Genomic DNA, 57,671 nt, shown 5'->3' with positions numbered 1-57,671 from the left:
CACATCGGCGCCGCCATCGGGCAGCTCATGCACATGAGTCCCCTTCAACGCGCACGACACGTCCATAGACGACAGCGGCGCCCCCTTGCCGCAGCCGTTCAACGTGAACAGGAACGGGTTGACGGCTATGCCGCATCGGGCGCACAGGTCGAGCGCGCGCTGCGCCGCGTGCACCGACGTGGCTCGCTGGTCGACAAGGAACAGCGCCTTCGAACTGCGCTCCAGCAGCACCGCATGCTGCTCGGCCCACGCACCGCCCGTATTCGCCACGATCACGTCGAAGCGCTCTCGCACGGCATCCAGAAGCGCCGGGGCCTGCGCGACCACCGCCTCGGCGGCATCCACATGCTCCGGAGCGGCCAGCAGCGCCGGCACCTTCCCCTCGCAGGCAAGCTGGGCCAAGCGTTCGGGCCGGGCAAGCACCTCGTCGATGCGCAGGGGCTTTTTCACGCCCATGAGCTGCGCCATATCGCCGAACTGCAGGTCGAAGTCAAGCAGCAGCGTTCGCAGCCCCAGCCCCTGGGCAGCATGCGCCGCCAACAGGGCGACCGCGCTTTTGCCCGCGCCCCCGCTGCCGCTCACCACCGGCAGCAAAAAGCCCTTCGCCGTGGGATGCTGCGCGTTCGCCGCCGAAGCCGAGGAGCTTCCAGAAGCCCCCGACCCCGATGCGGCCCCATAAGGGGAAGCGGTCGCGGCAAAGGCCTTCGTCGCCGATGGGGCGGCAAGGCCCGCCTGAGCGTTCGCCGGCGCATATGATCCGCCCGGCTGCACTCCCGCAGACGACGCCATCGCCGGCGCGGACGCCCGTTCAAGCGCCCCCGGAAAGCCGGCCGCAGGCATCGCGGCCGTTCCATACGGCGAAGCGGCCGAAGGCGCGTTGCCGAACGCCGCTTGCTGCGACACGGCCGTCTCCCCCGCAGACGCGCAACCGGCCTCAGGACCGATTCCCGTCTGCAGCTCGATCGCCCGCATAGCGGCCTGTTTGCATTGCGCATAACGCTCGACGAAAGCCTGCCTGGTCAACGACGCATCCACGCCCGCCGCGGTCGTCCTGGACCGCAGCGACCCCGATTCCTGCGCCGTCAACATGCACACGCGCCTATCGGCGCGATCGCGCTTCAACGCCGCCGCAAGGTTGATGGGGGCCACATCCGCGCAGGAGACCACCCACACCTCCTGCACGCTTGCCGCATCGCGCAACGCCATACGCGCCGCCTCGGCGGACGTGAACGGCATGAGCCACTGCTGCGCAAGCAGGTTCTCCCCCTCAAGGCCCAGCAGCTCCGGATGCCGGAAGCATTCCTCATCGGCGCACAGCGCCACCAACGGCATGGACATCCCTTCTCCTTCCGTTTGCCTTAAAACCGCCCTCACCTCGCATCCGCGCCGGGCAAGGTCAGATACAGCTCGGTTTTCTGAGCCGCCGACACAAGCTCCTCCACCTGGTTCGGGTCGACGGCAAGCGTCACCCACGTCACCTTCGATGCCGACCCCGATGCCTGCCGATCGTCCGTTCCGGCGCTGGTGGCAAGCACGTTCACGCCCCGCGCCAACGCTTGCGTGGCAGCGCTTCCCGTGGCGTACACGTCCACCGACGAACCCGCCGACACCGCGCCGCCCACCGCCTGAACGTCCTTGGCCGGCACGCTGATCGCAACCTTGCCATCGGGCACGTCTATGGCCGCCGATGCCGCGCCGAACCTTCTTCCGGAGAGGACCTCTCCGGAAAGCACCGTGGAAGACGCCTTCGACCCCACAACCTCCGATGTTTGCCTCACCGCTTCGGGCGGCAGCAGGTCGGCTACCCACAAGCGCACCTCCACAGCTCCGGAATCAACCGTTTCACCTGCGGCTATGTCTCGTTTCGCCACGCATACCTCCACCTGGTCGCCGCCGTAGCGGGCCAAGGCGTCGGCCCGGGCGCGCTCCGCCTCGCCGCGCACCGACTGGGTATATCCGAGCACGCACAACGCGCACAGCACGCCGCATATCGCACCCGCCGCAGCGGTCTTGTTCCGTCTCACGCGCACCTCCTTCGCTTCGCAGCATCCAGTATGAAAACGCCATCTTGCGAAACCCTTGCCGGCAACGCCGCTTCTTGTCGTCAGAACCTTGCGGGGCCGTCCAATCCGAAGCCATGCGGAATCCGCTCGACCGCCCCCAAACGCTTACAGAAGCAGGCGGCCCCGGTAGCAGCCGGGTCCATAGCATGAAAAGCCTTGTTGCAGATAGCCCCCTCGACCTCGACGTTCGCGACTACCGCACCACGAAAAGCGTTGCGGCAAACAGCCCCTCGTGCATTCGCGAACCCGCGAAGCAACGCAGGCCGCATAGCCCAGCGCAATACCCCGATGCAAAACCGCCGGCCCGAAAGGCAAGCTCAGACAAGCTCGAGCAAGCCCAGCGGCATCGACGGGTTGTGCAGTATTTGCGAAAGCGGGTTTCTTATGCGACAATAAGCGTCACCAATTAAGAGGACTTAACCGGCCGGTTGGCGCAGCGGGAGCGCAGGTGCCTTACAAGCACAAGGTCACAGGTTCAAATCCTGTACCGGCCACCATTAAAACCGCAGGTCAGACATTTTTCGTCTGACCTTTTCTTTTTTTTCAGGGCAACCAGGAACTTATAAGACGAAAGCGTGTCTGAATTAGAGGCGCCGTCGCAGGCCGGTGCCTCTTTTTGCGGACTTTAATTCGACCGCGCAAGCCTTCCGCCCATACGTTGCACCCATAAAAATGGACGCCGGCCTGCGTCTACGCCCGAAAACCAACACGCTTTTCACGCCAAAAGCCCGACATGGGACAGCGCCCGAAAACGAACGCGCCTTCCGCTTTTACGGACCCGAGACGCGCCGACACCCTGGCGCGGGTCCGCCTTACGCGCCACAAGCCCGGTCCCTTCGCACAAACTCAAAAAGGCCGCCGGCTCAGCCGACGGCCCTCATGCTATGCGATTTCCATTTGACAGCCCGGAAGCCCCGGCCGGATACGCCGAAACCCTGCGACGGACGCGCTGCGCCTTATTCCCCCTGCGCGCCCTTCACGGCCCCGAGCATCTCGCACGCATGGGCAAGCGATGCCTCCGTGGCGTCGCCGGAGAGCATACGGGCGATCTCGGCGGGCCGCTCGTCGGCGGACAGCTGACGCAGGCAGGTCTGGGGCATGCCATCGTCGCCGGCTATCTTGGTGACCGCATAGTGCACATCGCCATGCACGGCAACCTGGGCCAAGTGCGTCACCACGATAACCTGATGGCTACGGGCCAAATCGGCCAGGACCTCGGCCAACGCCACGGCCACGGAACCGCCTACGCCGGCATCCACCTCGTCGAACACCAACGTGTCAACGCTATCGGCCTGCCCAAGCACCACCTTTATGGCCAGCATGACGCGGCTGACTTCGCCGCCTGAAGCTATGCGGGCAAGCGGGCGGGCCTGCATGCCGACGCCGGGCTGGAACATGAACTCCACCTCCGACGCGCCGGAGCGGGTCCACGAAGCACGCGGCAGCGCACGCTGCTCGCACACGAGCTGCGCCGTGCCCATCTCCAGTCGCTGCATCTGCGCCGACACCGCTTGGGAGAACCTTGGCGCAGCTTCGCCGCGCGCATCGTCGAGGCTTCGCGCCGCCGCCGCCAATGCCTGCTCGGCAGCGTCGACCGCTCGCTGCGCGACGCGTTCGCGCTCCTCGGCGTCGTCCACCAACGACACCAGGTCAGCAGCCTCGTCGCGCGCCGCGAGCACATCGGCCATGCGCGGCCCGTAGGCGCGCATGAGCCCTTGCAAAGCCGCCATGCGCTCTTGCCCTCGCTCAAGCTCCTCAGGGTCGAACTCCACCCCATCGCAGTAGTCCCGGGCCGTGCGCGAAACGTCCTCCAGCACGTATCCCGCCTCGCGTAGGGATTCCGCAAGCTTGCCGAGCTCAGGGTCGTAGCGGGACCCCTCGTCCAAGGCCGCCGCGGCGCTGCCCAGCAGATCGATGGCCCCCTCGTCGCCCCCGAGCGCCTGATGCGCGCGATACGCCGACGTCGCAAGCGTTTCAGCGTGCTCGGCGCGGGCAAGCTTGGCCGAAAGCTCCTCGTATTCGCCTTCGCGCGGGGCGACGGCGTCGATGCGCTGCAGCACGAAGCGCGCCTCATCGAGCTTCGCCGACGAGGCGGCTCCGGCGTCGCGGACCCGGGCAAGCTCCGCCGCCGCCCGCGACGCCTCGGCAAACGCCTTCTGATACGCGCAAAGCGCCTCGGCCACGTCCTGCCCGGCCCATGCGTCGAGCATCCCCACGTGCGCTGCCGGCCTCAAAAGCTGCTGCTGGTCGTGCTGGCCGCACAGATCGATGGAGGGCGACACCGCGCCCGCCAACTCCCGCACGCTTGCCATGCGGCCGTCAAGCGTGACGCGCGAGCGCCCGTCGGCGCCCACGCGGCGCACGGCCACCAGCTCATCATCGCCTTCGCACGGCTCATCGCCGTCCGAGGACGCACGCGAAAGCCCGAAGAAACGTCCGCTGACCTCCAAACCGTCCTGGCCATCGCGCACGGAATCCTTATCCGCACGGGAGCCCATGAGCAGCTTGAGCGCCGACAGCAGCGCCGTTTTGCCGGCGCCCGTCTCGCCCGTGAGCACGGTCAGGCCCTGCGCGGGGACAAGGGAGGCCTGCTTAATCAGCGCCAGGTTCTTAACTTGCATCTCGTCGATCATGGCGGTTCCTTCTGCGTGCGGATCGTGAGGCCGCAACACGTACGACTGTTCTATATTGCACAGTATACCAGCGTTACCACGCAACGAACGCGCAGGGGAAGGCTTTTCGGGGCATCCGACATAAGTCGGCAGGAAACCTCCCCATACCCCGAAAACCTTGCACACCCTTCCCCTTTAAAGAGCGAACTTGCTCCTCAAGCTTGCAGACGCGTCCTGCTCGCCGGCCTCGTCGGCCTGCGCGCCGCTGCGATGCCGCCACTCCATGAGAAACGCCACGCAATCCATGCGGTTGCCCTGGCGCAGCAGCTCGATCTGCGCATCGAAGCGCTTGTCCTCCATAAGCCCCAGATCTGCCAGCTGGCGCACCATCTCCAGGCTGCCCTCCCGGGCGATGCGCACGAGCGCCTCGCGCCCCGCGGCGCGCACCTCGTCGGCGAAGGCGGCCTGCATCTGCGCATCCAGCCCCACGGGCCGCTCAAGGCGATGCAGCAGCGCCCCCAACCTGTCGGGAACGTTCTTGCCCGACCTGAGCACCTCGTCATAGCGAGGCAGGTCGAACGGGTCGGAGCCGGGCTCGGCGTCAAGGGTGAAGCAGCTGAGCAGCTGATCGGCGGGCACGTGCACCGCAACGCCGGACCACGCCAGCCGGCACACGGAGAACTCGAAGCTTCCCTCGCCCACCGAGCGAAGCGATTTCGGCAGAGCCACGGGCCCCTCGAGCGTACGCGAGCAGAAGCTATGCGCGCCCACGCGCTCAAGACCCTCGGGGAGCACCAGGCGCTTCGTTCCGCGGCACGCGTTGCCGTCTCCCACTTCGCGAACCGTTGCGGGGATGATCAGGGTCTTCGGCGCATACGGCAGGGCGCTTGGGGCGATGCGCGTCAGCTGCGCGCCCCGCACCTGGCCAGGCAAAGCCAGCGTTTCGACGACCTGGGGCTGCGCAAGCACCGCCGCCGACGGCCCCTGGCCGACCGGCCCCAACCTGCCGCCCGACACAAGCCCTCCGCAATCGTTGGCCTCGGCGCGCGCCGCCGCCTGCTTCGCATCCACGGCAACGCCCTCGTCGCTGGCTGCAGCAGCGCGCGCACGCGCCGCCACGCTGGCGAAGCGCTTCGATGCGGACTTCGGGGGCTGCGGGCCCGCCACCAGCAAGGCCGCGCCGTCGCGGCAGTCGAACCAGCAGCCGTCCGCCTCGATGGCGTCAGGACCGCACACGCGCACGCCTCGGCGGCGCAGGCGGCGCGCGCCGTCGCAACCGGCCGGGCACATCCACAGCGCGGCATCCCATTGCTTGGCCCGGACATGCTGCAAACACGCCGGCGCCGACACCACATGCGGCGGCTCGCAGCCCTGCGCGAACGCCGTCTCGCCGACCACCTCAACGCCGTCGGGAAGGGCATAGCGCTCCTCATAGGGCGGGGCGCAGAACAAGAGCATCTTCCCATCCGCGGAAAGCAGGCTGCCGTCCTGCGCTTTATAATGCTCGTTTTCCCCGCTCACCGAATAGGTGCGGCGCTCGAGCGGCGGCGTGACGCCGGAAAGGTCGCAAGCCTGGGCGCCGCCGGCGCGCACGCCCGCCCCCAGATGGATGTGACGCCCGGGCAAGGCCGAGAAGGCGCCGGCGCCGATGCGCTGCACCGTGTCGGGCACCACCAGCACGTCAACGCCCACACCGCGCACCAAACGACGTGCGAACGCGCCAGGCGCGATGCGCACCACGGGAACGCCGTCCACGAACGAGGGGAGCACCACGGCAAGGCCCGACTGCGCTCCGGCCGCTTGCGCAAGCGCGCGCAGATCCAAGCCGACCAGGGCATAGCCCGCCTCCTCGCGCTGAACCGACACGGCCGGGGCATCCCGCTCGTCGGGCACGTCCACGGCCGCGGCGCCCCCCACGCCCTCTTGACGAGCCGCCATGGCCAACAGGCGCGCGCGGGCGTCATCATCCACGCCCATGCCCAGCGACCCCGCCGCCAGCAAATCGCCGTCGGCGTCGCCTTCCACCTGCCCGGCGCGCGCGGCGCCGCCTTCCCATGATTGATACGGCAGCAGCTGCGGCGACCACACCTCGCCCGCCTGCGAACGCCCCGGGCTCACCTCGCGCACCTGATCTGCCGCAAGGCTCACCGGCGCCGCAAGGGCGCGCGCCACCACCTCCTGCGCTTTCGCGCCATGCGTTGCGAACACCATCTGCTCAGCCGCTGCCATCGAAGCACCTCCCATATCAAGGCCCTGTGTTTACCCGCTTTGCCGCCCATGCTACACTGCGCGAAGCGACGAAATCAAGCGACGGGAGGCCCTCAATGGCACATAACGCCTCAGGTCGGCTTGCCCAGCAAGCCCTTGAGCTCACCCGCAACAAGCTGCTGGTCAGCTTGCGCTTCATGAACGCCGCGTTCGCCCATCTCAAGCTGCTGGCGCAACCGGGTCAGACCATCGCCACCGATGGCACGTACCTGCGCTACAGCCCGGCCGACGTGGCGCGCACCTTCGCGTCAAGCCCGGAGGAGCTTGCACGCACGTACCTGCACATCATGCTGCACGACGTGTTCTTGCACCCCTTCCCCAACCCGAACATGGACGCCGCGCGCTGGGATGCCGCGTGCGACATAGCCGTCGAAGCGGTCATCACCCAGCTGGCGCTGCCGGCCACGGCAAGCCCGCGCGCCGCGCGTCAAACCGCCGCTCTCGCCCAGCTTCAAGCGGAATGCCCGCAGCTCACCGCCGAGGCGCTATACCGCTACTTCGCCGACAAGGGAATGGACGGCCAGGAACTCGCACAGCTGGCTGCGCCCTTCGTCGCCGACGACCACGAGCCCTGGCACCGCATGGCGGCCGAGGAGGCCGCGCGTCGTCAAGCCCAAACGGGCGAGAAGCAGGAGAACGCCGCCGATTCCCCCGCCCCCGCTGCCGGCGAGGCGGGCAAGAACGGCACGGACATGCCCATGCCCGACGAGGCGCGCAAGGCAAAGCCCAATCACAAGGCCCACCGCGGCCTGTCGCTCGACGACATCACCGAGAAGGAGGCGCCCGAGCAGGCCCGCGGCGTGCAGGCCAACCGCTTCGCCGACACCGTCAACCTCGACCGCTCGCGCGACCAGTGGAAGAACGCGGCGCTGGAAATGGGCGTGCAGCTTGACTCTTATATCAAGCTTTGGGGCGTGGAAGGGTCCAACCTTTCCATGAACCTGCGCTCGGTCACCCGCCGCCGGCAGGACTTCACGGCTTTCCTGCGCAAGTTCGCGCGCATGGGCGAGCATGTACGCGTCAACGACGACGAGTTCGACTACGTCTACTATTGCTACGGCCTTTCGCGCTACGGCAACCTGCCGCTGATCGAGCCTTTGGAATACGTCGAGGAGCGGCGCATCCGCGATTTCGTCATAGCCATCGACACTTCCGCGTCCACCAAAGACGGGCTGGTCAGGCGTTTTCTTGAGCGCACGTATTCCATCTTGTCCAACGAGACGGGCTTTTTCACCCGCATGAACGTGCATCTGGTGCAATGCGACGCCGCTGTAACGGCCGTGGACTGCATCCACAGCTTGGACGAACTGGACGACTTCATGGACAACGTGAAGGTCCAAGGTCTGGGCGGAACCGATTTCCGACCCGTGTTCGCCTACGTTGAAGATGCACTTGAACGAGGCGAGTTCCAAAACCTCGGCGGCCTTCTCTACTTCACCGACGGCCAAGGCACCTACCCTGCCCACAAGCCGTCCTTCGATACCGCTTTCGTGTTCCCCGACGCCGAGACCGCCGACGCGAGCGCGCCGGTGCCGCCCTGGGCCATGAAGGCCGTCCTCGACGAAACGTTTACCGAGCAGGCCGGCGACCTGGCCTAGCACCACCCCATCGAGCAAGGAGCAGCCATGGATATCCAACAGGCGAAACAGCAGATCAAGTACACCATGCAGGCGTATTTCGCCAAAGACGAGTTCGGCGGCTACGCCCTGCCGCCGCAGCGCCAGCGCCCCATCTTCCTGCTAGGCGCGCCCGGCATCGGCAAAACCGCCATCGTCGAGCAGATCGCCCAGGAGCTTGAGGTGGGATTCGTTTCCTACTCCATGACCCATCACACGCGTCAAAGCGCGCTGGGCCTGCCGTTCATCGCCCAGAAGGAATACGGCGGGAAAACCTACGACGTGTCCGAATACACCATGAGCGAGATCATCGCCGCGGTCTACGATGCCATCGAGCAGACGGGGCATCGCGAGGGCATCCTGTTCCTCGACGAGATCAACTGCGTCTCGGAAACGCTCACGCCCGCCATGCTGCAGTTCCTGCAGTACAAGGTGTTCGGCCGCCACAAGGTCCCCGAGGGCTGGATCGTGGTGACGGCGGGCAACCCGCCCGAGTACAACCGCACGGCGCGCGACTTCGACCTGGCAACGTGGGACCGCTTGAAGCGCCTTGACGTGGAGCCCGACTTCCAGGCATGGCGCGAATATGCGCTCGGCCACGGCGTGCATCCGGCGGTCATCACCTACCTTGACGTCGAGCAAGACCACTTCTACCACCTGGAGACCACGCCCGACGGCAAGGAATTCGTCACGGCACGCGGTTGGGACGACCTGTCGAGCGCCATCAGGCTTTACGAAGCGCAGGACCTGCCCGTCGACGAGGTGCTCATCGGCCAATACGTGCAGGCGCCCCAGATCGCCAAGCGTTTCGCCGTGTACTACGACCTGTTCACGAAGTATCGTGCCGACTACCAGGTGGATCGCGTGCTTGCGGGCACGGCCGGCCCCGAAGTGATCGAGCGCGCCCAGGCCGCGCCCTTCGACGAGCGCGTGTCGGTAGTGGGACTGCTTTCCGACGCGCTTGCAGGCGTGCTGCGCGAAGCGGTGCTCGAGGAAGGCGCCGTGGAGTTCGCGCACCCGCGCCTGGCGGCCATGCGCGACAAGCTTGAGGCCGCAGGCGCAGCCGACGCCACCGAGGAGGTGCGCGCGCAGGAGTCCGAGGTGCGCCGCCTGCTGCGCACCGATCGCGCAAGCGGGCTTCTGTCCGAGCAGAAGTATCGCTCCTACGAGCGTGCGATCGACATGCTCCAACAAGCGCAGCATCTGGGAGCGCAAACCGGGTCGCTTACGTTCGACCAGGTCAAAGAAGCGTTCTCTAAGATGCTCGGCGGGCTTGAGAGCCGTGTTGAGCAGGGCGAGCAGGCCCTTGACCGCGCATTGGCGTTCGCCGAGCAGGCGTTTGGCGAGGGTCAGGAGATGCTGCTGCTCATCACCGACCTCTCCGCGAACCGCTACAGCATGGCGTTCATCAACGCCCACGGAAGCGAGCGCTTCTTCAAGCACAACAGCGCGCTTCTGTTCGGCGACCGCGGCGCCGACCTGGCGGCCCGCATCAAGCAGACCGCGCTCGAGGAAGAATAGCGCCGGCAATGGCGACGGGCTGCAAGCGCTAAATCGCAGCCCGTCGCCGTATTCCCCGACCAGATGCTGGCAGCCAGCGGGCGCCGGGCACGCATCGAGCCGACATCGTCGAAGCCTTTGCTCGATGCGCTTTCCAACTAGCCATTAACAACCCGGGCGATAGCCGCGACATAACGGAGCGCGATTGCCGGCACGGCTCAACCCGCTCGTTTTTTTGCGCGCACGCATAAAACGAAACAGGCATCGCCAAATGAAAACACCGGGCCGCAGCTTGCAAGCTGCGGCCCGGTGCGCTTGCAGGGTTGATCGTCAACGACGCATTGCGCCACCTTGGACCGGTTATGCCTCCACATTGCCTTCCAGCACATCGGCAAGCGTGATGCGGTCGATATAGGCGTTGATGGCGTTGCCCATCCCCCGCCAGAAGCCGCGAGCCTCGCAACCGTCCGCAAGGCCGCATTTGCCCTCATCGTCCACGCATGCAACCGGCATGCAGGAACCTTCCGTGGCGCGCAGCACATCACCGATGCGAATCTGATCAGCAGGCCTGGCCAGATAGTACCCGCCGCTCACGCCGCGGATGCTCTTCAGCACCCCGGCGCGCACGAGAGCACCACCCAGCTGCTCTAAATACTTGACGGAAAGCCCCTGGCGTTGCGCCGCCTGCCTCATAGTGACAAGCGCGCCAGCATCCCCTTGCTTGGCGATATCGATCATAAGCCTGAGGGCGTAGCGCCCCCTTGTCGAAACCATCATCGTAGCGTCCCATCCTCACCTTGTCGCGCCCCGCTTCCCCAACGAGGCGAACGCCCGCCCGCTTGCGCAAATGCGCGATCATCCCACAATCGCACGCAAAGACATCTGCAAGGGCATGCGCATCAGGCTAAAACCAACTATAAGACGAGCATATTAGAAGTAAGTTAGTATCAATTGGATTAATGCCGTTAACGCGCGTCAGCGGCGGGAAATCACTATGAGCGGCATTTGAAAACCCCGCGCTCAAACCATGAACGGGCGCCCTCTGCCCAACGCCGTTTGCTACCATAGCGCCTATGAATAGCAGAAACCGCAACGGGCAGCCCGCCCGCACCTCATCATCAACGCGCAATACATCCACGAAGCCCCGGGTCTCAACACCGATGGGCAGCGCATCTGCACGACCCCGCACCTCTGCGGCAACGCGCAACGCATCCAAGCGGCCTCAAAGCTCGCCGTCGGCACGAAATGCATCCGCGCTACCTCGCACCTCTCCGTCGACGCGCAACGCTTCCACGCGGTCCGGATCGACTCACCCTCAACAGCGCCCGCGCCGCAACGCCAGCGCCCGCAAGCCGTTTGTCATCCTTGTGTTCGCGCTTGCGCTCATCGTCGTCGGCGTATCGGCATGCAACGCGACATCGGCGCTGCTCAACGGCTCGTCGCAGGAAGAAACCTCCCGCTCGGCCAATACGAAGCAGCCCTACGTCAGCCCTTACGATTTCTCAGGGCTCTCCCAGCAAAACGGCAGGTTCTCATACTCCGAGAACGGGGTCGGAAAGTCGCAAACGGGGATCGACGTGTCCGAAATGCAAGGCGTCATCGATTGGGAGCAGGTTGCAAACGACGGAATTCAGTTCGCCTTCGTGCGAGCCGGCTACCGCGGCACCACCGAAGGCGGCTTGTTCGCAGACGCTCGCCTGAACGAGAACCTTGACGGTGCGACCGATGCGGGTTTGCAGACCGGCGTGTACTTTTACTCGCAAGCAACCAGCGCCGAGGAGGCGCAGGAAGAAGCCGACTTCGTGCTTGACCAGCTTGGCGGCCGCAAGCTCGACCTTCCCATAACCTTCGACCACGAGAAGGACACGACGGTGAACGCACGTGGCAATAGTGTGGACCGGGACACCCTCACGGCCGCTGCGCTGGCGTTCTGCCAGCGCATAGAGCAAGCAGGATACCGCTCCATGGTATATGGCAACAAAGTGGATATCGCCCGCATGAACCTGGATAGCCTGGGCAGCCGCCCCGTCTGGTTCGCCGAATACAACGCGCCGCAACCCTCCGGGCAGTTCGATTTCGTCTTATGGCAGTACAGCAACACCGGCAGCGTGGCCGGCATATCCACCCCCGTCGACATGAACCTGCGCTTCACTGATATGCTCTAAACGCGAAAACTCGCAGCTTGGCAAAACCTGAAGCTAACTTCATGTGCTAGCGTGCGTAATGAAACCACCCGCAACGCGAAAGGCCTTCCATGAGCACCGACATCCCCGCCCCGCTTCCCGCTGAGCTTTCCAAGAAGCACGAAGCGCTGAAAGAGCACCTGGCGAAACTGGGAACGGTTGCCGTGGCGTTTTCCGGCGGCGTGGACTCCACCCTGCTGTTAAGCGCTGCAGCCGACGTGCTAGGTGATAACGTCGTCGCCATCACCGCCCGTGCGCAGATGATACCCACGCGCGAGATTCGCGAAGCAAGCGATTTTTGCGCCAAGCGAGGCATCCGCCATGTGGTGATGGACGTCGACGCCTTGGCCATACCCGGCTTCGCCGAAAACCCCGCAGATCGATGCTACCACTGCAAAAGCGCGCTGTTCGCCCGCATCATGGACCAGGCTGCATGCCTGGGAATACCCTACATTGCCGAAGGCACCAACACCAGCGACTTGGGAGACTACCGCCCCGGACTCAAAGCGCTTGGCGAGCTGAAGGTGGACAGCCCGTTGTTGGCAGCGGGCCTGTCGAAAGCCGATGTTCGGGCCCTATCCCGCAAACTTGGCCTTCCAACCTGGGACAAGCCCTCTTACGCGTGCCTTGCAAGCCGCATTCCCTACAACGAGGGCATCACCACTGAAAAGCTTCGATCCGTTGAGCATGCCGAGGATGCGCTTATGGACGCAGGCTTTCCCCAGATACGCTGCCGCGCCCATGGGGACCTTGCACGCATCGAGGTGGCACCAGACCGGCGAGCAGCGCTTATGGACGCGCTGATATCCACCGACCTGGCCAAGCGCATACACGATGCAGGGTTCGCCTACGTGACCGTTGACGCCGACGGCTATCGCACCGGCAGCCTCAACCAAAACGTTCCCGAATAAGCCGAATGCGGCAGCGACGCCGCGAGACGGCAAACGCCGCCCATACGCAGCTTTACGACCGGCGCGAGCTGCCGTACGCCGCGTTCTTGCGATTGCCGAAGGCACTGCCCTTGCGCGCGCTCTTCTTCAGGTCCTTGAGCACATCCGCCTCGCTTTCGCCCTCCACGCCGGCACGCAGGCGCACCACCTCGTCTCGCAAGCGCGCCGCCTCTTCGAAGTCCATATTGCGCGACGCCTCGGCCATATCCTCCTCCATGCTGGAGATAACGCGCAGCACTTCTTCGCGCGACAGCTCGGCAAGCTGCATGTTCACCTGCTCGGACGACACATCGCCCATTTCCCCATGCACGTAGCTCATGATGTCCACGACCGCCTTCGTGACCGTTTTGGGCGTGATGCCGTGCTCTTCGTTGTACGCCATCTGGATGCTGCGACGGCGCCGCGTTTCGGAGATGGCCAGGTCCATGGAGTCGGTGGTTTTATCGGCATACATGATCACCTGGCCGTTCGCGTTACGAGCCGCGCGGCCGATGGTCTGGATCAGGCTGCGCTGGTTGCGCAGGAAGCCTTCCTTGTCGGCATCGAGGATGGCGACCAACGTCACTTCAGGTAGGTCCAGGCCCTCGCGCAACAGGTTGATTCCCACCAGCGCGTCGAACTTGCCCAAACGCAGATCGCGCAGGATATCCACGCGCTCAAGCGTGCCGATGTCGCTGTGCATGTAACGGGCGCGTATGCCTCGATCCAAAAGATGGTCGGTCAAGTCCTCGGCCATCTTCTTGGTAAGCGTGGTTATGAGCACGCGCTCGTTGCGCTCGGCACGCTCCTTCGCCTCGTCGATGATGTCGTCGATCTGGCTTGCGCTGCCGCGCAGGATGATCTCGGGGTCCAGCAAGCCCGTGGGGCGGATGATCTGCTCCACCTGTTGCTGGCTGACCTTCAGCTCGTAATCGCCGGGCGTTGCCGACACGTAGATGAACTGCGGCACGCGCTCCTCGAACTCGTCGAAACGCAGCGGACGGTTATCCAGGCAGCTGGGCAGCCGGAACCCGTGCTCGGTCAAGGTGATCTTGCGGCTGCGGTCGCCCTCGTGCATGCCGCGGATCTGGGGCACCGTCACATGGCTCTCGTCGATGATGCACAGGAAATCGTCCGGGAAATAGTCGATGAGCGTGTACGGAGGCTCTCCGGGCTCGCGCCCGTCGAGATGTCGGGAGTAGTTCTCGATGCCGCTGCAAAACCCCATGGTCTCCAGCATCTCAAGATCGTAGTTCACGCGCATCTCCAGCCGCTGGGCCTCAAGCAGCTTGCCCTCCTCCTTGAACTGCTGCAGACGCTCGCGCAGTTCCTCTTGGATGGTTTTGATGGCGTGCTCCATCTTCGGGCGCGCCGTTACGTAATGGGAGGCCGGCCAAATAGGCAGGGCCTCATAGGTTTGCAAAACCTCGCCCGTTACGTTGTCGATCTCGGAAATCTGCTCTATTTCATCGCCCCAGAACTCCACACGCACCGGATTGTCCGCATACGGAGGGAACACATCCAGGTTATCCCCGCGCACGCGGAACGTACCGCGCTTCAACTCATAGTCGTTTCGATCGTATTGGATATCGATAAGGTCATGGATCATCTGGTCGCGATCCATCTCCTTCTGCTTGTCCACGAACACGGCCATGCCTGCATAGTCCATGGGGCTGCCGATGCCGTAGATGCAGCTGACCGACGCCACCACGATGACGTCGCGCCTGGAAAGGAGCGCGCTAGTGGCGGCATGGCGCAGCTTCTCCACCTCTTCGTTGATGGAGGCGTCCTTCTCGATGAACGTGTCCGACGAGGGCACGTACGCCTCAGGCTGGTAATAATCGTAGTAGCTGACGAAATACACCACGGCGTTGTCGGGGAAGAACTCCTTGAGCTCGCTTGCAAGCTGGGCGGCAAGCGTCTTGTTCGGCGCCATGACAAGCGTGGGGCGCTGCACCGCCTCGATGGTTTTCGCCATGGTGAACGTTTTGCCCGAGCCCGTGACGCCCAGAAGCGTTTGATACCGCAGCCCGTCCTCAACGCCCTGCGCCAGCTTTTTGATGGCCTGCGGCTGATCGCCTGAAGGCTCATAAGGGCTGACCGTTCGAAACGGAGTGTTCGCAAGGCGCACTTCGGGCAACTTGCCCTCCATCGCCATGCCCTCGATGTTCTTCAGATGGCTGCTCATGTGCAATCACGTCCTTCGCAGGCGCTTCCTTCGAATCAGTGCCCGAAGTCTAGCACGGTGCACGGAAAAGAACAAGTGTACGTTTTCGCTTCACATATATGACAACGCAAAAGACCCCTGCAACGCATCGCGCCCGGCAAATAGCCGACGCAACGCGCCGCAGGGGCCGCAACGTTCCAAACTATCGCGCCCATCGGCGCGATATCGCCCTAGTCCAGCGTCTTGCTGTACTCGCGCCACCACTGCTCGACCTGCTCGCGCAGCTGCTCGGGCGTGCCGTCGTTGTTGAACACCACGTCGGATTGCTCGATGCGGTCCGCGTCGCTGATCTGACGGGCGATGCGGCGACGCACGTCCTGCTCGTCCCAGCCGCCTGCAACGGCGCGCTCGATGCGGTCGTCAAGCGGGGCCAGCACGGCAATGACCACGTCGGCGCCATTGGCCATGGACACCTGGCGGTTCTTGAACACCGAGTACTCCACCACCACGGCCTTGTTGCCCTGGCGCTCAAGCTCGTCGAGCTGATCGGTGAACGCCTCCTCGATGCGCGGCATGGTGATGCGGTTGAGCTTGCGCGTCTCCGCCGGCGTGGCGAAAGCCTTCGCCGCCACCTTCGAGCGCACGATCTGGCCGTCAGCGCCCAGGATATCGGCGCCGAACGCCTCTACCAGGTCGGCTTTGACCGTATCCCACAGCAGCACGTCATGACCGACCTTGTCGAGGTCGATGTACGGGACTCCCTGCTCGGCCAGAACCTTGCGGGCCGTCGACTTGCCGGCGCCCATGCCGCCGATGACGAACAGCTTCTTCATACCCATGCCTGCCTCCTTTGTCGGCATCGCAGCGTTGCCTTCACGCATATCTGGTTCATATGATACACGCACCGCGCAGCCGAAACGCACGGCACATGCCATCATTTGCCGACAGGTTACGGTAGGCGGCACTGGTATACTGGGGCGATGTGCTGCGGATTAAGGGAGCGCAGCAGATGAGAAGGGAACTATCATGCCGGAAACGCCGGCTGGGAGCCATGCACGCAACCGCTCGCGAAGCGCATACGCAAGCCCCGCATCGGATTCTTACACGCAAAACCGTTCCAATACGCACGGCCGCGCCTCAAGCGCCCCGGCCGCCGCATCGCACGACACCCGCCGTGCAAATGCCGCAACGGACGGCCGTCGCGGCAACGCGCACAGCACATCGCCGCGGACCTCGCGCGCATCTGGCAGCGTAGAGCAGCCCAAGCGGAAGAAATCGCGTTACATCCCCGCCCTCGACGGCCTGCGCGCGCTTGCCGTGCTTGGCGTTATCGCCTATCACATGGGCATGGCCTGGATGCCCGGCGGCCTGCTTGGCGTCACCGTGTTCTTCGTGCTGTCAGGCTACCTGATCACCAGCCTGCTGCTCATCGAATGGGATTCCACGGGCACCATCGACTTGCCGCAGTTCTGGCTACGCCGCGTGAAACGTCTGTTCCCGGCCATCGCCTTCGTCATCATAGTCACCGCCGTGCTCTGCACGCTGTTCGACCATAGCCTTCTCACGAAGCTGCGCGAAGACATGTGGGCGGCGCTCTGTTGGGTGACCAACTGGTGGTATATCCTGCGCGACGTATCCTACTTCGACGCCTTGGGCGCCCCCAGCCCCGTCACCCACTTCTGGTCGCTTGCCATCGAGGAGCAGTTCTACGTGGTTTGGCCCGTGGCGCTCATCCTTGCGCACAAGTTCGGCGTGAAGCGCACCCATATGCGCAACGCCACCTTCGTGCTCGCGCTTGCCTCCGCCCTTGAGATGGCGATTCTGTTCAACCCCGACGCCGACCCCTCGCGCGTGTACTACGGAACCGACACCCGCGCGTTCAGCCTGCTCATCGGCGCATGGCTTGCCTTCGTATGGCCGTCGAACCAACTTGGCGCGAACAACGAGATCCACCTGGACCGCAACGTGCGGCTGGCGCTTGACGCCGTGGGCGGCATCGCGCTCATCGGCTTGGTAGCCATGATGGCAGGCATCGAGGGCACGTCGGCGTTCATGTACCGCGGCGGCATCCTGCTCGCCTCCGCGATCACCATGGTCATCATCGCTGTCATCGTGCACCCGTCTAGCCTGTTGGCGAAGGTGTTCGCCGCAAAACCGCTCGTATGGATCGGCCTGCACTCCTACGGCATGTATCTGTGGCACTACCCTATCCTTCTGCTTATGAACCCGCGCAGCAACATCGACGGCACCCCGTGGTGGATGTACCTGGTTGAGCTTGCCATCATCTTCGCCATCTCGTGGTTCTCCTACAAGTTTGTGGAAGACCCCATCCGCCATGGAGCCATCGGGAAGTTCGTGGGCGATGTGCGCAGCGGGCAGATCCTGCTTGCCGACTGGCTTCGCAGCCACGCCTTGCCCACGGCTGCGGCCTCCGTGCTCACCATCGTCTGCATCGGCGGTCTGATCTTCGTACCCGACACCTCCGCGCTTGAAGGCGGCGATTTGCTGAAGGACGAATCGGCGCATGTTGCAGGCCTGCCCGCAGACACGTCAGGAGCCACCGCAGCAGCCGAGAAGCCCAAGCTCGACGTGCTCATGATCGGCGACTCGGTATCGGTGCGAGCCATCCCCAACTTCACTGAAACGTTCCCCTACGGCGCCATCGATGCCGCCGTGAACCGTCAGCTCACCGTCGGCGAGGAAGTGTACCGCTCCTATGCCGAGCAGGATATCGTGGGCGATGTGGTGGTGTTCGCCTTGGGAACGAACGGGCAGGCCACCGACGAGCAGCTGGACGACCTGCTTGGCGTGGTGGGCACCGACAAGCACGTGTTCTTCGTGAACACCCGCAGCCCGCAAAGCTGGATGGCGGAGACGAACGCCGCGCTCGACCGCGCTGCCGAGCGCTACAGCAATGTGCAGGTTATCAACTGGTACGACCTAAGTGCATCGCACGGCACCTGGTTCGACGGCGACGGCACGCATCTGTCCTCGGAAGGCGCGCAAGCCTATATCGACATGGTCCACGACGCCATCGGAGGCCTTCTGCCCGAGCACAAGGAAGGCGACCAGGTAGCACATGCCGAAACGCCTATGGAAGCTGCAACCTCGAAGGCCATCGCAGCCCAGCAGGCAGCCGTGGCCTCCATTGCCACCAATATTGCCAACAGCCTTGGAGAGCACCCGCAGGAGTAGACGCATCTAGGTCGACACGCGCTCAAGCCGAACGATTTCGGGCCGCAATCGTATGCGAATCAACGCATCGCGATTGCGGCCCGATCTGCGTTAAAGGACAAGCGCTGATGATAGTGCCCTTAGCGCACGCTTCCCGCTTGATTCATGCTCATCGCAACTGTTTTCCGACCCTTAAGGTTTCCGATATCCGTGAACGATGAAGTCGCGTTAAAGACAAATACGCCGTAGCTTTGCCGGCATTGCTCGTGCCCAGGAGAAAGATGCCTATTGTCGCGCAAAGATATGGCATAAAGCTACGGCATCAACCGAATACCTTGTCGCCCTGCAGTCCCAGCCTTGGGAATCCTTCGGCAGCCCTCAGACGCAACAAGGCCCCCGGCGTATGCCGGGGGCCTTGCAGGATTCACGCTTCAGCTTAAAGCTTGAGGCTTAGGTCAGCTTATTCAGCCTGCTCCTCAGCGGGCTTGTCAGCCTTCTTCTCGCGCTTCTTAGCCGGCTTCTCCTCAACCTGGATGGACTCGTCCACGGGGATCTCGAAGCCCATCTCAGCAGCAGCGGCCTTCATAGACAGGCTGATGCGACGACGGTCGGGGTTGATCTCCATGACCTTGACCTTGACCATGTCGCCAGGCTTGACGACCTGAGCAGGCGTGTCGATGTGGCGCATGGCCATCTCGGAGATGTGCACCAGGCCCTCGATGGACTGGCCCAGCTCGACGAAGGCGCCGAACGGAACGGTCTTGGTGACCTTGCCGTCGACGATGGAGCCGACCGGGTAGCTCTCGACCAGCTTGATCCACGGATCCTCGGTGGTCTGCTTCAGACCCAGAGAGATGCGCTCGCGCTGCAGATCGACGTCCAGAACCTCGACCTCGACCTCGTCACCGACCTTGACGACCTCGGACGGATGGTTGACGTGGTTCCAGGACAGCTCGGAGATGTGGACCAGACCGTCGATGCCGCCCAGGTCAACGAAGGCGCCGAAGTCGACGATGCTGGAAACCGTGCCCTTGAGGCGCATGCCCTTGGACAGCTTGGAGAGGATCTCGGCGCGCTCGTTCTTGCGGCCTTCCTCAAGCAGCACGCGACGGGACAGGACAACGTTGTTGCGGTTGCGGTCCATCTCGATGACGCGGGCCTCGATCTCGGTGTGCAGGTACATGTCCAGGTCCTTGACGCGACGCAGGTCGACCAAAGACGCAGGCAGGAAGCCGCGCAGGCCGATGTCCAGGATCAGGCCGCCCTTGACAACCTCGATAACCTCGCCGGTGACGGTCTCGCCAGCCTTGAACTTCTCCTCGACGCTGATCCAGGCGCGCTCGTACTCGGCACGCTTCTTGGACAGGATCAGACGGCCGTCCTTGTCCTCCTTCTGCAGGACCAGAGCCTCGATCTCGTCGCCGAGATTGACGATCTCGGACGGATCGGCGTCCTTGCGGATGGACAGCTCGCGGACGGGCACAACGCCCTCGGACTTGAATCCGATGTCCACCAGCACCTCGTCATGCTCGATCTTGACAACCGTGCCGTTGACCAGGTCGCCCTCGTCGAACTCGGTCAGCGTGCCGTCGATCATCTGGTTCATCTGATCGTCGGAGATGTCCTCGAAGTCGATGACGGACGTGTTCTTGATGTCGGTCAAAACGGACCCCTTCCATACTTTGCCGGGGACCCTTCGTCATGAATGATTGCTACATAAACCATGTTCGCTTGCAGGAGATGCTCCCTTTTAGCAGTGCAACAAACATGTCTCGGGGGCCTACATTACCAATGCTTACGGGACCTTCCCATAAGCCAATCGAGTATACCATGCGCAATGCGCCATCCAAACCATTATTTTCCAACAGCGTTCCGCCCTGCACGATTTCTACGCGGAACGGCAAAGCGCTCGATTTGGCCCGCACCCGCAACCTTGTGCCCCTGGCCGAACCAGCCACAACGATCGCCCGTCTTGCGGCCCATGCCCTTTAGCACGCAAATCGAGCGCACGCCATCGCAGACCGAGCTATTCCCCGCTATCGCGACGGCAATCGGGGCACACGCCGGAAAACGCCAGGTCGAAACCTGTTACCTCAAACCCGTAGTCGTTCACGATGCGCGCAAAGGGGTCGATGCCCTCCGTTTCGATATCGAAGACGCCGCCGCAACGGCTGCACCTCGCATGGAAGTGGTTATCGCAACGGAAGTCGTAGCGATCCGCCGCGTTGGGCACGGGAATGCGCAAAACCTCCCCGCGATCCGACAACACGCTCAAGTTGCGGTACACGGTGGCACGGGACACGTTGGGGTGATCGCGGTGAACCACGTCGTAGATATCCGCCGACGTCGGATGGTTGTGCAGCGAACGCACCGCATCGAGCACCACCGCGCGCTGCTTGGTGTTGCGCGAGCCGCGCGGGCTTTGGACCTGATCGTTCGCAGTCATCGCGTTGCTCCTATCCTTCTTGTCAGGCTTTCTTCTTAATAGGATTCTATATCGCTAGTAAGCCTTATGCAATTCGCTCACAACCATTCCATCGGGTTTCGCGTAACGAAGGGACCCTCCTGCTCCAAAAGCGGGAGCAGGAAGGCTCAAGCTCCAAGCAAATTCGCAATCGCCGCGGTTCCGCGGAAAGCGGCAAGCATCGGGGCCATCCCATTTCACACGTTCCGGGAGACGGGATGGCCCCTATGCTCCGAACGGGTTTGCAACTCCCTCGATCCCGCGAAAGGCCCGCACGCATAAGAAGGCCTCCCATTTCCAGAAACGGGAGGCCTTCAAGCTTCTTACAGGCGCATTGTCCTCATGAGAACATCGCGGTCGCAACCAGTTCGCAAAAGGCTAGATAGCCTCGTCTCCTCGCTCGCCGGTGCGGATACGCACCACCTCGTCAACCGGGAAGACGAAGATCTTGCCGTCCCCCACGTTGCCGGTTCGAGCGGTGGCGCTGATCACGTCGATGAGCGCGTCCACCTCGGCGTCATCGCAGATGATCTCGAACTTCACCTTCGGCACCATGTTCAACAGCACCTCGGTGCCGCGATAGTACTCCTTCCAGCCATGCTGGGACCCGCAGCCTTGCACCTGCGAGATGGTCATTCCCGAAACCTGTGCCGCGAACAGGGCGTCTTTGAGCGGCTCAAGCTTTTCAGGACGAACGATAGCGGTGATCTTCTTCATGGTTCAACTCCTTTCAAACGCTAGCCGCAGCTTAGTCCAGGCCGATGTATGCAGGGTAAGCGGATTCGCCGTGGGCCGCAATGTCGAGACCTTGCGCTTCCTCTTCCTCGCTGACGCGCAGGCTGCCCTTGAAGCATGCCTTCACGATGAAGGCGAGCACCACGTCGAGGACGCCGACGAACACGATCGTGATGGCGATGCCGGCGATCTGGCTGCCCAGCAGGCTCACGTCGCCGGTGTACAGAAGGCCGCCGAAGTCGGTCCAGGACAGCTCGGGCACGCAGAAGATGCCGGTGCAGATGCCGCCAACGATACCGCCGACCGCGTGGCAGCCGAAGGCGTCGAGCGCATCGTCGTAGCCGATCTTCGCCTTGCAGAACGAAATGGCGAAGTAGCAGATGGGAGACACGATCAGGCCCATGATGATGGCGGCCCAGGGCTCGACGAAGCCGGCAGCCGGGGTGATGACGACCAGGCCGGCGACAAGGCCGGTTGCGGCGCCGACGAGCGTGGGCTTGCCCACCTTCACGCGCTCGACGATCATCCAGGAGATGAGCGCCGCGCCAGAGGCGACCACGGTGTTGATCAGGGCCAGGCCGGCAACGCCGTCAGCCACGAACTCGGAGCCGGCGTTGAAGCCGAACCAGCCGAACCACAGAAGGGTTGCGCCCAAGGCCACGAACGGCACGTTGTGCGGACGGTAGCTCATCATGCCGAAGCCCTTGCGCTTGCCGAGCATGAGGCACAAGATCAAGCCGGTAAGGCCGGAGGAGATATGCACGACGTCGCCGCCGGCGAAGTCGAGCGCGCCGATGGCGTCGCCGATAAGGCTGCCATCGCCGCCCCAAACCATGTGGGCAAGCGGCGGATACACCACGATGGTCCACACCGCCACGAACGCGCACACCGCGCCGAACTTCATACGGCCGGCAAGGGAACCCGTGATGATGGCGGTGGTGATCATGCAGAACGCCATTTGGAAGATGAAGTCGATGATCGCCGGATACGTCGCATCCTCGGGAACCGCATCCGCCTCGGCGAGCATGTCGGTCACGCCGCCAAGGAAGCCGAGCTGATCGAAACCTCCGAAGAACGGGCTAGAGCCGTCCTCGCCGTATGCCAGCGACCAACCGCAGATCGTCCACGTGATCGCCACGATGCCGATGGCTGAGAACACCATGACCATCGTGTTCACGACGTTCTTTCGACGCGACAGGCCTCCGTAGAAAAACGCCAAACCCGGTGTCATGAGCAAGACGAGCATGGCGCACACCAGCATGAATGCCGTTGAACCCGTGTCAAACATCGTGCTACCTCCTTCGTTTTCCGATACCCATTCCCTCTGAGCACCTTTTTCTTACGCATTCGATAGTGCCACTGTTTGACCTGGCCTTTTGAGAGGATCGTCATTGTTAACGAGTCGGGAAACGCTTTGTAACGAGCACGAGACGCGGGTGTTACAATGTGGAAACAGGCGAACTTGCGTGAAAGGAACGGGCTTATGGGCGTGCGATTCGTTGCCGTTGAAACGGACGAGGATCAAGAAAAGCTGGCGAAGCTGGCTGATGAGATTTGGCACGAGTACTGGCCCGCGATCATCGGCGATGCGCAGACCGACTACATGGTCGAGAAGTTCCAAAGCCTGGAAGCCATCAAACGTGATATGGCGGAACACGCCTATGAATACTGGTTCGTGGTCGACGAAGCCGGCAAAACCGTGGGCTACACCGGCGGCTGCGAGGAACCGCAGACCAGCCGTTACTTCATCTCGAAGATCTACCTGCTTGTCGAGGAGCGCGGCAAGCATTATGCGTCCCAGATCATCGGCTTCTATACCGATATTTGCCGCGCTCGCGACCTGCATAGCATGTATCTGACCGTGAACAAGCACAACGATCTGGGCATTCGAGCCTATTACGGCAAGGGCTTCGTGACCATCGAATCCGTCAAGAACGACATCGGCAACGGGTTCGCCATGGATGATTACGTGATGGAGAAGGAAGCCTAACCGCTTTCATCCGCGCGACCCGTGCGCCATGAAGCCTTCGGCGGCTTCATGGCGCAAGAAAGGCCCCGCGCCCTCGGTTCCGTCAGCCGACCTGGTCGGCGATGCAAGCGCATGCCTCTGCAGCTTGCATGAAACGGATTCCGAACGGCACAGGGCCTTTTGCTGTTCTCGCGGCAAAAAGCTGCGGGCTACAGCGCCCGGTAACGCTCTTCCACGCTGGCGGCGATGCCTTCGGCGTCAAGGCCCTGCTCGTGGAGCAGCTGCCCCACCCCGCCTTGCGTGACGAACGCGTCTTTGATGCCCAGATTCAGCGCCGGGGTATGCAGGCCCATGAGCGCCATCTCGCCGAGCACGCCTTCGCCGGCGCCGCCGGCGATGACGCCCTCCTCCACCGTGACGACCAGCTTCGTTTCGGCGGCAGCCCGAATAGCCTGCACGTCAAGCGGCTTGACCCAGCGCATGTCCACCACGCGGGCGCTAATGCCCTGCTCGGCAAGCGCATCTGCGGCGGCCAAAGCCTGGCCGACCATGCGGCCGAACGCCAAGATGGCAACATCCTCGCCTTCGCGCACCGTACGTGCCTCCCCTTCCGGCAGCACCTCGGGAGTCTCGGGCAACGGCACGCCCTCGCCCTCGCCGCGCGGATAGCGGATGGCGAACGGGCCGCCCATGGCAAGCGCCGTACGCAGCGCATGCACAAGCTCAGCCTCGTTCGAAGGCGCCAGCACGCGCATGTTGGGCACCATGCGGGCATACACCAGGTCGAACACGCCATGGTGCGTGGGACCGTCGGCGCCGACGATGCCGGCGCGGTCGATGGCGAAGACGACATCGAGCTTCGGCAGCGCAACGTTGATGATCATCTGATCGACGGCGCGCTGCATGAACGTGGAATACAGCGCCACCACGGGCTTTTTACCATTCGCTGCCAGGCCGCCGGCGAAACCGACAGCGTGCTCCTCGCAAATGCCCGTATCCACGAACCGCTTCGGAAACTTCTCGGCGAACTCGTCGAGGCCGGTGCCGCCCTTCATGGCAGCGGTGATGGCGACGATGTCGGCGTTGTTCTCCGCCTCGGCGACCAATGCCTTGCCGAACACGTTCGTGTATTTCGGCGCAGAGGGCTTGCCCGACTTGATGACCTCGCCGGTTGCGATGTTGTAGGGCGCGATGCCGTGGAACTTCTCAGGGTTGCGCACCGCGGGCATGTAGCCTTGGCCTTTGCGCGTGACCACGTGCATGAGCACCGGGCCATCGGCGTTCAGGACGGCTCGCAGCGTTTCCCTCAGCTGCGCGATGTTATGCCCGTCGATAGGCGCCGTGCACACGATGCCCAGCTGCTCGAAGATCATGGAATGCGGAATGACGAACTGCTTCATCGATTCCTTCATGCTACGGCCGAAGTTGGTGATGGCCTTGCCCACCGGGCCGCTGCTCTCCAGATGCTCCTGCACGTTATCGCGCGCCTGACGGTACTGCGACGATGCACGCATATAACCCAAGTGCTTCATGAGCGCGCCAACGTTGTGCGAGATGGACATCTCGTTGTCGTTCAAGATGATGACCATGGGCGTTTGGGCCTGGCCGATGTTGTTCAGCGCCTCGAAGGCCATGCCGCCGGAAAGCGCCGCATCGCCGATGAGCGCGACGACCTTCTGGTCGGCACCCGCCAAATCGCGGGCCTCCGCCAAGCCAAGCGCCACCGAAAGCGAGTCGGATGCGTGCCCGGAATAGTGCACGTCGTAGGGGCTCTCGCTGGGCTTAGGAAAACCGGAAAGGCCGCCATAGGTGCGCAGCGTGCCGAAGTCCTTTAAGCGTCCGGTGACCAGCTTGTGCGCATACGCCTGATGCCCCACATCGAACACGATCTTGTCCTTGGGGCAATCAAGCAGGCTGTGAAGCGCCAAGATGATCTCCACCGCACCCAAAGAAGAGGCGACGTGGCCACCGGTTTTCGAGGTGGTGGTCACGATCTCCTGGCGGATCTCGCCCGCAAGTATAGATAGCTCCTCATTGCTGAGGAGCTTCAGGTCGGCAGGGGATGCGATTATGTCCAGAATGCGCTTATCGCTCATGCTGCGCCTTTCCTTTTGTCATGCCATCCGATCGCCTTGCGCGACCTAGACGGAAGCGGCGGCCTGGCCTTGCCGTGCCGCGCCGCCGTCCGCTTGACCTTCCTTATGCGCGCCCGCTGCAGATGCCGCAGGTTGCGCCGAATCATCGGCAAGCCCTGCCGGGGCCTCGGAGGCCAGCGCCTCTTGGACGCTGGCCTCGTCGATGCCCTGCTCAAGCAGATCGCTTGCGCGAAGCCCCAGCCCAACCGCTTCCTCATACAGGGAAAGCGCCTGGTCCAAGGGTAAATCCTTATCGTTTACCGCTTCGACGATCTCATCGAGGCGGCTTTTGAGCTCCTCGAAGGACCCGTACGATTCCAATGCCACCGAATCGCGCCCTTACAGCACTAGGGGCTGCGCCGGGTCATCGCCTGCGGGAGCCGCAGCAGCCCCATCGTCGATGTCCTTGGCGATACGGCCCAGCACGCCGTTGACGAAGCGCGGGGAATCGTCCTCGCCGCCGAAATCCTTCGCCAGCTCCACCGCCTCGTTGATGGCGACGCTGGTGGGCACATCCTGAACGAACATGATCTCGTAGGCGGCCAAGCGCAGAATGGAGCGGTCGACGATGGGCATGCGGCCCAGCGACCAGTTCTCCGCAGCGGCCTTCAGGCTGCCGTCGATGACGATGCGGTTCTGCTCGACGCCGCGCACCAGGTCCTGAGCGTATTCCGAAAGCGGGCCCTCCTCGGACGGGAAGACGCCTTCAGCCACGATCTGAGCAGCGGATGCGCCCTTGATCTCGGCGGTGTACAGAACCTGCAGCGCGACGCGACGTGCCGTCGTGCGCTCGTGTCTTTTCGATGCCATGTGCAAATAATCCCCTGTGCTTCTTCTTGTTCCTAACGGTTGAACTGGACGCCGTCGATGTAGACGTCGACCGATCCAACCTGCGCGCCCACCTGGCTTGCCACGGCGTCCGCCACGGACTGGCGAACCGCAGCCGCCACGTCGGGCAGCACATGTCCATAATAAACGTCGATGCGCACCGAGATCTGCAGCTTGTCGTTTTCGTCCGCTGCGATCTCGATACCGGACGTGGAGGGCTTGCCGCCGAGCACGCCGCGGATGCCGCGGCTTGCCGCGGGGGCGTTGCCCACGCTGGCGACGCCGTCCACATCTGCCACGGCGATGGAGACGATGGTCTCGACGACGCCCGGCGCAAGCGCCATGCCGTCAACGGTCAAATCGCTCATAACACATCTCCCATCTGGGTTTCGATGAAGTCCGTGGTGGCTTCGCCGGCGCAGAACACCTGGTTATCCAGCACGCGGCGGTGGAACGGCAGCGTGGTGGGGATGCCCTCGATGACGAACTCGTCAAGGGCGCGGCGACCGCGCGCCAGGCACTCCTCGCGATCCTGGCCGTACACGATGAGCTTGGCCACCATGGAGTCGTAGAACGGGCTGATCTTCGAGCCGGAATGCACATAGGCTTCCACGCGCACGCCCGGGCCCGCCGGGGGCTCGAAGCGCGTGATGGTGCCGGGGCACGGACGGAAGCCGTGCTCTGGATCCTCGGCGTTGATGCGGAACTCCATGGCATGGCCGAACGGCGTGAACGGTGCCCTATCAGCGCAGCTCATGGGCTCGCCTGAGGCGATGCGCAACTGCTCTTTGATGATGTCGGTGCCCGTGATCTGCTCGGATACCGGATGCTCCACCTGCACGCGCGTGTTCATCTCCATGAAGTAGAACTTGCCCGTGGTGTCCAGCAGAAACTCGATGGTGCCGGCGTTGCGGTAGTCCACGGCGCGCACGGCCTTGATGGCCGCAACGCCCATGGCGCGGCGCAGCTCGTCGGTCAGCGCCGGAGAAGGCGCCTCCTCGATAAGCTTCTGGTGACGACGCTGCACGGAGCAGTCGCGCTCGCACAGGGCCACGTTGTTGCCGAAGTCATCGGCGAGCACCTGCACCTCGACGTGACGCGGGCGCAGCACGAGCTTCTCCAAGTACACCTCGTCGTTGCCGAACGCGGCGCCGGCCTCGGCGCGGGCGGCCTTGTAGTGCGACTCAAGGTCGGCGGGGTCGTGAACCTCGCGCATGCCCTTGCCGCCACCGCCGGCGGTCGCCTTGATGAGCACGGGATAGCCCACGTTCTCGGCGAACTGGCGAGCCTCCTCCACGGTGTCGATGCAGCCATCGGAACCGGGGACGGTGGGCACGCCGCAAGCCTTCATGGTCTCACGGGCGGAGGACTTATCACCCATGCGCTCGATGCACTCGGCGGAGGGGCCGATGAACACCAGGTCGTTGTCGGCGCATGCGCGGGCGAAGTCGGCATTTTCCGCCAAGAAGCCGTAACCGGGGTGGATGGCGTCGGCGCCGGTGATGTTGGCCGCCGCGATGATGTTGGACATGACCAGGTAGCTTTTCGTTGCCTGGGCGGGGCCGATGCACACCTTCTCGTCGGCATACTGCACGGGATAGGTGTTCTCGTCCTCGGTAGAGTACACCGCCACGGTCTTGACGCCCAGCTCCTTGCAGGCGCGCATGACGCGCAGAGCCACCTCGCCGCGGTTTGCGATGAGTACTTTCTTGAACATGTTACTGCTCCGAGACGGGCTGGACGGAATGGGGCTCGATGTAGAACAGCACGGTGCCGAACTCGACGGGGTCGGCGTCCTTGACGCACACCTCGCGGACGGTGCCCATCTCCTCGGCGGTAATCTCGTTCATGAGCTTCATGGCCTCGACGATGCATAGGGTCTGGTTGGCGGCAACCTCGTCGCCCACCTTCACGAACGCGGGCTCGCCCGGTGCGGGAGCGGCGTAGAACGTGCCGACCATGGGGGCCTTCACGGCGTACCAGTTGGCAGGACGCTCGGGCTCGGCGGCAGCGGCGGCCGGAGCAGCAGGCGCTGCAGCGGGAGCTGCAGGTGCGGCGGCGACTGCCGGAGCGGCGGCAACCGGTGCGGCTGCCGGCATGGCGCCGGGCATGCGCACGGCGATGCGCTGACCGCCATCCTCGACCACGATCTCGCCTACGCCGCTTTCCTCGGCAACGCGAACCAATTCGCGAATCTGATTGATATCCACGTAATCGTCCTCCTTGGTATTGCTGGACTCCTCCTGCATGAGGAAGTCGACTTTCTCGGATGCGCGGTGCTTGCTCAGGAAGGTGCGCGCCTCATTGGGGAACAGGGCGTACATGAGCACGTCCTCTTCGCTTTGGGCCAGATCGCCGACCTCTTCGACGACCTCGTCATAGGTGGTGGTGACCAGGCTTGACGGAGCCACGTCGTCGGGCAGCACCTGCGAATTGCCCGCGACCTTCTTCATGATCTCGGGGTCGATGCGTCCCGGGGCCTTGCCGTAGTAGCCGCAGATGTAGTCCTTCATCTCCTTGGACACGACGCCCCAGCGCTTGCCGGTGAGCACGTTGAACACGGCCTGCGTGCCAACGATCTGCGACATGGGCGTGACGAGCGGCGGATAGCCCACCTCTGCGCGCACGCGCGGGATCTCCTTCATGACCTCGGGCAGGCGATCGGATGCGTTCTGCACCTCGAGCTGGCTCATGAGGTTGGACATCATGCCGCCGGGCACCTGATGCGAGTACACCTGCATATGGATAAGCGAGGACACGCCGCGCTTGTAGTGGCTGCGCTTGCGCACTTCCTCCCAATATTCGGCGATCTCGAAGAGCAGGTCCAGATCAAGGCCGGTGTCGTAACGGCTTTCCTGCAGCGCCGCCACGATCATCTCGACGGCGGGCTGGGAGTTGCCGAAGGCCAGCGGCGCGGATGCGGTGTCGACGATGGACACGCCCGCCTCGGCGGCCTTAAGGTAGTTTGCCGGGGCCATGCCGCCGACGTAGTGGCAGTGCAGGTGCACGGGCAGGCCGATCTCGGCGTTGAGCGCCTTCACGATGCGCTCGGCGCGGTACGGCGTCATAAGGCCGGCCATGTCCTTCACGCAGATGGAGTCGGCGCCGAGCTCCTTGAGCTGCTGCGCGTATTCAAGGTAGCTGTCAAGCGTATGCACCGGGGAGATGGTGTAGGAGATGGCGCCCTCGAAGTGACCGCCGCATTCGTTGACGGCCTCGGCGGTATCCACCACGTTGCGGATATCGTTGAGCGCGTCGAACACGCGGAACACGTGCACGCCGTTGCGCTTGGACGCCTTGATGAAGCGGTTCACGATCTCGCGGGAATAATGCTTATAGCCAACCAGGTTCTGACCTCGGGTGAGCATGGACAACGGCGTGTTCGGCGTTGCCGCATTGATGGAACGCAGGCGGTCCCACGGATTCTCATCCAAAAAGCGCATGCACGAGTCGAACGTCGCGCCGCCCCATGCCTCGATGGCCCAGTAGCCGACGCGATCCATCTTCGGCAGGATCGGCAGCATGTCGCCGATGCTCATGCGCGTGGCCCACAGGCTTTGCTGGCCGTCACGGATAGTGGTATCCATGATCTGAAGCCTTGACATGAACTCGCACCCCCTTCGTTTTCAAGTGATACAGACCGTATTGATCGAAACCAGGATTATAGAAGATGCCGGCGCCGATACCGTGCGCACACGGCGAATTCACGGGCAAGAAACAGAAACGCCGCCCAGGCGGCGCGCTTTGCAAGCACTGCAGTCGCCATAATCCGCGCGCGCGGTGGCGAGCCTCGCTAATCGCGGAAAACCTCCCCCAGATACAGCGAATGCGCCCTGAACGGGCGCATTCGGAGATATCGTCGCACTCGACGAGGCCTTGATCCGTGCTTCGGCTCGCCCAAGATGGGCGGATACCGGCTTCCGCAGACGTCTCTTGCTATGCTTCAGGCATGCAACAAAAGCCGTTCGATATGGAAGCGCGGTCGCCGACCGCCAAAGCGATGCGAACTAGACGCGCTTGATAACGCGGCCGTCGCGGGTGTCGATCTGCAGCACGTCGCCGATCTCGACGAACGTGGGCACCTGCAGCTCGACGCCGGTCTCGAAGGTTGCCGGCTTGGTGGTGTTGGTGGCGGTGTCGCCCTTGAAGCCGGGCTCGGTGTGCGTGCACTCCAGCTCGACGAACATCTGAGGCTCGATGCTGATGAGCTCCTCGCCGGCGTACAGCAGGCTGGCCTCGTCGTTCTCCTTGAGCCACTTGGCGGTGTCGCCGACGGTCTCGGCGGGCATGCTCATCTGGTCGTAGGTGTTGGGATCCATGAAGTAGAAATCGGAACCGTCGTTGTACAGGTACTGCATCTTGCGAGTTTCCAGGCGCACGGTGTCGAACTTCGTGCCGGCGTTGAACGTGTAGTCGACCACACGGCCGGTCTTGATGTCGCGAAGCTTCGTGCGGACGAAGGCGCCGCCCTTGCCGGGCTTGACATGCTGGAACTCGACGATGGTGCACATCTTGCCGTTGTTGACGATGCACATTCCGTTCTTGAAATCGGCGGTAGAGATAGCCACTGGTAGATCCTTTCAACCGTTCAGGCGACCAAGGCCGCCCCTTTAGTTCAACCCTTAAATTATAACCATGTCATGCGTAGATTGCGTGAAAACTTGGAATCCCGTTTCGATGACCACGCCGAAATCCTCTAAACGCATACCGAAATCGCCCTCCAGATATATGCCCGGTTCCACCGTGACCACGTTGCCCGGGGCGAGCGGCTCCTTGTTGCGAGGCGACAGCACGGGCTCCTCGTGGATGTCGATGCCCACGCCATGGCCTAGCCCGTGGCCCATCTTACCGGCGAATCCGCCCGCGGCAAGAACGTCTTCGGCCATCTGGTGCATCTGCGCGCCGGTGACGCCGGGCTTGATAGCCGCCTCCACCTGCTCATTGGCCTCACGCAGCGTTTCGTAGGCAGCGCGCATCCGCGCATCAGGCTGGCCGACGAACACGGTGCGGGTCATGTCCGAGCAATATCCGTGGGCGCGAGCGCCGAAGTCCATGACCACGCACTGCCCCGCTTCAAGCCTTGCCTCACCCGGGATGGCATGCGGGCTTGCGCCGTTAGCGCCACAGGCCACGATGGAGGAGAACGCCAGGCCGGACGCGCCATGACGCAGCATCCAGTCCTCAAGCTCGATCTGCACCTGCCGTTCGGTCATGCCCGGCTTCATGTAGGTGATGATATAGGAGAACGCCGCATCGGTGATGGCCTGGGCCGCCTTCATGCGCGCAACCTCCGACGACTCCTTGACCGCGCGCAGCGAGCGGACGAAACCCGAGGTCTCGCGCAGCTGCGGAGACGCCGGCGCCTTGGCAAAGGCGCCCTCGAGCGCGCGGAACGCCGCAAGCGTCATAGAGTCCTCGATGCCGAGCACGATGCTCTCGGGCGCCGGCGAGCCGGCGGGAGCGTTTGCATGCCGGGCCGTGAACACGTCGGCAACCCATTCGCCATGACCCTGACGCGCGTCATCGATGGCGATAACGCCTTCGCCCTGCGCCGCTTTTCGCGCCGCGCCGCTGTAGCGGGAATCGGTGTGCAGCACCGCGTCATGCGGCGTGACCAGGAGCGCATGCGCCTGTTCGTCGTCGAACACGTCGTCGAAGGCCGTCAACCATTCGATGCTTGCCGTGTCACGTACCAAAAACGTGCGGATGCCGTTTTCCGCCGCCGCGTTGCGCAACCGCTCCAAACGCCCTGCGGCCTGGGCTTTCATGCTATTCGTCAATGGGACCACGACCTGCCACGATAACCTGGCCCGGCGCGTAGCGCCCCTCGAAGCCCTCGCCCAGGCGCTCGGTCACGCCTTCGAGCAGGATGTCGAGCGCATCGTTGTAGCCGGCGAAGCCGCGACCTTTGACCTGGGCCACGCACGCCGGGGCGATCACCGAGATATGGCGGAACGCCTCGCGCGTGCTGACATCGGAGATGTGCACCTCGACGCACGGCGTGCTCACGCTGCCCAAAGCGTCGCGCAGCGCATAGGAATAATGGGTATGCGCACCGGGGTTGTACACGATGCCGTCGCACGTGCCGTGTGTGGCGTGGATCTTCTCGACCAGGTCGCCTTCATGGTTGGACTGGAAGCACTCCACCTCGCAGCCGTGCGCGCGGGCATACTCGGCGAAACCCGTCTCCAAGTCCTTCAGGGTATCGTTGCCGTACACGCCCGGCTCGCGGATGCCGAGCATATTCAGATTAGGCCCGTTCATCAGCAGGATCTTCTTCATGTTGCACACCTTTCGTTGACCCCTGCCGCCGTGTTCGACGGTAGCTTGAAACGAAGATGGTCGCCGCGGCGGCTTTTCAAGCCAACCCGCAAGGCGACCTTCTTCCCATACGCTCAACATACGCTAGCGCAACGTCACCGCCGCTTCTGCGCGAAATACGCCTCTAGCTCCTCCAAGATCACGCTATCGTCAACATCCTGAAGCCGCCACTGCCCCACATCATGCAAGCACACGAAACGCACCTGCCCATGACGCGCCTTCTTATCGCGTTTCATGACATCAAGCACCTGCGCCGGGGAAGCCTCCCAGTCAAGCTCGGGCAAGCCCAGGTCGTCGAGCAGCTGTCCCTGCGCCCGAGCGAGCTCTGCCGGCATATCGGCAAGCCGCATGCCCATACGAGCTGCAAAGCGCATGCCCTCGGCAACCGCATGCCCGTGGCTGTACGTGCCGTAGCCCGAAAGCTTCTCGATAGCATGGGCCAAGGTGTGGCCGTAGTTCAGGCACTCGCGCACGCCGCGGCTTTCCGTTTTGTCCTGCGCCACCACGTCGGCCTTGAACACCGCACATCGGGCGATGGCCTCGGAAACGACGTCGGGCTGACGGTCGACCATGGCCGATGCCTGGTCGGAGAGCCAGAAGAAGAACTCGTCGCCGTCGATGAGCGCGGTTTTCGCCACCTCGCCGCAGCCGCACGCCCACTCGCGAGGCGGCAGCGTTGCCAGCACCTCGGTGTCGGCGCACACGAACGCGGGTTGTTTGAACGCGCCCACCAGGTTCTTTCCGGCGGACAGGTTCACGCCCGTCTTCCCGCCCACGCTTGAATCCACCATGGATAGAAGCGTGGTGGGAACCTGCACCACCTGCACGCCGCGCATATAGGTTGCCGCGGCGAAACCCGCCAAATCGCCCACGCAGCCGCCGCCGAGCGCGACCACCACGCAGTCGCGCTCGAGCGCCAAAGCGGCCATGGCCTCGAGCACCTCGCCGAGTACCGTGAGCGATTTCGCCTCTTCACCTGCGGGAACGCAGATGTCGGAAACGCGATAGCCCGCTTGAACGAGCGACGCCTTCGCCCGAGCCAGGTACAGCGGGCCGACGTTGGCATCGGTGATGACGAGCACCTGCCGCGCATCGGCTACAGCCGGCACGCCGCGCATGGACGACCCCAGCGCATCGAGCACCCCGGCGCCGATGCGCACGTTGTACGCGTCTTCGCCGGGGATGTTCACCACTACCCTTGTCGCAGGCACAGCACGCCTTCCTTCTCCAAGATCTCCTGAATCTCCTGCGCCACGACGTTGATGGACTTGCCCACGGTGTCGATGGACACGCTGGCGACGTCCTCGTACATAGGCAGGCGGCCGGCGATGGTCTGTCGCGCGGTCTCGAGGTTCTTGAACAGCGGGCGCGTGGACACATCGCCGACGCGCTCGACGGCCTGCTCGGCCGTGACCTGCAGATACACTACGAAACCATTGTTCTTCAGGATCTCGCGGTTCTCCTCGCGCAGCACGATGCCGCCGCCGCACGACACAAGCATGGGGCCCTTGTGGGCGAACTCGTCGAGTACCTGGGTTTCCATATCGCGGAACGCCTGCTCGCCCTGCTCGGCGAAGATCTGGTTGATGGCCCGGCGCTCACGACGCTCGATGTAGGCGTCCAGGTCGATGGTGGCAAGGCCGCACTGACGGGCCAAACGACGCGACGTGGAGGTTTTGCCCGCGACCATGAAGCCCACGAAGAACACGTTGCGCGTCAGCTCGTAGGTCGGGCGCGCATGGGGCTTGATCTCGGGGTTGTTGACGACGGCGACGACCTCGTCGGGCGTGGTGACCGACAGCGTGTAGGCTATCGGGTTGCTTTCCGGGGTGATGGCGTCGTCCTTGATTTCCTGCTGTTCCATGATGTTCCTCCTGGCTGTTCTATCGCGATACGGTGTTCAATCGTTGCTTGTAGGCTTTGATGGCCGCTTTGATGTCAGCCATGTTATCGGAACCGAACTTGCGCATGTAGGCATCGGCTATGGCGAAGGCGAGCTCCCCTTCGGCGACCACCGCGCATGCCGGCACGGCGCATACGTCGCTTCGCTCCTTGGAGGCCTGGGCCACCTCGAGCGTATCAAGGTCCACGGTCTGCAGCGGCTGCATGAGCGTGGGAATGGGCTTCATGGCCGCCGTGACCACCAGGGGCATGCCCGTGGTCATGCCGCCCTCAAGGCCGCCGGCGTTGTTTGATGCGCGCGTGAACTCGGCTTTCGCCCGATCGAGCAAAATGGGGTCGTGCACCTGCGAGCCGGGCTTGCGGGCCGTCTCGAAGCCCATGCCGAATTCGACGCCCTTGATGGCGGGAATGCTGAACAAGGCGCCGCCGATGGTGGATGTCAGGCGCTCGGTGGGCACGGCATAGCCGCCCACGCCCGGCAGAAGACCGCGCACGACCACGCGGAACGTCCCTCCCAGGCTATCCTTGTTCTTGATGGCCCGGTCGATCTCGCGCTTCATGGCCTCGCTGGCCTCCGCATCGGGACAGCGGACCTCGCTGGTCTCGATCTCGAGCGGCGTATAGCGCGCCGCGTTCATGAACGGATCGTCCTCGTGCATAACGGCGCTTCCGATGCCGGTGACGTAGGAGAAGATGTCCACGCCCAGGTCGGCTAGAAACTCGCGCGCGACGGCGGCGGCCGCAACGCGCGGCGCGGTGGTGCGGGCGCTTGAGCGCTCGAGGATGTTGCGGCAATCGTCGGTGTTGGTCTTCAACGCGCCTACCAGGTCCGCGTGACCCGGGCGAGGGGTCACCTCCCGGACCAGGTCGAGCGGCGGCTCCCCAAACGGGGCCATGCGATCGGTCCAGTTCGCCCAATCCCTGTTCGCCACGAGCATGGCCACGGGGCTTCCGATGGTACGCCCGAAGCGCACGCCGGAAATCACCTGCGCCGTGTCATGCTCAATCTTCATGCGCCCGCCTCGGCCGTAGCCTGCCTGGCGGCGCGCCAGATCGACGTTGATCTGCTCCTCGGATATCTTAAGGCCCGCCGGCACGTCCTCGACGATGGCGACCAGGCCCTGTCCGTGGCTCTCTCCTGCTGTGTAGTAGCGCATGCTGCTCTCTTTTCGTGCTAGTGCGCGGCCTGGGTTTTCGCCGCGCCGATATGGGCGGATATGCTTAGATCAGGCGCGCGGGCAATCGAACCCGGCGGCGTCTGCCATAAGGTTGAACAGCTCCGCTTCGGAATACGGTATCTTCACTTCCGCTATGTCGGACACGATGAGCGCCGAAGCGACCGCTTGTGCCACCAGCATGCCCCCACCGTTGTAAGCCACCTTGCAGCCAGCTTGAAGAGCATCGGCCACCAGCTTCGTGCGCCCTGATGCGTAAACGGCGTCCATGACCACTTGGCCCGGACGCAACAGCCCCGTATCGAACGGCGCCGGATCGTCGGGCTTCATGCCCACAGGAGTGGCGTTGACGATGATGTCGGCCGAACCCAGAGCCCCCGTCGAGGTGGTATAGCTGCCATACTTGAACGTCGGCTTCGTATAAGCCTCGCGGAAGCTGCGATGCCCCTCCTTCATGGCGGGGAAATCGATGGTGGCGTTGGCCAGCTTGCCGAAACGCTCGAGATAGGCATCCAACACGCTATGCGCGCGCTCCTTGTCGCGCGAGAGCAGCAACAGCACGTCGGCGCCGGCGATAGCGCACGTATGAAGGATGGAAAGGGCCGTGGGGCCCGTTCCACACACCACCACGCGCTTGCCCTTGAAAGTCACGCCCGCAAGCTCCAGGAACTTGACGCACCCGTCGCCATCGGTGTTGAAGCCGATCAGCTGATCGTCCTTGCGGACGAGCACGTTAGCGCCCTGCGCCAGCTGGGCGGTTGCCGCTTTGCGCGTTGCAGCCTGGAAGGCCAATGGCTTATAGGGGGTGGTGATATTGACGGACAAGAACTCCCGCGCATCCAAAAAGGCGCGGGCGTCGTCCAGCTCGGCGTAATCGGCAAGGGAATAGGTCCAGGGCAGACCTAGCCTTTCGTATAACGCGTTGTACATTACCGGCGATTTCGAATGCGCGACCGGATGCCCCAGGATATAGAGGCGTTCGCCTTCGCTCTGCTCGGTCATGGAATTCCTTCCTGGTCGATCAAGGGCCTGCAGGTTAGCAGGGATTTCATCATACCAATGCAGACTACTTTTGTAGGGGTTAATTCGACCACGACGCCCATCAAATGGGCGGTTTCGCTACTTTTCCTGTGCGAAGGCGTTTTGGGCGGCGGGTTTGTCGGCCATATGCGCTTGCGCCGGCTGCGGCGCACCCTCGGGCACCGCTCCGCCTAAGATGGCCTGCTCCACCATGCGCACGTACTTCGTATGCCGCAGGTCCTGCTCCGCCAGCGGCGCCAGCAGATAGGCCGACATGCCGGCGTTGTGCGCGGCTAGCACGTCGGTGGACAGCTGATCGCCGACCATGACGGTCTCGCTGCGCTTCGCCCCCAACAAGGAGCACGCCGCGAACAGCGCCACGGGCAAGGGCTTCATGGCCTTCGCGATGATGGGCATAGACAGGCGATTCGCCAGCTCGTGCACGTTTTTGTGCCAATTGTTCGACACCAGGCAGAAGCTCACGCCGGCGTCTCGCGCCTGAGCGAGCCACAAGCCCACGTCGCGCGGGACGTCATGCGTTGCACGGGACAAGATGGTGTTGTCGATATCCAGCAATACATAGCGGAACCCGCATGAAAGCAGGTCCCGTTCTATGTTGATATGCGATATGCGGGAAAAATAGCGCTCCGGCTGCAAATATGGCATGGATCCCCTTACGAGAACGCGGCCTGATGCTCGTCGTAGGTTTCGCTGAACGTGTACTTATCGTTTTGGAAGTAGAAGAAGTAGTACTTTCCCAGCGCATCCTGGTTAGGCGAGCACACGGCCTGCAGGCACTCGATGGAAGGCGAGCAGATGGGCGTGGGCGGAAGCCCGGCGTTGGTGTAAGTGCTATACGGGCTGTTCGCGTGCACTTCGTCGGCCGTGGGATCGTGCCCGACCTCGTAGGCGGTGGTGGCATCGCTTTGCAGATAGCCGTTGCTCGGCTCGCCCTTGGTGGTCAGGCGATTGTAGAACACGGCCGCCACCTGGGCGCGAACCGTTTCGTCGCCGCTGGATTCCTTTTCCACGATGGACGCCAGGTTGACGGTATCGTACACGGAAAGGCCCTGGGATTCGGGGTAGGACCAGTCGAGCCCTGCCGTTTCGATTTGGAACTGGGTGAGCATGGCGCGAATCAAGCTGTCAGCGGTAGCATCGGCGGCAACATCATAGGTTTTCGGGAACAGGAAGCCTTCAAGGCTGTTCGTGCCCGCAGACTTCAGGAAGCTGTAGTCACCCGCATACACGCTGGCATCCGACGCCGCCTGCTTGAAGGCATCGGCGCTGATGCGCCCATTCGTGGCGCTGTCAACCGCCGACGCGATCTCGGTCAGGCGATACCCTTCGGGAATGGTAAGCACGGCATCGGAAACCGGACCGTTGCGCAATGCGGCGATGATGTCGTCGACCGTCGCACCGCCTGCAAAAGTGTAGGTGCCGGGCTTGAGATCGGACCCCGCATCCAAGTCCTTCACGCGTTCGGTGAACTCCTTGGCAGACCCCACCAGCTTAGCATCCACCAGCGAGGAGCCGATGGTGTTGGCGGATGCGCCTTCGTTGACGGTGATGGTGGCCTGCTGGCCTTCCGCCAGAAGCTCGACCTTCGGCGACACGCAGCTGGCAACCGAGGAGCCGACGAACCACAGGATGCCGATGCCGAGAAGCGCCAGCACCGCAAGGAACACGTAATGCGGAACGTTGGACCGTTTGGGTTGGATATAGCTGGTATCGTACGTGCGGAACATACGGTCGCCGCGCGCGTGCGCCGAGCGTGCCGCATGGTTCGGGCGGCGGGAATAGGTCACTTGCCTACGAGGGGACATTTACACTACCTTTCGCCTGCATGGCGGGCATCGAGCCACGCCTGAAGGAACACACTTGCTGCAATCATATCTATCTTGCCGCGCATATCGCGCTCCGACATGCCGCTTTCACGCAAACTGCGCTTCGCCTCCTGCGAGCTGAGACGCTCATCGGTGAACTCCACCGGCAAACCAGCGGCCTTTCCGATGTTTGCCGCGACACCGCGGATACGGCCGGCCTGAGGCCCCTCCTCACCCGAAAGCGTGTACGGAAGGCCCGACAAGATAAGCTCCGGCTCCCAATCCTCGAGCACGCGTTTCCAGCTTTTCGCATTGGAAAGCACCTCGTTCGCGGGAAGCACGCAAACGGGCGACGCCACGCGCTCGCGCGGGTCGCTGATGGCGACGCCGATGCGCGTCTGACCGATATCCAGTGCAAGAATCCTCATTGTCGACCTAACCTTACGCAACGAACGGATAAGAAAAACGCCCCGCAGCCAAGGGCGGCGGGGCGTGAAAGCTGCATCAAAAGCTACAGCAGCATCTTGCGAGCAGCCTCGAGCGCATCATCGATGCCCGCGGCGTTCTTGCCGCCGGCCTGCGCCATGGCCGGCTTGCCGCCGCCACCGCCCTGCACGCAAGGCGCGATGGCCTTGATGACGGCACCGGCGTTGAAGCCGGCTTCAACAGCCTCGGACGTGCCGGCTGCCATCAGCACGGCCTTGCCGTCCTTCTCGCCGATGAGCACGCATGCGCCGGGCTCGGCCATGCGGGCGGACAGGACGTCCCAACCGTTGCGCAGACCACCTGCATCGGCGATCTTCACACGGGAGATGACCACAGGATAGCCGGCGGCGGACTTCACGGCGGAGTCGACGAGCTTGGTGATGTTGTCGTCGGACACGATGCCCTTGGTCTGCTTGGCCTTCTTCTGGAACTCGCGCAGCTGCTTGACGTTGGCGGCGGTGCGCTCGGACACGTCGAACAGCGGAACGCGCAGCTCCTCGGCGGTTTCCTTCAGCTCTGCCTCCACCTTGTTGATGTAATCGAGGGCGCCGTAGCTGGTAACGGCCTCGATACGGCGCACGTTCGCGCCCACGCTGGTTTCGGACGTGATCTTCATGATGCCGATCTCGGCGGTGTTGGCGACATGGCAGCCGCCGCACAGCTCGCGGGAGAACCCGCCGCACTCGACGACGCGCACCTGGTCGCCGTACTTCTCGCCGAACAGCGCGGTGACGCCGCTTTCGCGGGCCGCGTCAAGCGAGGTCTCGTAGATGTTGGTGGGCGTTGCGGACATGATGAACTCGTTGGCAACGCGCTCGACCTGCGCCAGCTGCTCCGCCGTGACCGCGGCGAAATGCGTGAAGTCGAAGCGAAGGCGGTCGGGACCCACGTAGCTGCCGGCCTGGGAGACATGCTCGCCGAGGACCTGACGCAGCGCGGCATGCAGGATATGCGTGGCGGTATGGTTGCGCGTGACGCGCGCACGGCGGTCCGCATCCACGGAGGCCGTGACGGCAGCGCCCTGGGCAAGGGCGCCCTCGAGCACCTTCACCACGTGGCAGACGAGACCCTTCTCGGGAGCCTTCGTGTCGACGACCTGGACCTTGACGCCATCGCCCTCGATGACGCCCGTGTCCCCCACTTCGCCGCCCATCTCGGCATAGAACGGGGTCACGTCCAGAACCGCCTCGCCGGACTGACCGGCCTGCAGCTGGCTCACGCGCTCGCCGTCGGCGATAAGGGCGCTGACCTTTGCCTGGGCGGAAAGCTCCTGGTAGCCGACGAACTTCGTGGCGCCGAGCTCCTTGAGCAGCTCGGAGTGGATGCCGCCGTACGTGGACCAGGCAGCCTCGGCGTCCTTGACGTTTGCGGCACGGGCGCGGTCGCGCTGCGCCTCCATGCAGCGCTCGAAGCCCTCCATGTCGACGACGACGCCGCGCTCCTCGCACAGCTCGCGCGTGATGTCCACGGGGAAGCCGTAGGTGTCGTGCAGCGTGAAGGCCTGCTCGCCGGGAAGCGTGGTGCCCTCGAGCTTGTCAAGGGACTCGGACAGGAACGCGCGGCCCTGGCGCAGGTTGGCGCCGAAGCGCTCCTCCTCGGACAAGATGATGCCGCGGATGAGCTCGCGGTTGTCGATGACCTCGGGATACACGCTGCCCATGAGCTTGACCAGCTCATCGACGTATTCGTTGAGGAACGGCTTGTCCAGGCCCAGCATATGGCCCTTCATGACGGCGCGACGCAGCAGGCGGCGCAGCACGTAGCCGCGGCCCTCGTTGGAGGGCAGGATGCCGTCGGCGATCATGAACGTGACCGAACGGCTGTGATCGGCCATGATGCGCAGGCACAGATCGGCTGCCTCGTCCTTGCCGTACTCAACGCCGGCCAGACGCTCGCCCACGCCGACCAGGCTGCGCAGCACGTCGGTGTCGTAGTTGTTCGTGACGCCCTGCATGATGGCGGCCATGCGCTCAAGGCCCATGCCGGTATCGATGTTCTTGGTCTTCAGCGGGGCCAGCGTGCCGTCTTCCTGGCCGTCGTACTGGGTGAACACGCAGTTCCAATACTCAAGGAAGCGGTCGCAGTCGCAGCCCGGCTTGCAGTCGGGATCGCCGCAGCCGACCTCGGGGCCCTGATCGAAGTAGATCTCGGAGCACGGGCCGCACGGGCCGGTAGGTCCGGCACGCCAAAAGTTGTCATCCTCGCCCAAACGGGAGATATGGTCTTCGGCCACGCCGAGCGACTTCCAGATCTCGATGGTCTCGTCGTCGTCCTCGAAGACGGTGAAGTACAGCTTGTCCTTCGGAAGGCCGAGCACCTCCGTGGAGAACTCGAAGGCCCAAGCGCACATCTCGTGCTTGAAGTAGCAGCCGAAGCTGAAGTTGCCGAGCATCTCGAAGAACGACAGGTGACGGGCGTCGCCGATGTTGTCGATGTCGTTGGTGCGCACGCACTTCTGCACCGTGGTGGTGCCGATATATGCGGGGTCGAGCTCCTTCTGATGAAGGAAGTAGGGCTTGAACTGCACCATGCCCGCGCTGGTAAGCAGAAGCGAGGGATCATCGGGGATAAGGGAGGAGGACGGCATGCGTTTGCAGCCCTTGCTCTCGAAGAACTTCAAGTACTTCTCGCGGATCTCCGCGCTAGTCATGTACTCCATGTGCCTGTCTTTCTAACTGTGCCTTGCCATAAATCGGCGCGCGTGCGCCCTATTGCCGATCGCCGTCGCGACGTTGCTCCTTGCTGCGGCCCACCTTCGGAAGGGAGAAGCCTGCCGAAGCGTCCGGATGAGGGGACGTTGCATCGGCGATGGGATCGAGCGATCCGTCGGATCGAGGAGTGCCCTGGAAGAACACGCCGTCTTCGGCAACCAGCTGGCGCCCGGTTTGCTTCTCGAAATAATACACGAAAACGGACTTCATGACCGCCACGGCGGGAATAGAGGCCAGCATGCCCACAAGCGAGCCGGTGAACCCGCTCATGGCCCCGCCGATCGCGCTGCCCGCCATCAAGGCGATAAGGGTGAGCGCTGGATGGATATCCACCGATGAGGCCATGATCTTCGGGGATATGAACGTGTACACCGCCTGCTGGATGATGATGGTGCCGAGTAGGGCGACCAATGCGATCCACGGGCTGACGAACACGCCCACCACCGCCGCCAGCGCTCCGCCGAGCCACGGGCCCACGATGGGGATGATGTTCAAAATGCCGGCGATGATACCGAGCGCGGCGTAATTGGGAATGCCCGAGATAGCGAACAGCACGCCGCACGCCACACCGATGACGCCGCACTGAATGAGCGTGCCCTTGATATAGCCGCCCATGACGCGCGTGAACGTGACGTGCAGCATATCCATGGTCTCACGACGGGACGGACCCGCCAACCGCATGGTCTCGCGACCGAGCGCAGGAAGCTCAATGAGAATCCAAAACGCTATGACCAGGGCAAAGCCGATCGCTATACCCGTGTTCACCACGCCGGCGCCGATGGCGACCACGCCCGTGGCGCTCTGACGCGCCACATCGGACGCCGCCGAGCCCATAGAGGACAGCGCCTCGTTCATATACGTTTGCACCGTGTTGTTCTGGAACACGTCGGAATAGCGAGCGTACACGCCGTTGGCCCAGCCCATGAAGTCGTTGATGTAGCCGGGGATGCTCTGGACCAGATCGGAGAACTGCTCGCCGAAACCGAACGCCGGGGAGAGCATAAGGAAGCTGACGATCGCCAGCACAGCGAACATGAGCAGATAGGCGATGCCCGTTCCCGCTGCGCGCGGCACTCCCTTGGATTCCAGCTTGTTCACCGTGCCGCGCAAGCAGAACACGATGACCAGCGTCCAAAGCAGGATGCCGATCGGGACGCTGAGGATGTTGATGAGGTAGACCGCTGCGCCTGTGAGCAGGATGGCGCCTACCGCCGTCCACACCACGAGGAACCGTCGGCGGGCCTTTTCCATCGCGACATCGGGATTGGTGGCCATGGATACCAGCTCCTAGCGCTCCTGGGAGGAATCATTGGCCTGGGGAGCATACGTGAAGTACGCAGGCTGCTCAGGCTGGTCATCGGACTGGACCTGCTGGGGCGCATCGTCGTCGTTCGTCTGGACCTTGGAGGGGGCACCATCCTGAGCATCATCGCCTTCGTCCGGCACGCCCGCCAATGCGGCGGCTTGGGCTTTCGCCTTCGCCTCACCAAGGGCGACCGATTCATCGCTGGCATGCTTGGACTTGAGCTTCTCGCGAACCTTGGAGGTGACGTTGTTCATGATCTCCATGGGGGCGTTCGTGGCGGCCTCGACCGCGCCCACCGCATTAGAGGCGGAGTCGGTGATGTCGCTGACATCCTCCAAGATCTGGTCGAGGCGCATGATCTCGAGATTCGCCGCATCCACGGTCAAGGACACGCGATCGACGAGCGGATCGACCTTGTCCATAGCGGGCTCAAGCGATTTCGTGATGCGCTGCACGCTTTCAAGCGTCGGGTCGAGCTGCTCCTTCATCTTGTCGACCGTGGTGCGCGTTTTGCGCACGGTGATCACAAGCTCGATCACGAACCACACCAAAGCCACGCCGAGCACCACGTACACGATAGGCAAAACCACGCCCATAACTTCGCCGAAATCCACCAGACGCCTCCTTCATATATCCATATACGCCGCCAACTATAGCATGCGGTCTTGGATTCTACCCCGCCGACGCATGCGTTTACACCCGCCGTTCATAGCGGTTGCAGTGCGATTACCTTCGAAAAGACGTGGGGTTTTGCCTTTCGCTCCTTAAGAAGAAACGCCTAACGGGCACCCGTTTCCCCGTCTTCGGAAGCATCCCGCGCGCCCGGCTTCTTCGACCTGCTGCGCGAACCGTGCGCCTCGACATCGACCGGCTTACCCTTCGGCAACCCAGCCCCATGATGGCCCCCTGCCGTCGCATGGGCAGCCTGCGCCCTATCTCGAGCCGCCGCATGCATGGCCTGCGCCCGATCGCGCGCCGCGGCATCCACCCGATAAGCCTCCCAACCGCGCTCGGAGGGATGATAGAAGCAGCCGCGCTCAAGCCCTTCGGGCAGGTAGCGTTGATCAACCCAGCCTGCAGGATAATCGTGCGGATATTTGTACGCACCGTAATGCTCGGAGCCGGGACGGTGCCTATCGCGGAGATAGTCAGGGACATCGCGCTTAGGCCCGTTGCGCACTTCCGCCAAAGCGGCATCGATGCCCGCTTCGCACGCGTTGCTTTTCGGCGCAAGAGCGATATAGGTTGCCGCCTGCGCCAAGTTGATGCGGCATTCGGGATACCCGATGACCTCCGCTGATTTGAACGCGGCCGCGGCCACCAGCAATGCCTGGGGATCGGCGTTGCCTACGTCCTCGGACGCGTGGATGAGCATACGGCGAGCGATATACTTGGGGTCCTCTCCCCCATCGATCATACGGGCAAGCCAATACAGCGCCGCATCGGGATCGGAACCGCGCATGGACTTGATGAAGGCGGATATGATGTCGTAGTGCATATCCTTGTTCTTGTCATACGGCAATGCGCGGTGCGGCGTAGCGCTTTCCACCTGCGCCTTCGTGATAACGGCGGGGTTCTCGCGCGTGCCGGGCTGCTGCATGCCCGCCGCAAGCTCGAGGGTGGTAAGCGATGCCCGGCCGTCGCCGCCCGCCAAGAGCACGATGGCGCTGCGGGCAGCCGGGTCGAGCTTGTACAGCCCATCAAGCCCGCGAGGATCCACCACCGCCCGGTCGACCAGCTGAGCCACGTCGCCGTCCGAGAGCCCCTTAAGGCCGACTACGCGAGAGCGGCTGATAAGAGCGGAGTTCACTTCGAAAAACGGGTTTTCGGTGGTCGCGCCCACCAGCACCACGGTCCGGTTCTCCACCGCGTGCAGAAGCGCGTCTTGCTGGCTGCGGTTGAATCGGTGGATCTCGTCCACGAACAGGATGGTGCGCGAGCCGTTGAGCGCCAAGCGCTTCTCAGCCGCATCGATTTCCCGGCGCAGGTCGGATACGGTGCCGCCGATCGCAGACACTTCCACGAACGTTGCCTTCGTCGACTCGGCGATGACGTGGGCGATAGAGGTTTTGCCGGTTCCTGCCGGGCCGTACAGGATGACCGAGCTGACGTTGTCCTGCTCGATGGCCGCGCGCAGCCAGCTGCCCGGGCCCACGGCATCCTGCTGCCCCACCACGTCTTCCAGCGTGCGCGGGCGCATGCGCACCGCCAGCGGCGCCACCTGCTGCTTGCGCTCGTTTTCCATTGCCGTGAATAGCGTGTCCATGACCACCCCTGCCTGTTGATTGGCTCATCATGATAGCACGCGAACGTTTGTTTGCCTAGAAGAAAATGCCCTTCGCCTCCGTGTCCGAGGGCAACAGCCCGATTACACCTGCACCACCGATTCTGTCAAGACTTTACTTTGCCTTAAGGTCTCATATACTCGATATCAGGTTCCACCCTTGTCGCCGTTCTTTTTGCGATGGACCGATGCTATTTCCGAGGGAGCTCAAGATAGCAAGTGAAACGGAGATTCGCGCCCGTTGGCACGAAAGCCGGGAAGCAAGCTGCGAGCACCCACCTTGTTGAGGTGGGTTCATCCTTCCGGCCAGGGGTGGGACTTTTTTCATGCCGAAATCCGGTCCTCCCCCGCCATTCGCCGGCAACAGCCCCGCGCAAAAAGCGCTACGCCGCCGGAAGCCTGAGCACGAACGTGGCGCCCTCGCCTTGCGCCCCCTCCACGCAGATCGTGCCGTGGTGGTACTGCACCGCATGCTTGACGATGGCAAGCCCCAGCCCCGTGCCGCCCGTTTCCTTCGAACGGCTTTTATCCAGGCGGAAGAACCGCTCGAACACCTTGTCGCGCATCTCCTCGGGAATGCCCGCCCCGGTATCGCTCACGCGCACCGTGACGACCGACGCAGGGTCCGGTTCCGCCCCGGCAGCGCGCAGCGCCTCAAGGACATCAGGGGACGGGGCGCCCTGCGACACGCGCACGGACACGCTTCCGCCGGCATGGTTGTAGCGCACCGCGTTCTCGATAAGGTTGTACAGCATTTCCTCGGCAAGCGTCTCGCTGCCGTTGATGTGTGCGGACCCGCCCTTCACGGAGATGGATACGCCCTCGTCAGCGGCAAACGACTCCAGGCGTCCGGCCATCCGTCGGGCAACGGACGTCACATCGATCGGACGCTCCTCGCGAGCGAACGCGCTCTCGTCGAGCTTCGAAAGCGTGAGCACGTCGTTGATAAGGCCGCGCATCGCCTGCGCCTCGTCGTAGATAAGCCCCGCGAACTTCTGGCGGTCTTCAGGCAGCACCATATCGTTTTTCATAAGCTCGGCATAGCCCGATATCACCTGCAGCGGCGTCTTCATCTCGTGGCTGACGTTGCTGGAGAAATCGCGGCGCATGCTTTCGGCTTCGGCAAGCTCCTTGTTCTGCTTCTTGAGCTGCGTCTGCTGATCGTCGATGCGCTGAAGAAGGGGCACCATTTCCCCGTAGATGTCGTTTTCCAAAGGCTCCGCCATGTCAAGGGCATCGATAGGCTTCATGATGTGGCGCGTGAGCAACCGGGACAGCAAGAACACCAATCCGGCGACGACCACGAGCGCGAACAGCGTGGGCACGAGCATCTCGCCCAAGAAGGCGAACAGGGAATGACGGGTTTCAGACAGGCGGACGATGCGCCCATCGGAGAGCTTCTCGGCGGCATACACCGTATCGGTACCTAAGGTTTCCGAATAGCGCATGCTCACCGCCTCGCCCGTGCGCGCGGCCTTGCTGACCTCGGGACGGGAGGCGTGGTTGTCCATCTGACCGGCGTCTGCCTGGCTATCGTAGAGCACCAAGCCGCTCTCGCCGATAAGCGTATAACGGGTGATGCCGCTGAACTGCTGAGACAAGATGGTGGTCACATCGGCGGCCGGAGCCTCGTCAAGGGCCGCCGCCGCCCGGCTGGCCTCCTGGACCAGGGCCTGCTCGGCATCATGCTCGTAGGAGTAATAGAAGATGCTGACCATCACCGCGGAAAAAGCCAAAAGGATTCCCAGGGAAAACGCCAAAACGGTGGTGAAGATGCGGCCGGCAAGGCTTTTAACGTGATCGGGCGAAGGACTCATGCGGCAAACCTCTATTCCGGCTGTCTGATGCTGTAACCCACGCCGCGCACGGTTTTAATGCAGGCATCGGCGCCCGGGCATGCGGCGGAAAGCTTCTGGCGCAGCGTTTGGATGTGCACGTCGACGGTGCGCGTCTCGCCCACGAACGTCATGCCCCATACGTCCTCGAGCAGCTGACCGCGCGACAGCACGCGCCCGACGTTGCGCAGCAGGGCGCGCAGCAGATCGAATTCCTTGAGCGTGAGCTCGACGGGAGCACCGCCTGCGGAAACGGTATGCTCGAGCACGCGCAGCTCGATGGGGCCGCACTCCAGCACATCGCCGGCGGGCGCAGTGGGCGCCGCCGCACGGCGCAGCAGCGCGTTCACGCGGCTGACCAGCTCCATCATGCCGAAGGGTTTTGCCAGGTAATCGTCGGCGCCCGCATCAAGGCCGCTGACCTTGTCGAATTCGGTGCCCTTCGCCGTGAGCATCATGACGGGAAGGAACTTGGTCGCCGGATCTTCGCGCAAGCGGCGAAGGACCTCGAGGCCGTCGACCTCGGGCAGCATGATATCGAGCAGCACCAGATCGGGAAGCGATTCGCGGCAAGCGTCGAAGAAGTCGCCGGCATGGGCGAAGCCCGCTGCCTCAAGGCCCGCCTGTTTGAGCGCGTACACCGTCAAATCGCGGATATTCGTGTCGTCTTCCAAGTAGTAGATCATGCTTGCACCTCGTTATTCCACAACCGAATCGTCTGGACGCGGGCACGCCAAACGATAGCCGACCCCACGCACCGTCTCAACGGCATCGGCATGCTCGCCGAGCTTCTGCCGAAGCGTGAGCACGTGCATGTCGACCGTGCGGCTTCCGCCGCTGAAATCCCAGCCCCACACGTTTTGCAGCAGCTTCTCGCGTGACAGCACGACACCGGAATGGCGCATCATGTACGCCAGCAAATCGAACTCTCGCATGGTGAGCGCAACGGGCACCCCGTCGACGAACAGCTCGCGCGCCTGAAAGTCCAGGGAAAGCGCGCCCAGGCGCTGCACATCCTCGCTGCTGCCGCCTCCCCAATCGGGGGCGCGGCGCAGCATGGCGCGTACACGGCTCACCATCTCCATCATACCGAAAGGCTTCGTGATGTACTCGTCGGCCCCGGCGTCCAATGCCCGTACGATGTCCAGCTCCGAGTTTTTAGCCGTTACCATCATGACGGGCACGCGGGAAAGCTTGCCGGGCGTGCTGCGGATGCGCTTGAGGATTTCCAGGCCATCGACGTCGGGCAGCATGATATCCAAAACCACCACATCCGGGACCTTTTTGGCGCATGCGACGCGAAACGCCGCGTCATCGGGTTGCCCTTCGGCCTGGATGCCCGACTGCGTCAAGGCGTACAGCACCAGCTGACGGACGTTCTCATCATCCTCGACATAGTAGACAGTCAACCCCAAAGCACCCCTTCCACAGCCGAAGCGCCGGGCGCGACGCGAACCCTGCGCCCCGCTGCCGCGGTGCTCGGGGATCGGACAGCCCACCCCGAGCACCTTCGAGAATGCGGTGCGTTACGCTTCGGCGTTTTCCTTACCCGCAGAGTTTAGCGCATGCTCGCCCGTTGCGCGGAAAACGGCCCAGCTCGCGATGCGCTCGGCATCGTCGCCCATGCGCTCGAAGTACTTCGCCACCATGAGCAGCTCGGGCAGATGGCTGGCGCCCTGCGTCTCGCTGCGGATCAGATCGACCACCACCTGCTCGCAGCGATCGTACAGGTCGTCCACCCCGTCGTCCATGGCGAACACGCGCTGCGCGAGCGCCGCATCGGCCTGGGAGAACGCCTTCGCGGAAAGCGAGACCATGTTAGAGACCTTGTCGGTCGCCTCGGCGAACTCGCTCTGCAGGTGCGAGACGGCCTTCGGCGTAAGCTGCTGGGAGAGGTACGCAACGTCGCGCGTCATCTCGTCGATATGCGCCAAGTCGCTGACCAGGCGAAACGCGCCGGTCACTTCCCGCAGATCATCGGCCACCAGCGGTTGCTGCATGAGCATGATGTCAAGGCAGCCGTCCTCGATGGCCTCGCGCAGCCTGCGCGCCGCTTTGCTGCCGGAAAGCACGCTTTCGGAGGCATCGGCGTCGCCGGCAAGCGCACGACCCGCGGCCCGAACATCGAGCACCGTCTTCTCGGACAGCTGATTGACCAGCGCCCCCAGCTCCTCCAGCTTGTTGATATAACGGGTACGGGTCTTCATCAGCTGAACCTTCCTGTCAGGTAGTCTTTCGTCTTCTGCTGCACGGGGCTGCCGAACAGCTGCTTGGTCGGCCCGGATTCCACCAGCTCTCCCAGGTAGAAGAAGGCCGTCTTGTCGGCCACGCGCGTGGCCTGCTGCATGTTGTGCGTGACCACCACCACGGTGCGCTCGCGGGCAAGCTGCACCATCAGCTCCTCGACGAGCGCCGTGGAGATGGGGTCGAGAGCGCTCGTGGGCTCATCCATGAGCAGCACCTCGGGCTGTGTGGCCAAGGCGCGCGCGATGCACAGGCGCTGCTGCTGGCCGCCGGAAAGCCCCAAGCCCGATTGGCCCAGCTTGTCGCGCACCTCGTCCCACAGGCCGGCGTCGCGCAAGCACTTCTCCACCAACTCGTCGGCCTCGGCGCGACCGAGCCTGCGCATGCGGCGCGGTCCGTACAGGATGTTGTCGCGGATGGACATGGGGAACGGGTTGGGATGCTGGAACACCATGCCCACCCTCACGCGCAGCTCGTTGGCATCGCCGCCGAAGATGTCGCGCCCTGCCACCTCGATGGTGCCTTCGGTGCGCACGGTGGGAACGAAGTCGCACATGCGGTTGAAGGTGCGCAGCAGCGTTGACTTGCCGCAACCGGAAGGCCCGATGAACGCGGTGGCGCGGTTCTTCGGGATGTCGAGCGTGACCCCTTTGAGCGCCTGGAAATCGCCGTACCACAGGTTGAAATCGCGGATGGAGATCATGGGCTCGTCGGCCTGGGCGTGCGCGCCGCGCGCCGCCGTGGCCTGCCCGTTTTCGAAATCGGTCATATGATCAGCCGAACCTTCCCGTCAGATAGTCTTGCAAACGCTTATCCTCCGGCTGGCTGAACAGACGCTTGGTGGGGCCGGTCTCCACCATATCGCCCACATAGAAAAACGCCGTGTTGTCGGAAACGCGCGTGGCCTGCTCCATGTTGTGCGTCACGATGATGGCGCAGATGCCCGACTCGGCGATGGAGCGGATGGTCTCTTCCACCGTGAAGGTGGAGATGGGGTCGAGCGCGCTGCACGGCTCGTCGAACAGCACCACGTCGGGATGCATCGCAAGCGTACGGGCGATGCACAGGCGCTGCTGCTGGCCGCCAGAAAGCGCATAGGCGCTCTCGTCGAGCTTGTCGCGCACCTCATCCCACAGCGCGCCGGCGCGCAGGCTCTGCTCCACCAACGCATCGCAATCCTCCTTGCCGCTCACCAGGCCGTGGCGCTTGGGGGCGAACAAGATGTTGTCGCGGATGGACTTGCGGAACGGCGTGGGCTGCTGGAACACCATGCCGATGGATTTGCGCAGCTCGAACAAGTTCTCCTTGCGCGTGTTGATGTTGCGGCCGTGATAGAGCACCTCGCCGCCGATCTTGCACTTGGGGATTTCCCGGTTCATAAGGTTGAGGCAGCGCAGAAACGTGGACTTGCCGCAACCGGACGGGCCGATCAGCGCCGTCACCTGCCCCGCCGCGAAGTCGAGCGACGTGGGATGCAGGGCCTCGTTGCTCCCGTAGCATACGGTAAGATCGCGCGTGCTCAGAAGCACGCCGCTGACAGACCGACCGCTCCCCACCTGGGGCGCACAAGCGCCTACCGATTCGTTTTCCCTGCTCATTCGCTGGTCAGCCTCCTTTCCAGATACTTGCCGATCACGCGTGCCAGGATGTTGAACGCCAGGATGCACACCATGAGCACCGCCGCGGTGCCGTTGGAGATGGCCGTCAGGTCGGGCACAACGCCCTCGCTGTTGATCTTCCAGATATGCACCGCCAGGGTCTCGGCCGGGCGGAACACGTTCCACGGGCACGACGGGCTGGAGAAGTCCAGGCACGTGAAGTCGAGCACCGGGGCGGACTGGCCCGCCGTGAAGATCAGCGCCGCGGCCTCGCCGAACACGCGGCCCGCGGAGAGCACCACGCCGGTGACGATGGCGGGCATGGCGGCGGGAAGCAGCACGTGGATGGTGGTTTCCCAACGCGTCAGACCCATGGCAAGGCCCGCATCGCGCTGGCTGCGCGGCACGTCCTCGAGCGCCTGCTGGATGACGCGCACGAGGATGGGGATGTTGAACATGGTCAGCGCCACCGCGCCGGCGATGATGGAGAATCCCCAGCCCATGTACAGCACGAAGAACAAGAAGCCGAACAGGCCCACGACCACCGACGGCAAGCTGGACAGCGTCTCGATGGCGGTCTTGGCGATCGCCGTGACCGCGTTGTCGGGCGCATACTGCGACAGGAAGATGGCCGCGCCCAAGGATAGCGGCACGCTGATGAGCAGCGTGAGGATCAGCAGGTAGAAGCTGTTGAACAGCTCGGGGCCGATGCCGCCGCCTTCCTTGAACTGCTGGGGCTTGCCGGTGAGGAAGTTCAGGTCGAACAGCTTCGGCGCGCCGGCCACCAGGATGTAGATCACGATGGCCGCGAGCATGAGCATGACGAAGGCGGCGATGCCCACCAGCACGCCGGTGGCGATGCGGTCCTGCCGGTTGATGCGGCGCACGTGCGCCGACATATCGAAGTTAGCCACGTTTCGCCGCCCCCTTATGCCCGATGAGGTGGATGATCATGATGAACACGAGCGACATGGCCAAAAGCAGCAGGGCCAGCGACCACAGCACGTCGTTGTGTACCGTGCCCATGGCCTCGTTGCCCATGCCCATGGTCAGCACGCTGGTCAGCGTGGACGCGGGCGTGAACAGGCCGGAGGGCATCTGGATGGCGTTGCCGATGACCATCTGCACCGCCAGGGCCTCGCCGAAGGCGCGCGTCATGCCCAAGATCACCGCCGTCATCAGCGACGGGGCCGCGCTTTTGAGCACCACGTTCCAAATGGTCTGCCAGCGCGTGCAGCCCAGCGCGTAGCTGCCCTCGCGATACTCGTGCGGCACGGCGGCCAGCGCATCGATGGACAGGCTGGTGATAGTCGGCAAGACCATGATGGCCAGCACCACGGCGCTCGAGAAGATGCCGAAGCCGGTGATGGTCTGCCCCATGGCGCCCGCCGCATCGCGCACCCAGGCCACGATGATCGTCAGGCCGATAAGGCCGTAGACTACCGACGGGATGCCCACCAAAAGCTCAAGAAGCGGCTGGAACACGCGGCGCCCGAAGCGCGGGGCCACCTCCACCACGAAGATGGCGCTGCCGAACGCGATGGGCAACGCGAACAGCGTCGACAGCAGCGTGACGGAGAACGAGCCCGCGATCATGGGGAGCGCGCCCACCGTGGGCATGCCGTTCGCGTCCTCCTGATGCGGGTTCCATGTGGTCCCCGTCAAAAACGAACCGAGGTCGATGCCGTCGGCGGTAAACGTTGCGATACCGCGTCCGGCGACCATGGCGACAAGCGTGACGACAAGAAGCGCCACGAGCGCGACGCACGCGCCCGTGACGCCCTGACCGACCCGCTCGACGCGTGCTTTCGCCATTAAGGCCATATGCGCGCGTCTCCTTTCGAAACTAGTTGACTCGATGCGGGTATGGCGAACCTACTTGTTGGAAACCTTGCCGGAAGCGTCCTTCTCCACCTTCATGCCGGACATGGGGATGTAGCCCTGCTGCTCCACCAAGCCGCCCTGCACCTCTTCGCCCATCATGTACTCGAGGAACGCCTTCGTGGCCTCGTCGGGGCTGGCAGCGGTGTACATATGCTCGTAAGACCAGATCTTCCAGGAGTTGTCCTCGACGTTTTGCGCATCCGGCTCCACGCCGTCGACCTTGAGGGCCTTGAAGCTGCTGTCGAAGTAGGAGAAGGCCACGTAGGAGATGGCACCGGGGGTGCTGGCGACCATCTTGGCGGCAGTGCCCGAGGAATCCTGCTCCTGCGGCTTGAAGGAATCGGGCACCTTCGTACCTGCCAGGACGACGTCCTCGAACGTGGCGCGCGTGCCGGAGCCGGAAGCGCGGTTGATGACGGTGATCGGGGAATCGGCGCCGCCGACCTCGCTCCAGTTCGTGATCTCGCCCGTGAAGATCTTCTTCAGGTCCTCGAGCTTGATGTCGTCGATGGTGACGTCGGCGTTGACGATCGGGCCCATGCCGACGATGCACACCTTGTTGTCGGCGATCTTGGAGATGTCGGAGGAATCCTTCAGCTTGGACTCGGCGAACACGTCGGAGTTGCCGATCTGAACCGCACCCTGGGCGATCTGCGTGACGCCCTGGCCGGAACCGCCGCCCTGGACGGTGATCTGGACGCCAGGGTTCTCCTCCATGAACTGCTCCGCGGCCGCCTCGCACAGCGGCTGCAGCGCGGTGGAGCCCACCGCCGTGATGGTGCCGGAAAGCGCCTTCTTACCGGAGGCGGCGTTACCGGATTCGGCGGAGCCGCCGTTGGAACCCGAGCAACCTGCCAGGCCGAAACCGGCGACGGCCAACGCGGACATGCCTGCGATGCCGATGAAGCTGCGGCGGCTGATGTAAGAACCCTGCATAGTACGTATACTCCCTTCGGATGTCTTCTCATGCAAAACGAGCTTGCAGGTGAGGATGGTACGCGCTCCGTCGGGGAGCACACGACCGCAAGCGCAGTCCATGACCGAAGCGTGACAGGGTTTTACGCGCGGTTTACAAGCCGGACCGGGGCGCTTTACAAACCGCCCGCTTCGCCGCAAGCGCTTTACCTGGGCCTGTCGCATGGATAAGGCGAAAGGACGGGCGTTTTGCGAAACCCGCACGCGAGCAGGCGAAACGGGGCGGACGCCAGGACCAGCCAGAACATACGAGGCGAAAAAACGGCGCCGTCGCCGCCGAGACGAACGAGCGCAGCCCCTTCAAAGCGCGAACGGGCCGAGGGCCCCGGAAGCATCCGCCTCCGAGGCCCTCGGCCCGTTCGTATACGATATCCGTCTATTGCCTGGTCAGTGGCGCGATAGCGCGTAACACGGCGTCCTTCGCCGGCGTGGCGTCTTCGCCGCTTGCCATGGTGAAGATGAGCGACCCGGCGAAACCGACGTCGACGACCTCGGTGAACCACAGGCGCGGGGCCGCCTCCACCGCGCCCACCCGACGCGCCGCGGCGAGCGCCGCCTGCTCGATGCGCCCGGCCCTCTCGTCAAGATCCTCGCCGCCACCTTCCACCACCAGGGAAAGCGTCACCTTGCCCGTGGGCGGCAGGTGCACGAGCGACGTCTTGTTGATGATGGAGTTGGGGATGACCACCGTCTCGCCCTTGGAGTTGGTGATGGTGGTATGGCGCCAGTTCACGTCCTTCACAACGCCCGAAGCGCCGCCGACCGAGATGTTGTCGCCCGGCGAGACGATGCGCAAAAGGCTGACCTGCACGCCGCCGATGAGATTGGAGATGGTGTCCTGGAAGCCCAGCGAGATGGCGATACCGCCGATGCCCAGCGCCGTGATGGCGGCCGACACGTCCACGCCGAAGCACGTGGACAGCACGACAGATCCGCCCACCACCCACACGATGGCGCGCCCGATGTTGATGAAGATCGACGACGAGGGCAGATCGTCGGAGTAGTTGAGCACACGGCGCAGGAACTTCGTGAGCAGATGCCCCACCACCGCCGTTGCCGTGATGATGACTACGGCGGTTATGAGCGTGCCCAGCCACGCGTTGCCCACCGCCGATATGATGCCGTGCTCGAAATCCTCCATATAAGGAAAGCCCCTTCCGCGGGATGACCCGCTTCAAACCACGGGGCCACGCCCGAACCGGGACGCGGCCCCGCAAGAACCGTTATTCCACCGTGCCGTACACCTGGCCCCAGGCATGCCCGCCGATAGCCGAGTTCAGCTGATCGCACAGACGCTGACGCGTATAGGTGCCCGGAGGCAGCAAGGCGATGATCTCGTCGAGGTCGTCGGGCAGGTCGAACGACTCGGCCGTGACGACCACGTCAAGTCGCCGCACGAACTTCCCGCCGTCGGCGAACACCGAATCGACGACGCGCTGCAGCTGGCCGTAATGCTCGCTGCGGCGCGTGTTCGTCGCAAGCTTCGCCATAGCGGCTACGCCTCCACGTCGGGTCGATGCGCATCGAGGCCTTCCGTCGCCGCGACCAGGGCACCGGCATAAGCGGGCGTGGCCTGGCCGGTTGCGCGCAGGAACTGCGCGCCGGCCGCGCGAAGGTGCTGGGCCGCCTCCATCATGACGTCGGGGCGATGATACGGGTTTTCCGGCGTTGCCTGGCGCTGACGGGGGTTGTGCTCCACGACGTCGAGCTGCGCGAGCACGGGCAGGGGCAGCTTCGCCGCCTGCCGCGCAAGCTCGCAGGCGCGCTCGACGGGCGCCTGCGTGCAAAAGCCCGCCACGCTCGCTTCGAACTCGGCCATCACGTCGAGCGCCTCGTCGAAGCCGTGGCGGCCATCTGCCAGCATGCCGTCGGCGCCCACGTTCACGGAGGCGAACACGGGCAGGCCGCTAACCTGGCGCAGGCCCATAAGCGCGCATTTCAGGTCGCTTGGGTTGGTGAACCCGTTCAAGAAGAAGCCGTCAAGGGAAAGACCCTCGAAGGCGCGCGCCGCGCGGGCGTACTGGTCGCGGTTCTCGTTGAGCGACGCCTTGCTGGATGCATCGAGCGGCAAACCGCACGGCCCAAGCTCCACCAGCACATGCTGGGGGCGCAGCTTCGCGGCGCACGCGACGGCGGCGCGGGCAAGCTCGGGCAGGCGCTCGGCCATGCCCCGATGCGCAAGGCGCGCCGGGGTCATACCGGCCGTTTCAGTGACAAGGCACTGCACGCCCGCCACAAGGTTCAGGCGAAGGGCGTCCTCGACGGCCTCCGGCTCCATAAGCGTGGCATATTCCACATCGCCGTCGAGCTCGAACCCTTGGCGCGCGAGCACGGGGGCGACAGGGCTGGACAGCACGAGCATATCGCGGTGGAACCGCAGCTGGATATCAGGCATGGATGTTTCCTTTCGACCTGAACATGATACCAAAGGGCCCAAGGAGCCAGGCAAAGGGGCATCGCAGGCACACAAGCGCCACCCACATCTGCGCTCCATAAGGTTACGGGAAGAGAACATCTGCTTTCATCAGGGAAAACCGCTGTTTTACCACCCTGTTCCCGTCTGCTTGGCAACGGAACGGTAACGGCGTCTCCTGGGCATTCACATTCCGTTCACGAGCGCATCACCCCAAAGCCACTCCCCGGACACGCCCGCTTCAACATCGACCGGTATAGTAAGCCTTGCAAGCGGGACATCCCCTTTCCACCGCTTGTCTGCTCCCCATAGCAGATCGCGATGCTAAAGCATCGTTCCTCCCCTCCTTTCGGGCCGCAAGTTTCCCCCTTTTCACTTGCGGCCCATCCCTTTTCTTGGGCGAAAACCGCCAACGCACGAAACCGCGCCGCCGAGAAGCCGGTCTCCGCGCAACGTCGCAAGCGGAAGATCATATCGGTCCGCATCCGCACAAGCCGCCTTACCTGCCAGGGCCCCGGCATCCCACCCCGACGAGCCCCGCCTCTTACCATCGGATAAGACCATCACGCCCTGTTGTTCACCAACTTGTAACGAGCCCGTCGGTTGCTTCACAAAATGCGCAAGCCGCTGCCATAGCGCCTTCAATGTCGATGGCTATACTGCGTATCAGCGAACGGAAAGGTTCCCCTCCTTCCTCCGTCGCACTGCTTTCTCCTTAAAAGCAGTTAATCGGTGCCCACGAACCGGCACCGTATATCCCCTCCTTATGGCCCTGGCAGGTTCCCCTTTCTGCCAGGGCCGCTCCTTTTTCCGAACAGGGGACGGAGGTGCGTTCACGCAATAGGCTCGCTCCTTTCGCCGAGCGATCATCCACGACCACCGCCGGCTCTCCCAAGCCGAATGACGACCATCGCCTTCCAGAACCGTCCCTTTCCCATAAGCCGAATCATCCGCCCCCCTGACAATGAAAAGGTAGTGTCGGCAATGTTGGTGTAAGCCGTTCTCGCTAGGCGCTGCCGAGGGCAGCGCGAGCGGACGGCGAATCGGA

49 protein-coding genes and 1 tRNA gene (1 of these 50 running past the window's edge) are annotated in these 57,671 nt (G+C 63.5%); 7 read left to right on the top strand and 43 right to left on the bottom strand.

Features of this window, described 5'->3' with window-relative positions; all coding sequences use genetic code 11:
• Together Q0G75_RS03560 and cpaB are read right to left on the bottom strand one after the other, a co-directional pair.
• Positions 1–1,338, bottom strand: partial view of a hypothetical protein gene (locus Q0G75_RS03560; RefSeq protein ID WP_294416616.1) — the 5' portion only. It extends 186 nt beyond the left edge of the window; 1,338 of the gene's 1,524 nt are visible here — the first part of the coding sequence; it begins with the start codon at positions 1,336–1,338; the stop codon falls past the left edge of the window.
• A 32-nt stretch (positions 1,339–1,370) separates the two neighbouring features.
• The gene (gene cpaB / locus Q0G75_RS03555) at positions 1,371–2,024 is read right to left on the bottom strand and encodes a Flp pilus assembly protein CpaB (protein WP_294416618.1); all 654 of its coding nucleotides are present in this window, start codon (positions 2,022–2,024) and stop codon (positions 1,371–1,373) included.
• A gap of 461 nt (positions 2,025–2,485) precedes the next feature.
• On the opposite strand from cpaB, the gene Q0G75_RS03550 reads away from it, so the two are divergent.
• Positions 2,486–2,560 (top strand) — tRNA-Val (locus tag Q0G75_RS03550).
• Positions 2,561–3,019: 459 nt separating this feature from the next.
• Here Q0G75_RS03550 and recN read toward each other — a convergent pair.
• Positions 3,020–4,696 (bottom strand): DNA repair protein RecN, encoded by a 1,677-nt coding sequence (recN, locus tag Q0G75_RS03545; RefSeq protein WP_294415496.1) that lies wholly within the window; start codon positions 4,694–4,696, stop codon positions 3,020–3,022.
• Between the two features lie 174 nt (positions 4,697–4,870).
• Complete coding sequence (locus Q0G75_RS03540) at positions 4,871–6,904, bottom strand: hypothetical protein (RefSeq protein WP_294415498.1); 2,034 nt, start codon at positions 6,902–6,904, stop codon at positions 4,871–4,873.
• Between the two features lie 95 nt (positions 6,905–6,999).
• Here Q0G75_RS03540 and Q0G75_RS03535 point away from each other — a divergent pair, with 95 nt between their 5' ends.
• Positions 7,000–8,541, top strand: coding sequence for a VWA-like domain-containing protein (locus Q0G75_RS03535; protein ID WP_294415499.1), 1,542 nt, complete (start codon positions 7,000–7,002; stop codon positions 8,539–8,541).
• 27 nt (positions 8,542–8,568) lie between these two features.
• A complete protein-coding gene (locus Q0G75_RS03530) occupies positions 8,569–10,080 on the top strand; it encodes a MoxR family ATPase (RefSeq protein WP_294415501.1) in 1,512 nt (503 codons plus the stop codon).
• Positions 10,081–10,419: 339 nt separating this feature from the next.
• Here the strand turns inward: Q0G75_RS03530 and Q0G75_RS03525 are convergent, their stop codons facing one another.
• The gene (locus Q0G75_RS03525) at positions 10,420–10,836 is read right to left on the bottom strand and encodes an Rrf2 family transcriptional regulator (RefSeq protein ID WP_294415503.1); all 417 of its coding nucleotides are present in this window, start codon (positions 10,834–10,836) and stop codon (positions 10,420–10,422) included.
• A 590-nt stretch (positions 10,837–11,426) separates the two neighbouring features.
• Here Q0G75_RS03525 and Q0G75_RS03520 point away from each other — a divergent pair.
• Together Q0G75_RS03520 and larE are read left to right on the top strand one after the other, a co-directional pair.
• A complete protein-coding gene (locus tag Q0G75_RS03520; RefSeq protein ID WP_294415505.1) occupies positions 11,427–12,224 on the top strand; it encodes a glycoside hydrolase family 25 protein in 798 nt (265 codons plus the stop codon).
• A gap of 89 nt (positions 12,225–12,313) precedes the next feature.
• Positions 12,314–13,153, top strand: coding sequence for an ATP-dependent sacrificial sulfur transferase LarE (larE, locus tag Q0G75_RS03515; protein ID WP_294415506.1), 840 nt, complete (start codon positions 12,314–12,316; stop codon positions 13,151–13,153).
• A 52-nt stretch (positions 13,154–13,205) separates the two neighbouring features.
• On the opposite strand, the gene uvrB is transcribed toward larE, so the two are convergent.
• A complete protein-coding gene (gene uvrB / locus Q0G75_RS03510; protein ID WP_294415636.1) occupies positions 13,206–15,329 on the bottom strand; it encodes an excinuclease ABC subunit UvrB in 2,124 nt (707 codons plus the stop codon).
• 239 nt (positions 15,330–15,568) lie between these two features.
• Positions 15,569–16,177, bottom strand: a complete 609-nt coding sequence (gene coaE / locus Q0G75_RS03505; RefSeq protein ID WP_258795715.1) for a dephospho-CoA kinase — start codon at positions 16,175–16,177, stop codon at positions 15,569–15,571.
• Positions 16,178–16,364: 187 nt separating this feature from the next.
• Here coaE and Q0G75_RS03500 point away from each other — a divergent pair, with 187 nt between their 5' ends.
• On the top strand, positions 16,365–18,533 hold the full coding sequence (locus Q0G75_RS03500; RefSeq protein ID WP_294415509.1) for an acyltransferase family protein: 2,169 nt from the start codon (positions 16,365–16,367) through the stop codon (positions 18,531–18,533).
• Between the two features lie 439 nt (positions 18,534–18,972).
• Here the strand turns inward: Q0G75_RS03500 and rpsA are convergent, their stop codons facing one another.
• From rpsA to Q0G75_RS03480, 4 genes are all read right to left on the bottom strand, one after another.
• Positions 18,973–20,175, bottom strand: a complete 1,203-nt coding sequence (gene rpsA, locus Q0G75_RS03495; protein ID WP_042434903.1) for a 30S ribosomal protein S1 — start codon at positions 20,173–20,175, stop codon at positions 18,973–18,975.
• 363 nt (positions 20,176–20,538) lie between these two features.
• Positions 20,539–20,958: a Fur family transcriptional regulator gene (locus tag Q0G75_RS03490; RefSeq protein WP_294415511.1), complete on the bottom strand. Its 420-nt coding sequence runs from the start codon at positions 20,956–20,958 to the stop codon at positions 20,539–20,541.
• A 396-nt stretch (positions 20,959–21,354) separates the two neighbouring features.
• Positions 21,355–21,693 carry a P-II family nitrogen regulator gene (locus Q0G75_RS03485; RefSeq protein ID WP_294415514.1) on the bottom strand — a complete coding sequence of 113 codons (339 nt, stop codon included), beginning with the start codon at positions 21,691–21,693 and terminating at the stop codon, positions 21,355–21,357.
• 31 nt (positions 21,694–21,724) lie between these two features.
• On the bottom strand, positions 21,725–22,999 hold the full coding sequence (locus Q0G75_RS03480) for an ammonium transporter (RefSeq protein WP_294415516.1): 1,275 nt from the start codon (positions 22,997–22,999) through the stop codon (positions 21,725–21,727).
• A 195-nt stretch (positions 23,000–23,194) separates the two neighbouring features.
• On the opposite strand from Q0G75_RS03480, the gene Q0G75_RS03475 reads away from it, so the two are divergent.
• On the top strand, positions 23,195–23,701 hold the full coding sequence (locus tag Q0G75_RS03475; RefSeq protein ID WP_294415518.1) for a GNAT family N-acetyltransferase: 507 nt from the start codon (positions 23,195–23,197) through the stop codon (positions 23,699–23,701).
• A 188-nt stretch (positions 23,702–23,889) separates the two neighbouring features.
• Here the strand turns inward: Q0G75_RS03475 and dxs are convergent, their stop codons facing one another.
• The 32 genes from dxs to Q0G75_RS03315 all read right to left on the bottom strand — a co-directional run bounded on the left by dxs (position 23,890) and on the right by Q0G75_RS03315 (position 56,605).
• Positions 23,890–25,776, bottom strand: a complete 1,887-nt coding sequence (gene dxs, locus Q0G75_RS03470) for a 1-deoxy-D-xylulose-5-phosphate synthase (protein WP_294415520.1) — start codon at positions 25,774–25,776, stop codon at positions 23,890–23,892.
• Between the two features lie 45 nt (positions 25,777–25,821).
• Positions 25,822–26,142: an exodeoxyribonuclease VII small subunit gene (gene xseB / locus Q0G75_RS03465; protein ID WP_294415522.1), complete on the bottom strand. Its 321-nt coding sequence runs from the start codon at positions 26,140–26,142 to the stop codon at positions 25,822–25,824.
• Positions 26,143–26,154: 12 nt separating this feature from the next.
• Entirely contained in the window at positions 26,155–26,625 is a 471-nt protein-coding gene (gene nusB / locus Q0G75_RS03460; RefSeq protein ID WP_114620510.1) for a transcription antitermination factor NusB, read from the bottom strand.
• A gap of 32 nt (positions 26,626–26,657) precedes the next feature.
• Positions 26,658–27,011, bottom strand: a complete 354-nt coding sequence (locus Q0G75_RS03455; RefSeq protein WP_042434922.1) for an Asp23/Gls24 family envelope stress response protein — start codon at positions 27,009–27,011, stop codon at positions 26,658–26,660.
• Positions 27,008–28,360: an acetyl-CoA carboxylase biotin carboxylase subunit gene (gene accC, locus Q0G75_RS03450; protein WP_294415524.1), complete on the bottom strand. Its 1,353-nt coding sequence runs from the start codon at positions 28,358–28,360 to the stop codon at positions 27,008–27,010. The genes Q0G75_RS03455 and accC overlap by 4 nt, the downstream gene beginning before the upstream one ends.
• A gap of 1 nt (position 28,361) precedes the next feature.
• A complete protein-coding gene (gene accB / locus Q0G75_RS03445) occupies positions 28,362–30,248 on the bottom strand; it encodes an acetyl-CoA carboxylase biotin carboxyl carrier protein (RefSeq protein ID WP_294415526.1) in 1,887 nt (628 codons plus the stop codon).
• A gap of 402 nt (positions 30,249–30,650) precedes the next feature.
• Entirely contained in the window at positions 30,651–31,211 is a 561-nt protein-coding gene (efp, locus tag Q0G75_RS03440; protein WP_042434932.1) for an elongation factor P, read from the bottom strand.
• 54 nt (positions 31,212–31,265) lie between these two features.
• On the bottom strand, positions 31,266–32,411 hold the full coding sequence (locus Q0G75_RS03435; protein WP_294415528.1) for an aminopeptidase P family protein: 1,146 nt from the start codon (positions 32,409–32,411) through the stop codon (positions 31,266–31,268).
• Position 32,412: 1 nt separating this feature from the next.
• Entirely contained in the window at positions 32,413–32,925 is a 513-nt protein-coding gene (gene aroQ, locus Q0G75_RS03430; protein WP_294415531.1) for a type II 3-dehydroquinate dehydratase, read from the bottom strand.
• Between the two features lie 134 nt (positions 32,926–33,059).
• Complete coding sequence (gene aroB / locus Q0G75_RS03425; RefSeq protein ID WP_294415532.1) at positions 33,060–34,175, bottom strand: 3-dehydroquinate synthase; 1,116 nt, start codon at positions 34,173–34,175, stop codon at positions 33,060–33,062.
• Positions 34,157–34,828 (bottom strand): shikimate kinase, encoded by a 672-nt coding sequence (locus tag Q0G75_RS03420; protein ID WP_294415535.1) that lies wholly within the window; start codon positions 34,826–34,828, stop codon positions 34,157–34,159. The genes aroB and Q0G75_RS03420 overlap by 19 nt, the downstream gene beginning before the upstream one ends.
• Positions 34,829–34,847: 19 nt before the next feature.
• On the bottom strand, positions 34,848–36,023 hold the full coding sequence (gene aroC, locus Q0G75_RS03415) for a chorismate synthase (RefSeq protein WP_294415537.1): 1,176 nt from the start codon (positions 36,021–36,023) through the stop codon (positions 34,848–34,850).
• Between the two features lie 69 nt (positions 36,024–36,092).
• On the bottom strand, positions 36,093–37,043 hold the full coding sequence (locus tag Q0G75_RS03410; protein ID WP_294415539.1) for a hypothetical protein: 951 nt from the start codon (positions 37,041–37,043) through the stop codon (positions 36,093–36,095).
• Between the two features lie 117 nt (positions 37,044–37,160).
• The gene (locus Q0G75_RS03405; RefSeq protein WP_294415540.1) at positions 37,161–37,727 is read right to left on the bottom strand and encodes an HAD hydrolase-like protein; all 567 of its coding nucleotides are present in this window, start codon (positions 37,725–37,727) and stop codon (positions 37,161–37,163) included.
• Between the two features lie 8 nt (positions 37,728–37,735).
• Positions 37,736–38,887, bottom strand: coding sequence for an endolytic transglycosylase MltG (mltG, locus tag Q0G75_RS03400; RefSeq protein WP_294415542.1), 1,152 nt, complete (start codon positions 38,885–38,887; stop codon positions 37,736–37,738).
• 5 nt (positions 38,888–38,892) lie between these two features.
• Complete coding sequence (gene ruvX, locus Q0G75_RS03395) at positions 38,893–39,315, bottom strand: Holliday junction resolvase RuvX (RefSeq protein ID WP_294415544.1); 423 nt, start codon at positions 39,313–39,315, stop codon at positions 38,893–38,895.
• An 83-nt stretch (positions 39,316–39,398) separates the two neighbouring features.
• Positions 39,399–42,032 carry an alanine--tRNA ligase gene (alaS, locus tag Q0G75_RS03390; protein WP_365910617.1) on the bottom strand — a complete coding sequence of 878 codons (2,634 nt, stop codon included), beginning with the start codon at positions 42,030–42,032 and terminating at the stop codon, positions 39,399–39,401.
• Between the two features lie 49 nt (positions 42,033–42,081).
• The gene (locus Q0G75_RS03385) at positions 42,082–43,359 is read right to left on the bottom strand and encodes an AI-2E family transporter (protein ID WP_294415546.1); all 1,278 of its coding nucleotides are present in this window, start codon (positions 43,357–43,359) and stop codon (positions 42,082–42,084) included.
• Positions 43,360–43,371: 12 nt separating this feature from the next.
• On the bottom strand, positions 43,372–44,004 hold the full coding sequence (locus Q0G75_RS03380) for a hypothetical protein (RefSeq protein ID WP_294415548.1): 633 nt from the start codon (positions 44,002–44,004) through the stop codon (positions 43,372–43,374).
• A 164-nt stretch (positions 44,005–44,168) separates the two neighbouring features.
• Positions 44,169–45,656 carry a replication-associated recombination protein A gene (locus Q0G75_RS03375; RefSeq protein WP_294415551.1) on the bottom strand — a complete coding sequence of 496 codons (1,488 nt, stop codon included), beginning with the start codon at positions 45,654–45,656 and terminating at the stop codon, positions 44,169–44,171.
• A gap of 401 nt (positions 45,657–46,057) precedes the next feature.
• Entirely contained in the window at positions 46,058–47,491 is a 1,434-nt protein-coding gene (locus Q0G75_RS03370; protein ID WP_294415553.1) for an ATP-binding protein, read from the bottom strand.
• Between the two features lie 11 nt (positions 47,492–47,502).
• Positions 47,503–48,195, bottom strand: coding sequence for a response regulator transcription factor (locus tag Q0G75_RS03365; RefSeq protein ID WP_294415555.1), 693 nt, complete (start codon positions 48,193–48,195; stop codon positions 47,503–47,505).
• A gap of 12 nt (positions 48,196–48,207) precedes the next feature.
• Positions 48,208–48,918: a response regulator transcription factor gene (locus Q0G75_RS03360; RefSeq protein WP_294415557.1), complete on the bottom strand. Its 711-nt coding sequence runs from the start codon at positions 48,916–48,918 to the stop codon at positions 48,208–48,210.
• Positions 48,919–49,035: 117 nt separating this feature from the next.
• A complete protein-coding gene (locus Q0G75_RS03355) occupies positions 49,036–49,716 on the bottom strand; it encodes a phosphate uptake regulator PhoU (protein ID WP_294415569.1) in 681 nt (226 codons plus the stop codon).
• A complete protein-coding gene (pstB, locus tag Q0G75_RS03350; protein ID WP_294415639.1) occupies positions 49,716–50,456 on the bottom strand; it encodes a phosphate ABC transporter ATP-binding protein PstB in 741 nt (246 codons plus the stop codon). The genes Q0G75_RS03355 and pstB (Q0G75_RS03350) overlap by 1 nt, the downstream gene beginning before the upstream one ends.
• 70 nt (positions 50,457–50,526) lie before the next feature.
• Positions 50,527–51,351, bottom strand: a complete 825-nt coding sequence (pstB, locus tag Q0G75_RS03345; protein ID WP_294415571.1) for a phosphate ABC transporter ATP-binding protein PstB — start codon at positions 51,349–51,351, stop codon at positions 50,527–50,529.
• A complete protein-coding gene (gene pstA / locus Q0G75_RS03340; protein WP_294415573.1) occupies positions 51,348–52,265 on the bottom strand; it encodes a phosphate ABC transporter permease PstA in 918 nt (305 codons plus the stop codon). The genes pstB (Q0G75_RS03345) and pstA overlap by 4 nt, the downstream gene beginning before the upstream one ends.
• A complete protein-coding gene (gene pstC / locus Q0G75_RS03335) occupies positions 52,258–53,175 on the bottom strand; it encodes a phosphate ABC transporter permease subunit PstC (RefSeq protein WP_294415576.1) in 918 nt (305 codons plus the stop codon). The genes pstA and pstC overlap by 8 nt, the downstream gene beginning before the upstream one ends.
• 51 nt (positions 53,176–53,226) lie before the next feature.
• Positions 53,227–54,171: a phosphate ABC transporter substrate-binding protein PstS family protein gene (locus tag Q0G75_RS03330; protein WP_294415579.1), complete on the bottom strand. Its 945-nt coding sequence runs from the start codon at positions 54,169–54,171 to the stop codon at positions 53,227–53,229.
• Positions 54,172–54,586: 415 nt separating this feature from the next.
• Positions 54,587–55,351 (bottom strand): mechanosensitive ion channel family protein, encoded by a 765-nt coding sequence (locus Q0G75_RS03325; RefSeq protein ID WP_294415581.1) that lies wholly within the window; start codon positions 55,349–55,351, stop codon positions 54,587–54,589.
• Between the two features lie 82 nt (positions 55,352–55,433).
• Entirely contained in the window at positions 55,434–55,700 is a 267-nt protein-coding gene (locus Q0G75_RS03320; protein ID WP_042434996.1) for a hypothetical protein, read from the bottom strand.
• 5 nt (positions 55,701–55,705) lie between these two features.
• Positions 55,706–56,605, bottom strand: a complete 900-nt coding sequence (locus Q0G75_RS03315) for a homocysteine S-methyltransferase family protein (protein ID WP_294415584.1) — start codon at positions 56,603–56,605, stop codon at positions 55,706–55,708.
• Positions 56,606–57,671: the final 1,066 nt, after the last annotated feature.

The organism is uncultured Senegalimassilia sp. (genome assembly GCF_934636665.1).
Classification (GTDB): domain Bacteria; phylum Actinomycetota; class Coriobacteriia; order Coriobacteriales; family Eggerthellaceae; genus Senegalimassilia.
Note: the sequence above shows the minus strand (reverse complement) of the source record. Positions and strands in the feature narration are given on the sequence as shown.

What these genes read in the sequence shown, in the direction of transcription:
- recN (WP_294415496.1), bottom strand. Translation starts at nt 4,696, where the DNA reads ATGATCGACGAGATGCAAGTTAAGAACCTGGCGCTGATTAAGCAGGCC.
- Q0G75_RS03540 (WP_294415498.1), bottom strand. Translation starts at nt 6,904, where the DNA reads ATGGCAGCGGCTGAGCAGATGGTGTTCGCAACGCATGGCGCGAAAGCG.
- Q0G75_RS03535 (WP_294415499.1), top strand. Translation starts at nt 7,000, where the DNA reads ATGGCACATAACGCCTCAGGTCGGCTTGCCCAGCAAGCCCTTGAGCTC.
- Q0G75_RS03530 (WP_294415501.1), top strand. Translation starts at nt 8,569, where the DNA reads ATGGATATCCAACAGGCGAAACAGCAGATCAAGTACACCATGCAGGCG.
- Q0G75_RS03525 (WP_294415503.1), bottom strand. Translation starts at nt 10,836, where the DNA reads ATGATGGTTTCGACAAGGGGGCGCTACGCCCTCAGGCTTATGATCGAT.
- larE (WP_294415506.1), top strand. Translation starts at nt 12,314, where the DNA reads ATGAGCACCGACATCCCCGCCCCGCTTCCCGCTGAGCTTTCCAAGAAG.
- uvrB (WP_294415636.1), bottom strand. Translation starts at nt 15,329, where the DNA reads ATGGCGATGGAGGGCAAGTTGCCCGAAGTGCGCCTTGCGAACACTCCG.
- coaE (WP_258795715.1), bottom strand. Translation starts at nt 16,177, where the DNA reads ATGGGTATGAAGAAGCTGTTCGTCATCGGCGGCATGGGCGCCGGCAAG.
- Q0G75_RS03500 (WP_294415509.1), top strand. Translation starts at nt 16,365, where the DNA reads ATGCCGGAAACGCCGGCTGGGAGCCATGCACGCAACCGCTCGCGAAGC.
- Q0G75_RS03490 (WP_294415511.1), bottom strand. Translation starts at nt 20,958, where the DNA reads ATGACTGCGAACGATCAGGTCCAAAGCCCGCGCGGCTCGCGCAACACC.
- Q0G75_RS03485 (WP_294415514.1), bottom strand. Translation starts at nt 21,693, where the DNA reads ATGAAGAAGATCACCGCTATCGTTCGTCCTGAAAAGCTTGAGCCGCTC.
- Q0G75_RS03480 (WP_294415516.1), bottom strand. Translation starts at nt 22,999, where the DNA reads ATGTTTGACACGGGTTCAACGGCATTCATGCTGGTGTGCGCCATGCTC.
- Q0G75_RS03475 (WP_294415518.1), top strand. Translation starts at nt 23,195, where the DNA reads ATGGGCGTGCGATTCGTTGCCGTTGAAACGGACGAGGATCAAGAAAAG.
- dxs (WP_294415520.1), bottom strand. Translation starts at nt 25,776, where the DNA reads ATGAGCGATAAGCGCATTCTGGACATAATCGCATCCCCTGCCGACCTG.
- nusB (WP_114620510.1), bottom strand. Translation starts at nt 26,625, where the DNA reads ATGGCATCGAAAAGACACGAGCGCACGACGGCACGTCGCGTCGCGCTG.
- Q0G75_RS03455 (WP_042434922.1), bottom strand. Translation starts at nt 27,011, where the DNA reads ATGAGCGATTTGACCGTTGACGGCATGGCGCTTGCGCCGGGCGTCGTC.
- accC (WP_294415524.1), bottom strand. Translation starts at nt 28,360, where the DNA reads ATGTTCAAGAAAGTACTCATCGCAAACCGCGGCGAGGTGGCTCTGCGC.
- accB (WP_294415526.1), bottom strand. Translation starts at nt 30,248, where the DNA reads ATGTCAAGGCTTCAGATCATGGATACCACTATCCGTGACGGCCAGCAA.
- Q0G75_RS03435 (WP_294415528.1), bottom strand. Translation starts at nt 32,411, where the DNA reads ATGAAAGCCCAGGCCGCAGGGCGTTTGGAGCGGTTGCGCAACGCGGCG.
- aroQ (WP_294415531.1), bottom strand. Translation starts at nt 32,925, where the DNA reads ATGAAGAAGATCCTGCTGATGAACGGGCCTAATCTGAATATGCTCGGC.
- Q0G75_RS03420 (WP_294415535.1), bottom strand. Translation starts at nt 34,828, where the DNA reads ATGGAACAGCAGGAAATCAAGGACGACGCCATCACCCCGGAAAGCAAC.
- aroC (WP_294415537.1), bottom strand. Translation starts at nt 36,023, where the DNA reads ATGCGCTACTACACAGCAGGAGAGAGCCACGGACAGGGCCTGGTCGCC.
- Q0G75_RS03410 (WP_294415539.1), bottom strand. Translation starts at nt 37,043, where the DNA reads ATGACCGAGCAGAGCGAAGGCGAACGCCTCTATATCCTGGGGCATCCG.
- Q0G75_RS03405 (WP_294415540.1), bottom strand. Translation starts at nt 37,727, where the DNA reads ATGCCATATTTGCAGCCGGAGCGCTATTTTTCCCGCATATCGCATATC.
- mltG (WP_294415542.1), bottom strand. Translation starts at nt 38,887, where the DNA reads ATGTCCCCTCGTAGGCAAGTGACCTATTCCCGCCGCCCGAACCATGCG.
- ruvX (WP_294415544.1), bottom strand. Translation starts at nt 39,315, where the DNA reads ATGAGGATTCTTGCACTGGATATCGGTCAGACGCGCATCGGCGTCGCC.
- alaS (WP_365910617.1), bottom strand. Translation starts at nt 42,032, where the DNA reads ATGGAGTACATGACTAGCGCGGAGATCCGCGAGAAGTACTTGAAGTTC.
- Q0G75_RS03385 (WP_294415546.1), bottom strand. Translation starts at nt 43,359, where the DNA reads ATGGCCACCAATCCCGATGTCGCGATGGAAAAGGCCCGCCGACGGTTC.
- Q0G75_RS03375 (WP_294415551.1), bottom strand. Translation starts at nt 45,656, where the DNA reads ATGGACACGCTATTCACGGCAATGGAAAACGAGCGCAAGCAGCAGGTG.
- Q0G75_RS03370 (WP_294415553.1), bottom strand. Translation starts at nt 47,491, where the DNA reads ATGAGTCCTTCGCCCGATCACGTTAAAAGCCTTGCCGGCCGCATCTTC.
- Q0G75_RS03365 (WP_294415555.1), bottom strand. Translation starts at nt 48,195, where the DNA reads ATGATCTACTACTTGGAAGACGACACGAATATCCGCGATTTGACGGTG.
- Q0G75_RS03355 (WP_294415569.1), bottom strand. Translation starts at nt 49,716, where the DNA reads ATGAAGACCCGTACCCGTTATATCAACAAGCTGGAGGAGCTGGGGGCG.
- pstB (WP_294415639.1), bottom strand. Translation starts at nt 50,456, where the DNA reads ATGATCTCCATCCGCGATTTCAACCTGTGGTACGGCGATTTCCAGGCG.
- pstB (WP_294415571.1), bottom strand. Translation starts at nt 51,351, where the DNA reads ATGAGCAGGGAAAACGAATCGGTAGGCGCTTGTGCGCCCCAGGTGGGG.
- pstC (WP_294415576.1), bottom strand. Translation starts at nt 53,175, where the DNA reads ATGGCCTTAATGGCGAAAGCACGCGTCGAGCGGGTCGGTCAGGGCGTC.
- Q0G75_RS03330 (WP_294415579.1), bottom strand. Translation starts at nt 54,171, where the DNA reads ATGCAGGGTTCTTACATCAGCCGCCGCAGCTTCATCGGCATCGCAGGC.
- Q0G75_RS03325 (WP_294415581.1), bottom strand. Translation starts at nt 55,351, where the DNA reads ATGGAGGATTTCGAGCACGGCATCATATCGGCGGTGGGCAACGCGTGG.
- Q0G75_RS03320 (WP_042434996.1), bottom strand. Translation starts at nt 55,700, where the DNA reads ATGGCGAAGCTTGCGACGAACACGCGCCGCAGCGAGCATTACGGCCAG.
- Q0G75_RS03315 (WP_294415584.1), bottom strand. Translation starts at nt 56,605, where the DNA reads ATGCCTGATATCCAGCTGCGGTTCCACCGCGATATGCTCGTGCTGTCC.